This is a genomic window from Streptococcus sp. HN38, from assembly GCF_028335765.1.
GTDB lineage: Bacteria > Bacillota > Bacilli > Lactobacillales > Streptococcaceae > Streptococcus > Streptococcus suis_P.
The window spans coordinates 1,667,317-1,724,987 of the sequence record NZ_CP116604.1 but is presented as its reverse complement, the minus strand read 5'-3'; the positions used below and the strand labels follow the sequence as shown (position 1 = coordinate 1,724,987).

Below are 57,671 nucleotides of genomic sequence, written 5' to 3'. Positions count from 1 at the left end.
TTGCTTGACAATTTGAATTTCGATAATGACCTGGGTGCCGTCGTCTAGCTTGACCAAAATGTCCGTCACCGTGTAGAAACCGCGGGGCGAATGATCATTGGGCAGGCTAATCTGGTGACCGTCCAAGAGTTCAACTTCTGTAACAGCTAGGTTTAAAATGTCTGACACAAAGGCCTTGGTGACTTCCTTGTTTTGAAAAATCTTTTTGGCGACTGTATCCTGTGTTGGTTTTAAGCGACTATGTCTCAATCTACCACATCCTTTTCATTTGATTTCTTAATGGCAGAGTCTGGCAAAACACTTCTCAGAGTTAGTGTCAGCATCTCAGCGCAGTGGTTGATTGGCAGATTTGTTCGTGTATTACACTCCAAATCTGACCTAATCAACTGTGCGGGGGTGGGAAAACGAACTCTTTGTTGACTAGTCGAGTTCTTTCCCACTCCCACTTATTTATTCGAAATCAAATGGAAAAAATTCAACTCTACTGACAGGGGCCAGGTGGGGTAGTGAGCAGTAGTATCCTAATGATATTATAGCAGGCATCCGTCTTTTTTTCAAGAGTGGGAAGAGCAGTTGCTGGCGTGCTTGTTTATTCTTATTCATTTATTCGATTTAATCAATAGAGAAATTAGAAGATGTTTTGTGTTGGAATTTACCATTTTTTGAGTGGAATCGTGATTTTAGAAGTTAAAAATGAGAGGCTCAATTAAGCTAATTTTTAGTTACTTTAGTTATAGTATAGTTATTCAGTATATCTTTTGAATTTTTAGGCTTGCTTCTGCGATAGATGTATACTGTTTTCCTTATTTCTTTATAGGAAGTAAGTCGTTATTCTGCTTGAAATAGACATTAGCATATTTGGTGGGAATTAATATTTTTTAGAAGAAATTCAAGAGGTGTTTTGGCTATAATATTTTTGTAATTGTGTATAAAAACAAGAAAACAAAAAGTTGTTCTTATTGATATAGCTTTTTACTTATGGTAAAATAATAATTGATTTTTATTTCATCCATATATATATATATATATATATATGCACGTGTGAAGAAAAAAGAATATTTCTAGGGAGTTTTCATGAACAAAAAACGATTTAATAAGCATTTTGATGAAATTGGACGTAGAAGTAGGGTCAAAATGCATAAATCGGGTAAGAACTGGGTCCGGACGGTCTTGTCCCAAATCAGTCTTTTACGCGTGATTAGAGGGAAGGGGCAGGCCAAGGTTACTTTGCCGATTATTGAAACAAATGAGGAATTGAGAGGTTCGCGTCTGGCTTACTTACAGGCCTTGTTAGCCTCGGGGGCGGTCATATCTGGGACGACCCTTGCGCCGAATACTTTTGCAGAAGAGCAAGTCGCTGTAGTGGAGCAACAGGTTGATAGCAAGGCAGACACCCTTGTTGATAAAGATATAGTGGTTGTTGAAAGCGTTTTAACAGAAGTGGTTTCGGAAGAAAGTGTTACATCAACTACAGGTTCTGCCACGGCTAGTGAATCGGGAATAGGGAGTGCCAGCACCTCGGGTTCTGTTAGTGCCAGCCAGTCTGCTTCAGTAAGTCTATCTAGCTCAGAGAGTGCTAGTTTGTCTGCTTCTGTTTCTGTATCAACCTCTGCGAGTACCTCCGCTTCGACATCAGCTTCAGAATCTGCTTCAACCAGCGTTTCTATGTCAACTTCTGGCAGCCTAGTAGAGGGAAAGTCAAGTTCGACAGGAGTAGTAGGTTCAGAAAATAGTAGTGAACCATCAGGAAGTAAGGCGACTGAGTCCAGTCTGGTCTCTGTTGAGAATCAGGGCGGACTTTCTCACGTGTCTTCAACTGATTTGCTTGCTCCAACAGGTGCTTTAGCGCAGCCCAATAGTACTATCCTTACTATGGCTACGGCAAGTTCGGAAGTTGCAACAGGGTTATTAGCTACTAGTTTGAACAGCAGTTCGTCTAGCCAGTCTGAGACAGCCGGTCAATCCAATAGTTTGGATTACACAAACTTGGACAATGCCTTGGCGAGTTTGAATGAAGCCCTGTCCTTACCAGAGATAGATGCTTCAACGACAACTACAACTCGTTACCAACGTTACCAAACAGCTTTGCAAAATGCGCAGTCTGCTTTAACTGAGGCAACGGCACTACGAGCTTCCACATCAGCCAGCCAAGAGGAAGTGGACGCAATGAGCCAAAAGGCAGGTCAGGCAGCTATCTCCTTGACCGGGCGTATCAATCAAATCCAAGCAGCTTCCGGTATGTTGCGTGTTGCCGAAGGAACGAGCACGCGAGCAACTGATACGACGCGACCAGTGGTTACTCATCCAAGCGTAGTTTACTTCTTCTACGGTGAAACGACGACGGTGGATCTTGTCCTTGCAACAGTGACAGAGGCATCTGATCCAAGTACTTGGCAAAGATGGGGGGTATCTCGTGCAGACGATACAGGAAATAACGATAACAGCAATAACCTCAATAATGAGCTAGTAGATGCTAATGGTAATGCAGTTAGTCTTAAAGTTCGTCAAAAAGCAGGTACAACCAACCAGTGGGAAATCTACATGCCTGCTGGCTCAATGATTAAACCAAACCTGTTTAATGGAAATAAACTGCAAGCTAATAAAAATGATTTTCTCACTCGCTGGCCATTTGTTGTGGACGGTGCTTGGAATCGTAACTCAGGGCTTAATGCTGATCCAGGTATCAAGCTAACTGCCGTTGCTGTGCCAAGTGACTATGTCAATAAAGCGACAGGTGTCCTAGCGACAACTTCAGAGATTGAAAATGTTGCTAAAAGGTGGGTCGATGAACAAAATCCTTGGGGTGGTGTGGCGACAACCTTGCGTTATCAAGTACAAGGTACACCGCCTGCTGCAAATGTGACGACAGCTGTCCCTGTGTTGGTAACGACTGGGGAAGGCATCAGTACAACAGCAACCGTACTAATCAACTACCCACCAACCATTGAATCGGTGACAGATTACACTGTCTTTGCTGGTACGGCCATTGCAACAACAGATGGCAGCAATAGCATCCGACCAGTAGTGGCGACTGAGAGGGATGCTGTTAATGGGGTTAATAACACAATTGAACAACAGGCCAAAACCATTACAAATGCGAGACTTAGTGGTGATGCAGGACTTTCAGTAAACCCAACGACTGGTGCCCTAAGCGGGACAATCTCGCAAGCAAGTGGTACTGGTTACTTTACTCGAACTATGACCTTTACCGATGGTCTCAATAACAGTTCAACATCTGGCAATTTCAGACTTTACATTATTGATACGGCGGCCTCTACCCTCTCTCGCGCTCATAAGAATAAACCATCCAATCAGGAGGTTATGGATGCGGTAACTGTAAATAAGGGAGATAGCACGACAACTGTGACAAAGAGTGTCATCTCTATCCCAGATTCGACTGGTGTTGCGGAGACCTTATATGCTGTTGTACGAGTAACGACAGCTCAGGGTGTTTATAAAGACGTTCGGGTTCCGATTAACTACAGCGCTAACCAAGCTCCTACAGTGACATCAAGCGCACAAGTTGCAGATAAAAGTCAGTCAACCTATGACTTAGCAACAGGAGTTGTCGTTTTGGATGCCGAAGATGGATCATCACAAGACCGCTTAACCACTTCACCAAAGGTAACCAAGTATGAAGTTCTAGATGATACTGGTAGTGTCGTTCAGACAGTCACGGATATGACAGCTACTAGCATTAATACTTCTACGCTAACACTTGGCAAAACCTACACTGTTCGCGTAACTGGTGCAGATAATGATGGCGCAACTACCACAGGAACTTATACACTGAGAGTTGCCGATACTGGACCTACAACGACTGTTGTTAACAATATGGCTGTTTTCAAGAACACTCCGATTGCATTGACAAATGGGGGAACAAGCATTACACCAGTGACCGCAACAGATCCAAATGGTATTTCAGGTGCTCGTTTGTATATCACCAGATCGAACGGTACGAAAGGTGACCAAGATACAACATCAGGCTTTACAATTGATCAGACAACAGGAGCCTTCTCTGGCACAACAGGAGCAAGTTATCAGGGAAATCCAGGCGTCTATAGTCGGAGCATGGAGTTTACGGATGGTCTGGGAAATGTTTCTGGTCTCACGGATTTTAAACTCTATGTTTATGATGTTACAGCTGGTAGTCTAGAACAAAATTACAAAACAACGCCAACTGCTAACCAAGTTCTTAATCAGGTTACGATTCAAGGGACTTCTAGCGAAAGTATAGGTGTTCGAAAAGAGATTATAGGCTCTATTCCTACGACAAATGGTTCGGCAACCGTACGTGTTACCACAGATCAAGGTGTTTATAAGGACGTTCAGGTTCCAATTACCTACCGAGCTAACCAAGCTCCTACGATTACAGCAGCTAATCGAACGGTAGACAAGGGTGCAGTTGCAACATATGACCTAAGAACAGGAGTAACTGTACGTGATGTTGAGGATGAAGCAAACAACCTTACTCCATCAGTTACAAAAATCGTCCTAAAAGATGCGACAAATACGGTCATAAGTACTATTACAAACACAAGTCAGATGACGATAAATACCAGTACGCTTGACCCAACTAAAACTTACACTGTAGAAGTGACAGGTAGTGATGCGGAAGGCTTGACGGCAACGACTAGCTATACACTAAGTGTTACCGATAGTGCCCCGACCAGAACTGGCATTAGCAATATGGCCATCTTTAAGGGTACAAGTATTCAGACAGAGGATAGGACAAATGCAGTTTATCCCGTTACTGCAACAGATGCGAATGGTTTTTCAAGTGTTCGTCTCTACAGAACGCAAGCGGATGGAACGAGTCGTTTAGAAGAAACGGATTCAGGTTTTATAATCAACCAGTCAACCGGGGCATTTTCAGGAACTGCAAGTTCGACCTTTAACAGGGTTGGTGTGTATTCAAGAAGTTTGATGTTTACGGATTCTTTTGGAAATGCAACACAGCTTCAGAACTTCAAACTCTGGGTGATGGATGCAACGGCTAACACGTCCTTGTTAAACCGTCTTTATAAAAATTACCCGTCTGAACAAGATGTGCTAAATGCCGTTACGGTATCAACGGGTGGAAGCACTATCGGCTACACGAAGACGTTGACAACGGCTATCCCAAAAACAGATGGGACTGCAACGGTTCGTGTCACGACAGACCAAGGGGTCTATAAGGATATCCCAGTCCGAATCACCTACCAAAGCAACCAAAGACCGTCTGTTACGACTGTTAACCAGACGTTGGACAAGGCAGATAAGGCAGCTACCATTGACTTGACAAGGGATGTTGAGGTCATCGACCCAGAAGATGGTTCGTCAAATGCAGGCAAGGCAAACTCGCCATTTATCAGTCAGATTGAAATTACCGATTCAGAAGGCAATCTTCTCTCTACGCTGACGGATAAGGCGGGCATGCAGAACTTTAGCACGGCCAATCTAAATGTGGGCGAGACATACCGCGTAAGAGTAACAGGTAGTGATATCGAAGGGCTAACAAATACCCACGAATACGTTCTGAACGTTGTGGATACGACCCCAACCGTCACTGTTAACTCCGGGTATGAAAACGGTACAGGTGCGGTTTATTATGTGTTTAACAATACCGAGTTAAACAAAGCCCTTGAACCAGTAACGGTTCGTGATGACAAAGGGGTTACCTCTATTACAGTGGATGCAAGTGGCAATGGTAGTACGCATATCCCGCCAACAGGCTTGACCTTTGACATTACTTCAGGAGCTACTGAAAGCACGGTTCGAGTCACAGGGAAACACAATGCTGGAACAGCAAATGGCGCAGGGTTTGTTACACGTGAACTTCATGCCTATGATGCAGACGGACACGTTTCAGAAGCCGTCACACCATTTACACTTCAAATCTTAAATGTATCCGATGTGACCAAAGCAGTTCTTGAGAAACCTTCAGCAACAGAGATTGAAAACTGGGTAAAAGCTACAGCTGTCGGCAGTAGCAGTACAGTTTTGCAGGATGCTGGACTGACCTATGCTGTTGTGGGAACGATTCCAGACACCTCTGGTACTGTCAACGTCAAGGTAACGACTAAACAAGGGATTGAAAAAACAGTTACTGTAACCCTGAATTACCTGACGACTTCTGTTGGTGCCATCACAGTTGATTCAGTAACACCAATTACCGAACAGATGGTGAAAGACCAAGTCACGGTAAGTAACGGAACCGCTACAACAGCAGTTGCCAAAGATGCGCAAGGCAATCCAATCTTAACGGTGACAAGCACGGATCCGACGACCAACACAAAGCGCGGAACGATTCGCGTGACGGTAACAACTACCGATGGATTTAGCAAAGACGTCGAGGTTCCAGTTACTGTAACAAATACGGCACCGACGATTGCAACGCAAGATGCTACGATTACGCGACAACCATCTGGAACATCAACAAGAATTGACTTGAAAGATTACATCACCATTACGGACTCAGAAGATGATAAGAGTGCAACGGATACTTACACAACGGCTATCCAAGTCGTGATTACAAATCCTGCTACAGGATATTCACAGACGATTAAGGCGAAAAATGGTGATTCTTTACCTGTTGATTTGACAAATCTCCCAGCGGGAACTTATACTGTTTCAGTCACAGCTACCGATTCGACTGGAGCGGTAAAAACAGCCACCAGCTCTATCACATTGCAGGAAAATACAGCACCGAATGTAACCGTTTCTGATCAGACTATTGACCGTGGTGGAAAAACAACGATTGACATCTCTACTGGTGTTACAGTTACAGATACAGAAGATGACAGAGATCCAAATGACAGTCTTACAACCACTGTTACTTATACGGTAAAAGATTCAAAAGGTAGTATTGTTTATCAAGGAAGCCAGCCGAATGTCCCAGTAGAGACATTAGTAGCAGGAATCTATACGGTAACTGTAGCAGCGACAGATGCCCACGGTGCTAAGACTGAGAAAACATATACCTTAAAGGTTACTGACAGGAATTCTGAGTCTGCCTCAGTATCAGCCAGCGAGTCAGCCAGCACCTCAGCGTCAACTAGCGCAAGCACGTCAGCGTCAACCAGCGCGAGCACGTCAGCTTCAACGTCAGCAAGCACAAGTGCCTCAACCAGCGCGAGCACGTCAGCGTCAACCAGCGCAAGTACATCCGCATCGACTAGCGCAAGTACAAGTGCCTCAACCAGCGCAAGTACTTCAGCATCGACGTCTGCAAGCACCAGTGCATCAACAAGTGCAAGCACCAGTGCCTCAACGAGTGCAAGTACGTCCGCGTCAACCAGCGCAAGTACAAGTGCTTCAACGTCTGCAAGCACGTCCGCGTCAATGAGTGCAAGTACGTCCGCGTCAACGAGTGCAAGTACGTCAGCCTCAACCAGCGCGAGCACGTCAGCATCGACTAGCGCAAGTACGTCCGCGTCAACGTCTGCAAGCACGTCAGCTTCAACAAGTGCAAGCACTTCCGCATCAACGAGCGCAAGTACGTCTGCTTCAACGTCTGCAAGCACGTCAGCGTCAACCAGCGCAAGTACTTCAGCCTCGACAAGTGCAAGCACAAGTGCCTCAACGTCAGCAAGTACCTCCGCATCAACGAGTGCAAGTACTTCAGCCTCGACAAGTGCAAGCACGTCTGCCTCAACGAGTGCAAGTACTTCCGCATCGACTAGCGCAAGTACATCCGCGTCAACCAGCGCAAGTACAAGTGCTTCAACAAGTGCAAGCACGTCTGCCTCAACGAGCGCAAGTACTTCAGCCTCAACAAGTGCAAGCACTTCCGCATCGACAAGTGCAAGCACGTCAGCATCAACCAGCGCAAGTACGTCCGCATCGACGTCTGCAAGCACGTCAGCTTCAACGAGTGCAAGTACAAGTGCCTCAACCAGCGCGAGCACGTCAGCTTCAACCAGCGCAAGTACGTCTGCTTCAACGTCGGCAAGCACGTCAGCATCAACCAGCGCAAGTACATCCGCGTCAACCAGCGCAAGTACAAGTACCTCAACCAGCGCAAGTACTTCCGCATCAACGAGCGCAAGTACTTCAGCCTCGACAAGTGCAAGCACAAGTGCCTCAACGTCAGCAAGTACCTCAGCATCAACGAGTGCAAGTACTTCAGCCTCGACAAGTGCAAGCACGTCAGCTTCAACAAGTGCAAGTACTTCCGCATCGACTAGCGCAAGTACCTCCGCATCGACGTCTGCAAGCACTTCCGCATCAACAAGTGCAAGTACGTCCGCATCGACTAGCGCAAGTACAAGTGCTTCAACGTCAGCAAGTACGTCAGCATCAACCAGCGCGAGCACGTCCGCGTCAACAAGTGCAAGTACATCCGCGTCAACCAGTGCAAGCACTTCCGCATCGACGTCTGCAAGCACCAGTGCATCAACAAGTGCAAGTACGTCTGCGTCAACGAGCGCAAGTACTTCAGCTTCAACAAGTGCCAGCACGTCTGCATCAACAAGTGCAAGTACATCCGCATCAACGAGCGCAAGTACGTCTGCATCAACAAGTGCCAGCACGTCAGCTTCAACCAGCGCAAGTACAAGTGCTTCAACCAGCGCAAGTACGTCCGCATCGACGTCAGCCAGCACGTCTGCATCAACAAGTGCAAGTACATCCGCATCAACCAGCGCAAGTACGTCTGCATCAACATCGGCAAGCACGTCTGCATCAACAAGTGCAAGCACGTCTGCTTCAACCAGCGCAAGTACAAGTGCTTCAACCAGCGCAAGTACGTCCGCATCGACAAGTGCAAGCACATCCGCATCAACGTCAGCCAGCACGTCCGCATCAACGAGCGCAAGTACGTCTGCATCAACAAGTGCCAGCACGTCAGCTTCAACCAGCGCAAGTACGTCCGCATCGACGTCAGCCAGCACGTCTGCATCAACAAGTGCAAGTACATCCGCGTCAACGAGCGCAAGTACGTCTGCATCAACAAGTGCCAGCACGTCTGCGTCAACCAGCGCAAGTACGTCCGCGTCAACGAGCGCAAGTACATCAGCTTCAACAAGTGCAAGCACGTCCGCATCGACCAGCGCAAGCACGTCCGCTTCAACCAGCGCGAGCACGTCTGCATCAACAAGTGCAAGTACATCCGCATCAACCAGTGCAAGTACGTCTGCATCAACCAGTGCAAGTACGTCTGCATCAACATCGGCAAGCACGTCTGCAAGCACGTCAGCATCAACAAGTGCAAGTACATCCGCATCAACCAGTGCAAGTACTTCCGCATCGACTAGCGCAAGCACATCCGCATCAACGTCCGCATCGACAAGTGCAAGCACATCAGCTTCAACGTCAGCCAGCACGTCAGCTTCAACCAGCGCAAGTACGTCTGCGTCAACCAGCGCAAGTACAAGTGCTTCAACGTCGGCAAGCACGTCTGCGTCAACCAGCGCAAGTACAAGTGCGTCGACCAGCGCGAGCACGTCTGCATCAACGTCGGCAAGTACGTCCGCATCGACTAGCGCCAGCACGTCTGCCTCAACGTCAGCCAGCACGTCCGCATCGACTAGCGCAAGTACGTCCGCGTCAACGAGCGCAAGTACATCAGCTTCAACCAGTGCAAGTACTTCCGCATCGACGTCTGCAAGCACCAGTGCATCAACAAGTGCAAGCACTTCCGCATCAACGAGCGCAAGTACATCAGCTTCAACCAGTGCAAGTACTTCCGCATCGACTAGCGCAAGTACGTCCGCTTCAACAAGTGCAAGTACTTCCGCATCGACTAGTGCAAGTACTTCCGCATCGACTAGCGCAAGTACGTCCGCGTCAACGAGCGCAAGTACATCAGCTTCAACAAGTGCAAGCACGTCCGCTTCAACAAGTGCAAGCACTTCCGCATCAACGAGCGCAAGTACATCAGCTTCAACCAGTGCAAGTACGTCCGCGTCGACGTCAGCAAGTACGTCTGCGTCAACGAGCGCAAGTACTTCGGCTTCAACGTCGGCAAGTACCAGTGCTTCAACATCAGCAAGCACCTCTGCATCAACTAGCGCAAGTACCTCAGCATCGACGTCAGCCAGCACGTCAGCTTCAACTAGCGCAAGCACCAGTGCCTCAACAAGTGCAAGTACCTCAGCTTCAACGTCGGCAAGTACGTCAGCATCGACGTCAGCAAGTACGTCCGCCTCAACAAGTGCAAGCACGTCTGCGTCAACCAGCGCAAGCACGTCTGCGTCAACCAGCGCAAGTACGTCCGCATCGACTAGCGCAAGCACGTCTGCGTCAACCAGCGCAAGTACTTCGGCTTCAACGAGCGCAAGTACGTCCGCCTCAACGTCGGCAAGTACATCCGCCTCAACAAGTGCAAGTACGTCTGCGTCAACAAGCGCAAGTACATCCGCTTCAACGAGCGCAAGTACGTCCGCATCAACCAGCGCAAGTACTTCAGCTTCAACAAGTGCAAGTACAAGTGCATCAACCAGCGCAAGTACAAGTGCGTCGACCAGCGCGAGCACGTCTGCGTCAACGAGCGCAAGTACAAGTGCTTCAACCAGCGCAAGTACCTCTGCGTCAACCAGTGCGTCTACTTCAGCAAGTACCTCAGCATCAACGAGCGCAAGTACGTCCGCCTCAACGAGTGCAAGTACTTCAGCCTCGACAAGCGCAAGCACATCTGCCTCAACGTCAGCAAGTACCTCAGCATCAACGAGCGCAAGTACGTCCGCCTCAACGAGTGCAAGTACGTCCGCGTCAACGTCGGCAAGCACCTCAGCTTCAACAAGTGCAAGCACCAGTGCCTCAACGTCAGCAAGTACCTCAGCATCAACGAGTGCAAGTACTTCAGCCTCGACAAGTGCAAGCACGTCAGCATCGACTAGCGCAAGTACCTCAGCTTCAACGTCCGCATCGACTAGCGCAAGCACAAGTGCATCAACGTCAGCCAGCACGTCAGCATCGACGTCAGCTTCAACAAGTGCAAGCACGTCTGCCTCAACGAGCGCAAGTACGTCCGCATCGACTAGCGCAAGCACGTCAGCTTCAACAAGTGCAAGTACGTCCGCATCGACTAGCGCAAGTACATCAGCTTCAACCAGTGCAAGTACGTCCGCATCGACGTCTGCAAGCACCAGTGCATCAACAAGTGCAAGCACATCCGCATCAACGAGCGCAAGTACCTCAGCTTCAACAAGTGCAAGTACTTCCGCATCGACTAGCGCAAGTACTTCCGCGTCAACGAGCGCAAGTACGTCCGCATCGACGTCAGCCAGCACGTCCGCATCGACGTCTGCAAGCACGTCTGCATCAACAAGTGCAAGTACATCCGCTTCAACCAGCGCAAGTACGTCTGCATCAACATCGGCAAGTACAAGTGCCTCAACGAGCGCAAGTACTTCCGCCTCGACAAGTGCCAGCACGTCTGCCTCAACGAGCGCAAGTACTTCAGCTTCAACAAGTGCAAGCACGTCCGCCTCAACAAGTGCAAGTACATCCGCTTCAACAAGTGCAAGCACTTCCGCATCAACGAGCGCAAGTACTTCAGCTTCAACAAGTGCAAGTACTTCAGCCTCGACAAGTGCAAGCACCAGTGCCTCAACGTCAGCAAGTACCTCAGCATCAACGAGTGCAAGTGCTTCAGCCTCAACGAGCGCAAGTACGTCCGCATCGACGTCTGCAAGCACGTCAGCTTCAACCAGCGCAAGTACATCCGCGTCCACTAGCGCGAGCACGTCAGCGTCAACAAGTGCAAGTACATCCGCATCGACTAGCGCAAGTACAAGTGCCTCAACCAGCGCAAGTACATCCGCATCGACTAGCGCAAGTACATCCGCGTCAACCAGCGCAAGTACAAGTGCTTCAACAAGTGCAAGCACTTCCGCATCAACGAGTGCAAGTACGTCCGCCTCAACAAGTGCAAGCACGTCCGCATCGACAAGTGCAAGCACAAGTGCCTCAACGAGCGCAAGTACTTCCGCTTCAACGTCGGCAAGCACAAGTGCTTCAACGAGTGCAAGTACTTCTGCCTCAACCAGCGCAAGTACAAGTGCTTCAACGTCAGCAAGTACGTCTGCCTCAACCAGCGCGAGCACGTCAGCATCAACCAGCGCAAGTACAAGTGCTTCAACGTCAGCAAGTACGTCCGCGTCCACGTCTGCAAGCACGTCAGCCTCGACGTCTGCAAGCACGTCAGCATCAACGAGTGCAAGTACATCCGCATCGACTAGCGCAAGTACAAGTGCCTCAACCAGCGCAAGTACATCCGCATCGACTAGCGCAAGTACAAGTGCCTCAACCAGCGCAAGTACAAGTGCTTCAACAAGTGCAAGCACGTCCGCCTCAACGAGTGCAAGTACGTCCGCGTCAACGAGTGCAAGTACTTCCGCATCGACTAGCGCAAGCACAAGTGCATCAACGTCAGCCAGCACGTCAGCATCGACAAGCGCAAGCACAAGTGCTTCAACGTCGGCAAGTACCTCCGCTTCAACGAGTGCAAGTACGTCTGTCTCGACAAGTGCAAGTACAAGTGCTTCAACCAGCGCCAGCACGTCTGCCTCGACAAGTGCAAGTACAAGTGCATCAACGTCAGCAAGTACTTCAGCATCAACCAGCGCAAGTACGTCTGCTTCAACAAGTGCAAGTACGTCTGCATCAACAAGTGCAAGCACGTCTGCTTCAACGTCAGCCAGCATGTCCGCCTCAACGTCAGCAAGTACGTCCGCCTCGACAAGTGCAAGTACCTCCGCATCAACGTCAGCCAGCACGTCCGCTTCAACATCGGCAAGTACAAGTGCCTCAACTAGCGCAAGTACAAGTGCTTCAACGTCAGCAAGTACGTCCGCCTCGACTAGTGCAAGTACGTCCGCTTCAACATCGGCAAGTACAAGTGCCTCAACCAGCGCAAGTACGTCCGCCTCGACAAGTGCAAGCACGTCTGCCTCAACGTCGGCAAGTACGTCCGCCTCAACGAGTGCAAGCACGTCTGCATCGACAAGCGCAAGTACCTCCGCTTCAACATCGGCAAGTACAAGTGCTTCAACTAGCGCAAGTACGTCTGCATCGACAAGTGCCAGCACGTCCGCATCAACGTCAGCCAGCATGTCCGCTTCAACCAGCGCAAGTACAAGTGCTTCAACCAGCGCAAGTACGTCTGCCTCGACAAGTGCAAGTACCTCCGCATCAACGTCGGCAAGTACGTCTGCCTCGACAAGTGCAAGCACGTCCGCTTCAACCAGCGCCAGCACGTCTGCATCGACAAGTGCGTCAGAGATTTGGATTGTATCAAATGCTGGTGGTACTTCCATGGAATTACCAAAAATTGATATTCAATCGGTATCTGAATCCATAAGTACCTCTCAATCGTTGTCAGCAAGCATAAGTGTCTCAACTAGCGCAAGTACATCGGCGTCCACATCAGCAAGTATGTCTGCGATGACTTCTGAAGTTGCAAAACCAGTGAATCGGAAGGCAACTAAGCTACCTAATACAGGTGAGACCCAGTCCTCAGTATCAGGATTGTTGAGTGCCACAATGTTAGGAGGAGCCTTTGCACTTATGGCTAAACGTCGTCGTAAGGAGCGAGAAGATGATGATATTTCATAATGGTATTCAGTTTGTAGATAGAACTGAGAGAGTTAACAGAATTCTGTATTGCAGTAGAAAAGCGAACTCTTCGTTAAACTAATTGGGACGTATCAAAAATAGCTCTATAATTCGCTAGTGGTTTCAACCATTGACGACATTATAGAGCTTTTTTGGGTAGAAGGATTGGCTATCTATATTTTTGGTGAATAGCAGGTGTCATGGTTCGGCTAATTTATGGTACAATATTGCTATGATTATTCTAAGTGGAAACAAGATTGAACGCTCATTTGCGGGCGAAGTTTTATTTAACAATATCAACATTCAAGTGGACGAGCGGGATCGGATTGCTCTTGTCGGAAAAAATGGGGCTGGCAAGTCAACTCTTCTTAAAATCCTTGTCGGAGAAGAAGCAGCAACTAGTGGTGAAATTTCTACCAAACGGGATCTATCGCTTTCTTATCTGGCGCAGGACAGTCGATTCCAGTCGGAAAATACCATTTACGATGAGATGCTCCATGTCTTTGACGACCTGCGGATGACGGAGAAACGCCTGCGGTCTATGGAAGAACAAATGGGCAGTCTTTCTGGTAATGAACTCGACCAGCTCATGAAGACCTATGATAGTCTGTCGGAAGAATTTCGTCTGGCAGGTGGTTTTAGCTATGAGGCAGACATCCGTGCTATTTTGAATGGTTTCAAGTTTGACCAGACCATGTGGGACATGAAAATCTCTGCGCTCTCTGGGGGGCAGAATACTCGACTTGCTCTGGCAAAAATGCTGCTTGAAAGCCCAGAACTCTTGGTGTTGGACGAACCTACCAACCACCTGGATATTGACACGATTGCTTGGCTGGAAAACTACCTAGTGCATTACAAGGGAGCCTTGATTATCGTCAGTCACGACCGCTATTTCTTGGACAAGGTAGCGACACTGACACTGGACTTGACCAAGCATTCCTTGGATCGCTATGTGGGCAATTATTCTCAGTTTGTCGAGCTCAAAGAGCAGAAGTTGCAAACGGAATTGCAAAATTATGAGAAGCAACAGAAGGAAATTGCCAAGTTAGAAGACTTTGTTCAGAAAAATATTGTCCGTGCTTCGACCACCAAGCGTGCTCAGGCTAGACGCAAGCAGTTGGAAAAGATGGAGCGACTGGACAAGCCAACAACTGGTCAGAAGTCTGCCAACATGACTTTCCAGTCGGACAAGACTTCTGGCAATATCGTCTTGACAGTGGAAAATGCTGCGGTGGGCTACGATGGAAACATTCTTTCCCAGCCTATTTCTATTGACCAACGCAAGCTGGATACCATTGCCATTGTCGGTCCGAATGGAATCGGAAAAACAACCCTGCTCAAATCCATCATCGGAGCTCTGCCATTTATCAAAGGGGAAGCCAAGCTAGGTGCCAATGTGGAAGTAGGCTACTACGACCAGACCCAGTCGGCCCTGACGCCTTCCAACACCGTCTTGGAGGAGCTCTGGTCAGCCTTTCCGACCACACCTGAAGTGGAAATCCGCAACCGTCTTGGAGCCTTCCTCTTCTCAGGAGATGATGTCAAAAAGTCCGTTTCCATGCTATCTGGTGGGGAAAAGGCCCGCCTGCTCCTTGCCAAGCTCTCCATGGAAAATAACAACTTCCTCATCCTCGACGAGCCGACCAACCATCTGGACATCGACAGCAAGGAGGTTCTGGAAAATGCCCTTATCGACTTTGACGGCACCCTGCTCTTTGTCAGCCACGACCGCTATTTCATCAACCGCGTCGCCACCAAGGTCCTCGAAATCTCGGAAACTGGCTCCACGCTCTACTTGGGCGACTATGACTATTATTTGGAGAAAAAGGCAGAGCAGCAAGCAGAAGCCCAGCCTGACCAGCTAGAAAGTACTAGCCAATCAGCCGGAGCTATGGACTACCAAGCACAAAAGGAAAACCAAAAAGAGCAACGCAAACTAGCCCGCCGCATCGAGCAAATCGAGGCAGAAATCGATAGCATCGAAAACCGCTTAAGCGAGCTCAACCAAGCCATGCTAGAAACCAACGACATCGGTCAGCTAACCGATTACCAGAAAGAAATCGATCAATTGACTGCCCAACAAGAAAACCTCATGGAAGAATGGGAGGAATTATCTGAGCAGATGGGCTAGGTTGACAGCAAGTTGACAAGAGGCTCAAACCCTTGATAGAACAGGCTTGCAAGTCAGTCTTGCGGAGTTAGCAAGACCACCTTTCGCTAAAAAAGTCCAGAGCAAGCCAGTCTTTCTTGGCAAACATCGACCGACAGGCTAAGATGAGTTTAGGACCTGCCAGACAGGTTCCTGAAAGGAGAAGAAATGAACTTTGGACAACAAATCAAAGACTTACGAAAAAAGAAAGGTTTGACCCAAGAGCAGTTTGCCCTCAGACTCAATGTGACCAGGCAGGCTGTTTCCAACTGGGAAAATGACAAAAACCTGCCCGACTTGGAGCTCTTGATTCTCATGTCCTCTGTCTTTTCGATCTCCTTAGATCACCTTATCTTAGGAGGAACTGACATGAACAACATGACAGAAAAACTTGTAAAAGACGGTCGTGAAGGCCGCCGCACCCAGATGCACCTGACCATTACCATTATCGGGAGCTTTCTCATGCTACTCGGCTTCGTCTGCTTTATCATCAAGGCAAACTCAGTCGAGTATATCGATGCCAAGGGCATTCTGCATGAAAATTTTTACCTCATTCCAGTCGGCTACTTGCTGGTCTTTACAGGAGCCATTGCCACGCTCCTATCAGGACTAGCCCTGCACCGCTTTAGAAAAGAATACAAATAAGATGACCAAACACCCACGTTTCCTAAATAGCGACCAATTTTTTGCCTGTCCCCATTGTGGGCAGGCCCTTGGTCTTGACCTCAACAGCCTCCGCTGTCCCAACCGCCACACCTTCGACATCGCCAAGCAGGGCTACGTCAATCTGGCACCCCAGGTCAAGCAGTCCGCCAACTACCACAAGTCTAGCTTTGAAAACCGCCAGGCCTTTTTAGAGGCGGGCTATTACGATCATCTCTACGAGGCTTTGGAGGGGAAAATAGCAGAGCTGGGATTGCGGTCTGTCTTGGACATCGGCTGTGGAGAGGGCTTTTATTCCCGCAAATTAGCCGAGAAAATGGACTTGGACATTCTTGCTTTTGATATTTCCAAGGATTCTATCCTTCTAGCAGCCAAATCTGACAGGACCAAGTCGGTCAAATGGTTTGTCGGTGACTTGACCAAGTTGCCTATTCAAGATAAGACGATTGACGGTATCTTGGACATCTTTTCCCCAGCCAATTATCAGGAGTTTGCCAGAGTGTTAAAAACTGGTGGGGCAATTCTAAAATTAGTCCCAGGCCCCAATCACCTCAAGGAGCTCCGCCATTTAGCCAAAGACCAACTTCGCAAGGAATCCTATGATAACCAGGATATTGTGGACCATTTCAGGTCTTACCTGGGGCAGGTGGAGCAAGTGCTGGTCAGCCGGACTCTGCCGATTACAGCCGCCCATGCTCAAGTCTTGGCAGACATGACGCCCCTCTTTTTCCAAGTGGACCAGTCCAAGCTGGACTTGAGCCAGTTGACGGAGATTACGGTTGAGGCAGTGCTTTTGGTAGGAACTATATAAAAAATGAAACCGCCTCTGGATATCAGAAGCGGTTTTGCTTTATTTCTCAAATTCTGCCTTGCTTTTTACATCGCCGTATTCTTCAGCGACTTCTTTGCTGAGGATGTCAGCGTAGCTAGCAAGTTGGATGTCTTGTCCGTATTTTTTACGGAGGGAAGTTATGACCAAGCGGTAGGCTAGGTTGGCATTGCGGGACAGGATTGGTCCGTGGAAGTAGCTGCCGAAGGTATTTTTATAGTGCATGCCTTCGCCACCGTCTTTCTTATTGTTGCCATTGCCGTAAACGACCTTGCCTAGCGGTTTTTGGTTGTCAGCTAGGAAGGTGCGACCTTGGTGATTTTCGAAACCGTAGTAGGTTTCGTTGAACTCCTCATTGTGAATTTTGATGTCGCCGATATAGCGGTTATTGGTCTGGTTGAGGGTGTAATGGCCCATGATTCCTAGACCGTCAATCTTGCGGCCACCAGCTTCGATGTAATATTGCCCGAGCAATTGGAAGCCACCGCAGATAGCCAGCATGACACCATCGTTTTCGATAAAGTCTGCTAGGCTGTCTTTTTTAGTTGGTAAATCCTTGGCTAAAATAGACTGCTCATAGTCCTGACCACCACCGAAAAAGGCGATGTCGTAGAAATTTTTGTCAAATTCATCTGTCAGCGAAACGATGTCCACCTGAACACGAGCCCCCAGCTTTTCAGCCACATACTTGAGCATGAGGATATTGCCGTTGTCCCCGTAGGTGTTCATCAAATCACCGTAGAGGTGGGCGATGTGGAGATCGTAAGTGTAGTCTTTTTCAGGACTTTTTAATGACGTATAGACCATTATTTCATCTCCTTTCCAACGGCTTGGCGTTGAGCCAGCAGGTCGCGGAATTCGAGCATAGCTGTATAAGTAGCTAAAATATAAGCATGTTGGCTACTCGATTGCTCAATCAAGGCCATGATGTCTTCCAGTTTCGGCGTTTCAGTAATCTGGTTCTCAGGATAGCCAGTCACACGGAGGCGACGGGCGATTTCAGATGAACGAACACCGCCTGCAAAGACTTGTGGAATGTCCATTTGAGTGATTTGTTCAAAGTCAGCGTCCCAAATCCAGCTGGTATCAATTCCGTCAGCGTAGTTGGCATTGAGAAGAACAGATAGGCTAAAATCGTATGGAGCCAGTTTCATCATTTCAATGGCCTGGGTTGCACCGACAGGGTTTTTAATCAAGACCAAGGTACAATCCTTATCACCGAGTTTAAAGGTTTCTTGGCGACCAAAGACTGCCTTGGATTTGTCAAATCCTGCCTTGATTTTTTCAGGAGATACACCGAAAAATTCTGCTACGCTGACAGCTGCTAGGGCATTGTAGATATTGTAAAGCCCACCGATGTTGATTTTGTAGTCCTGTCCGTCAATAGCAAAAGTAGAAGAGGTATTGGTGATGTCTTTTAGTTCGGTCAACTTGTAGTCCAGTTCAGGTCGGCTAAAGCCACAGTTGTTACAGATGTAGCTACCCAAGTTAGCGTAGGTATTGAGCTTGTACTGGATAATCTGGTGGCAATGAGGACAGAGAACGCCTTCGGTATTGTAATGGGCCAGACGTGGCTCATGCTCTTCCGTCGCAAAACCGTAGTATTTTATTGGATTGACGACTTTCGTTGAGTTGAAAAGCGGACTATCTCCATTGGCCAAAATAGTTGCCTGCGGAGCTTTTGCAGCCCCGTCCAAAATCATCTGGTAGGTGGTATAAATCTCACCGTAGCGATCCATCTGGTCACGGAAGATATTGGTGAAGACGATCAAGCTAGGCTTGATAAAGTCGGTCACACGGGCAAGACTTGCTTCGTCGATTTCCAAGACAGCTATTTTTTTACCATTCTTATTTTTCTTAGCTGACAAAAAAGTGGCTGTAATCCCTGTAATCATATTGGCACCGCTGGTGTTGGTCGTAATTTCTCCGAAGGCTTCCTGGAGAATTCCAACTGTTAATGCGGTTGTCAACGTCTTGCCATTTGTTCCGGTAATGACGACAACTTCATAATCCTTAGCCAAACTATCCAAAATATGTTTATCGAATTTGAGGGCAATTTTCCCAGGCAGAGTAGTACCACGTCCTAGTTTTTTCAAAATGAACTGGGAGCTTTTTCCTGCTAGAATACCCAAAGCTGTATTTATTTTCATGGGACTATTTTATCATAAAGGTCACTGATTTTCTAGAATGGAGTGTGTTGGAACGTGATATATTCCTGCAGTAAATCTGTACTATTTTTAACAGGAAGGTCACTATTTTCTAAAGAAAAGGGGAAAATATGGTATAATGGGTACATTACTATGTATGAGTTAGAAAGTATGAGAATGATATGTTAAACCTAAACCAGTTACTGGATACAGGGTATTGGTCGAGTTTGATAGCCAGTCCTTGGACCGCACTGTTGCACCTAATTGATATTAGTATAGTTGTTTATTTGATTTATAATTTTAGTAAGTCTATTGCAGGTACTAAAATTATGACATTGATTCGAGGGGTTTTTCTCTTCATTATTTTCCAGATTATAGCGAGTTTATTCGGTCTGCAGACTATTGCTTGGTTGATCAATCAGGTTATCACCTATGGAGTGATTGCTGCAGTTGTGATTTTTGCTCCGGAATTACGGGCCATGCTTGAGAGGTTAGGGAGGACAACTCAGATTTTTGGGACAAATACAGTGAGTGCAGAAGAAAAGTTAATTGTTGCTTTTCTCAAATCGGTTGCTTATATGTCTCCGCGTAAAATTGGTGCACTTGTGGCAGTAGAACAAGCCCAAACATTGCAAGAATATAGAGCAACGGGGATTCCACTCAATGCGGATATATCGCAGGAATTGTTAATAAATATTTTCATCCCGAATACACCGCTACATGATGGGGCTGTAATTGTCAAGGAAGACAAGGTAGCTGTTGCTTGTGCTTATTTGCCCCTGTCAGAGAGCGCAGGAATTTCAAAGGAATTTGGAACACGACATCGTGCAGCCATTGGCTTATCGGAGGTATCTGATGCGTTTGTATTTATTGTTTCTGAAGAAACTGGCAGTATCTCTATTGCACGAAACGGGATATTTAAACATGATTTGACTTTGGATGAGTTTGAAGCAGAGTTGCGAGCGACTTTTATTTCTGAAAATGTAGAGAAGAAGTCCATCTGGAAGCGATTAGGAGGTGGCAAACATGAACGATAAGTTTAAAGCTGTAGGTCACTTAGCCTTATCTATTTTTCTAGCATTGTTGCTCTTTTTCTATGCAACAACCACCAACTATAAAAATTCAGAAACAGCTGCACAGAACACGGAGTCAGAAACCTATGTTCACACACTGAGCAATGTACCGATTGAGATTGAATATGATACAAACAAGTATTTTATTTCCGGATTTTCTTCGACGGTAGCAGTTGAATTAAGGGGCTCTAATCGTGTTCTCCTACAGAGAGAATCCGATGAGTCAACTCGGACGTTTCAAGTGACTGCGGATTTGAGAGAGTTGAGTGATGGGACACAGACTGTCAAGCTACAATTGACCAATTTGCCAGCAGGAGTGAGTGCCACACTAGCACCTGATGCGATTACCGTTAAGATTGGTAAAAAAGTTAGCAAGGCATTCCCGGTAGCTGGTAGAGTCTATAGTAATCAATTGGCAGAGGGTTACAGTCTGTCTAAGGTTTCAGTCAACGTAGATACCGTTAAAGTGACAACGGATGAAGAAACAATGGCTAAGATTGATCAGGTCGAAGCTGTTGCGATGGATGTGAGCAATCTGTCTGAGAATTATAGTGGTACAGCTAAATTACAGGCTGTAGATAGCGACGGCAATGTCTTGCCAGTTGTACTGTCTCAGACGGAAGCAAATATGCAAATTATACTTACAAAAACAAAATAAGAGGTTATGCAATGGGTAAATATTTTGGGACAGATGGTGTCCGTGGAGAAGCAAACGTAGAATTAACGCCAGAATTAGCATTCAAATTGGGTCGTTTTGGTGGTTATGTCCTTAGCCAGCATGAGACGGATGTTCCTCGTGTCTTTGTGGCGCGTGACACACGTATCTCAGGTCAAATGTTAGAGGCTGCCTTGATTGCAGGACTTCTATCAGTAGGGATTCATGTGTATAAATTGGGAGTTTTGGCGACACCGGGTGTTGCCCACCTAGTCAAAACTGAAAAAGCAAGTGCAGGTGTCATGATTTCTGCAAGTCATAACCCAGCGCAAGATAACGGTATCAAATTCTTTGCTGGTGATGGTTTCAAATTGGATGATGCATTGGAAGCAGAGATTGAAGCTCTCTTGGATGCTGAAGAAGATACACTTCCTCGCCCATCTGCTAAAGGTCTAGGAGATGTGGTCGATTATCCAGAAGGTCTGCGTAAATACGAATCCTTCCTTGTTTCAACAGGTATTCAGCTAGAAGGTATGAAAGTTGCCTTGGATACTGCCAATGGCGCTGCCTCAACCTCTGCTCGTCAAATTTTTGCGGATTTAGGTGCTGATTTGACCGTTATGGCTGAACATCCAGACGGTTTGAATATCAATGAGGGTGTTGGTTCAACTCATCCTGAAAAATTGCAAGAACTGGTCAAGGAAACAGGTAGTCAAATTGGACTTGCCTTTGATGGTGACAGTGACCGCTTGATTGCCGTCGATGAAAATGGTGATTTGGTAGATGGCGACCGCATCATGTATATCGTCGGCAAGTACTTAGCAGACAAGGGGTTACTTGCTAAAAATACCATTGTGACCACAGTTATGTCCAACCTTGGTTTCCATAAGGCTTTGGATCGTGAAGGTATTGAAAAAGCAGTGACCGCAGTTGGTGACCGTTATGTGGTGGAGGAAATGCGTAAAGGTGGCTACAATATTGGTGGTGAGCAGTCAGGACATGTGATTCTGATGGATTATAACACCACAGGCGACGGCCAGTTGACTGCTGTGCAATTGACCAAAATCATGAAAGAAACTGGTAAGAAGTTGTCAGAATTGGCAGCAGAAGTGACCATTTACCCACAAAAATTGGTCAATATCCGTGTGGAAAACAGCATGAAGGACAAGGCTATGGAAGTGCCTGCTATTGCCGCTATCATTGAAAAAATGGAAGCAGAAATGGCTGGCAATGGTCGTATCTTGGTTCGCCCAAGTGGTACCGAGCCCCTCTTGCGTGTCATGGCAGAAGCGCCAACGGATGCTGAAGTCGATTACTATGTCGATACCATCGCAGATGTGGTACGTGCGGAAATTGGTTTGGATTAAGAAAAAGACAGAGACTGGAAGGATTTCCAGCCTCTTTTGTGAGGAAATTATGAGTATTTTAGAAGTAAAAAATTTAAGTCATGGGTTTGGTGACCGCGCGATTTTTGAGAATGTCTCCTTCCGTCTTTTAAAAGGGGAGCATATTGGTCTTGTCGGTGCCAATGGAGAAGGGAAATCGACCTTCATGTCTATCGTGACAGGTCAATTGCAGCCAGATGAAGGTAAGGTTGAATGGTCACGTTATGTAACGGCAGGTTATTTGGACCAGCATGCTAAACTAGAAAAGGGTCAATCAGTCCGTGATGTCTTGCGGACAGCATTCGATGAACTCTTCAAGACAGAAGCTCGTATCAATGACATTTACATGTCTATGGCAGAAGAGGGTGCCGATATGGATGCCCTCATGGAAGAGGTTGGTGAGCTGCAAGACCGTCTGGAAAGCCGTGATTTCTATACGCTTGATGCCAAGATTGACGAAGTAGCGCGTGCGCTTGGTGTCATGGACTATGGCATGGACAAGGATGTTACGGAGTTATCAGGGGGACAACGGACTAAAGTTCTTTTGGCAAAATTGCTCTTGGAAAAGCCTGACATCTTGCTTCTGGATGAGCCGACCAACTACTTGGATGCTGAACACATCGACTGGCTCAAACGCTACTTGCAGAACTATGAAAATGCCTTTGTCTTGATTTCGCACGACATTCCTTTCTTGAATGATGTGATTAATATTGTCTACCATGTGGAAAATCAACTCTTGACCCGTTACACAGGTGATTATTATCAATTCCAAGAAGTCCATGCCATGAAGCGGGCTCAGTTGGAGGCAGCTTATGAGCGCCAGCAGAAGGAAATCGCAGACTTGCAGGACTTCGTTAACCGTAACAAGGCCCGTGTTGCGACTCGAAACATGGCCATGTCTCGTCAGAAGAAATTGGACAAGATGGAGATTATTGAGCTTCAAGCAGAGAAACCAAAGCCATCATTTGATTTCAAAATGGCTCGGACACCAAGTCGTTTTATCTTCCAAACGACTGATTTGGAAATTGGTTATGACCGTGTCTTGACACGTAAACCGCTCAATCTGACCTTTGAACGCAACCAGAAGATTGCCATTGTCGGTGCCAACGGTATCGGTAAATCTACTCTTCTTAAAAGTTTGCTGGGGATTATTCCACCGCTGGGCGGTTCTGTGGAGCGCGGGGAGTATTTGGAACTAGGCTATTTTGAGCAAGAAGTAGCTGGTGGCAATCGTCAGACCCCGCTGGAAGCCGTTTGGGATGCCTTTCCAGCCCTTAACCAGGCAGAAGTGCGGGCTGCCTTGGCTCGTTGTGGTCTGACTTCCAAGCATATCGAAAGCCAAATCCAAGTCCTTTCAGGTGGTGAGCAGGCCAAAGTTCGTTTCTGTTTGCTTATGAACCGTGAAAACAATGTCTTAGTTCTGGACGAGCCGACCAACCACTTGGATGTGGATGCCAAGGATGAACTCAAACGTGCCCTTCAAGCTTATAAGGGCTCAATTCTCATGGTCTGCCACGAGCCTGATTTCTATGAAGGCTGGGTGGACGATGTATGGGATTTTAATGAATTGACTTAAGAAACATGCTGCCGAAAGGTGGCTTTTTCTGCACTCGTTTCCTAAGTATTGTCTGAAAATTATAATGTTTCTAAATAAGCTTGACAAGTACTTCAAAAGGAGTATAATTAGAATTGTTCTAAAGAAAGTTTGGAATGATTATAATTTAGAGGTAAACAATTATGACAACAAAAGACTACGGAAAAGCTCCATTTGTAACCAATATTGAAACAGCAACGCTCGAAAATACTAACTACCGCACGGCCCTTTGGACTGGAGAACTCTTGCAAGTTACCCTCATGTCTATCCCGGTCGGTGGCGACATCGGTGCAGAGGTCCACAATGAAAACGATCAGTTCCTCCGCATTGAGCAAGGCCACGGCCGTGTTATCATGGGCGAATCAGCTGACAAGATTACGCTTGATACGGAAGTTGGACCAGAAGACGCCATTTTGATTCCAAACGGTGTCTACCACAATGTCATCAACATCGGCCAAGAAGACCTAAAAATCTACTCTATTTATGGACCAGCCCACCACGCTCATGGGACAGTTCATGAAACCCAAGCCATTGCTATCGCTGCTGAAGAAGCAGAAGAGCACGGTCATTAAGATGAACATTTTTCAACTTCAATCTGTCGGCTTATCAGATAATGATAAGTCGATTTTAACGGACATTAGTTTTACCGTTGCAGAAGGCGAGCGACTAACCCTGGTTGGACCTTCGGGCAGTGGCAAAAGCTCTATCTTAAAACTCTTGGCAGGATTGACATCCGCGACCAGTGGGACAATTTTCTTTCAGGGGCGGGACATAGCAGAGCTGGATATGCCGACTTACAGGAGAGAAGTTTCCTATTGTTTTCAACAGCCAGTTCTCTTTGGCCAGACCGTCCAAGACAATCTCCAGTTTCCCTATGCCATTCGCCAGCTGGCATTTGACCAGACCAAAGCCCTCAAGGCTCTGGAGTCTGTCCATCTAGCTCCAGAATTTTTAAGCAAGAAAATCACAGAACTATCAGGCGGAGAAAAGCAGCGAGTTGCCCTCATCCGTAATCTACTCTTCGAGCCAAATGTATTACTCCTGGACGAAATCTCTGCAGGCTTGGACGCTGAAACCAAGGCCATTGTCAACAAGCTCTTGGTAGACTACCAAGCTGCTGGAAATACCCTGATTGAAGTCACTCATGACCAGTCAGAGATTGATGCAGCCCAAAAGATTCTGAGAATAGAAGGAGGTCGGGTCCAAGTATGAACGTTTCAGTAGATAATCTATCTCTAGCCCTTGTATTCGGGCTGGTTCTGGTTGCTATGGGCATCAGTCAAAAGGAAAAACTGGGCTTGACCAAGGATATTTTCATGGCCGTTGTCAGAACTGTCCTTCAGCTGATTTTTGTCGGCTACATTCTCAAGTTTATCTTCCAAGCCTCCAATGTCTTTCTCAGTTTGGCAATGGTTTTGATTATTCTTTACAATGCCAGTGTCCAAGCCAACAAACGCAATCCCAATAGTAAGAAATCCCTGCTTCATCCCTTTCTAGCCCTGCTTGCTTCGACTGGTCTGACTCTGACAATCCTGATTTTATCAGGGGCAATTCAGCTTATTCCTTCGCAAGTCATTCCCATTTCGGGGATGTTGGCAAGTAATGCCATGACGGCCATCGGCCTGTCCTATCGGGCTATGTACAAGTCTTTCACAGATAACCGCCAACAAGTTTTGGAAAAACTAAGTCTGGGAGCAACTGTTAAATTAGCTTCACAGGATATCTTACGAGAGGCTATCAAAACAGGTATGCAACCCACCATTGATTCAGCCAAGACAGTCGGTCTAGTCAGCCTACCTGGAATGATGTCTGGTCTGATTTTTGCAGGAGTAGATCCGGTCCATGCCATTCGCTATCAGATTATGGTCATGTTCATGTTGCTGTCTGCGACCAGTCTGGCTTCAGTAATCGCATCCTACGCAGCCTACCAGACCTATTTTACAGACAGGGCCCAGTTGGAGTTTGAATAAGAATACCTTTTTAACTACATGTGGAGTGACCACATGTAGTTTTTATATCTTAGAACGGTATTCACAAGTGAAGTGCTTTAATATATGAAATAGTTTTTTGAGGGAATAATGACTGTATGTTGAAAAAACTCTTAGCCCATACTCATTTTTTATTCTATTGACCAAGCTTCGTTTTTCTGCTAATATGGAAAAATGTTTGTTTGGAGGTAATTGTTTGAAAAATATAATTTCTATCTGGAAAAAGATGAGTTTAATACGGAAAATCAGTATTGGGGTCGTATTAGGATTAGTCTTGGGATTGAGTGTTCCTCAGTTCACGATGATTTCTCTCTTGGGAAGTCTCTTTGTTGGCGCTTTAAAAGCCATTGCACCACTGTTGGTGTTGACACTAGTTGCCCACGCTCTTTCCCAGGCACCAGAAGGTCAGAAAAATAATATTCGGACTATTCTCTTCCTATACTTAATTGGTACTTTTGCGGCAGCCTTCATTGCTGTAGGAGCAAGCTATTTATTCCCTATTAAACTAGTTCTTTCTACTACAACGACTACGGACATTACCCCTCCACAAGGTATTGCTGAAGTATTCCAAGATTTGTTATTGAAAATAGTCGACAATCCGATCAATGCTCTTGCAACAGCTAATTATATTGGTGTTTTGACATGGGCGGCAGTGTTTGGCTTGGCCTTTCGGAACGCTAGTCAACACACCAAGGATTTATTGCAATCAACAGCAGAAGTGACTTCTAAAGTCGTCAGTTGGATTATTGGACTAGCACCTTTCGGTATCTTAGGATTAGTTTTTGATACAATTGCAAATAATGGATTGGCAGCTCTTAAGAATTACGGAGCTCTATTACTAGTATTAGTTGGTTGCATGGCTTTTGTCGCTCTGGTGGTCAATCCATTGATTGCCTTTCTTGTTATGAAGAAAAATCCTTACCCGCTGGTATTTGAATGTCTTCGAGTTAGCGGTGTAACTGCCTTTTTCACAAGAAGTTCAGCAGCTAATATTCCTGTCAATATGCAGCTCTGCAAACGTTTAGGAGTGGATCCAGATACATACTCAGTATCCATTCCGCTCGGTGCCACAATTAATATGGCTGGCGCAGCTATTACAATTAATATTTTAACTATGGCTGCGGTACATACACTTGGTATCACAGTTGATTTCAGTTCGGCCCTTCTTTTATCTGTTGTCGCATCTCTCTCAGCTGCAGGTGCATCAGGTGTAGCGGGAGGCTCGCTTCTCCTCATTCCAGTAGCATGTAGCCTATTTGGTATTCCAAATGAAATCGCCATGCAGGTTGTTGGAGTAGGATTTGTAGTCGGAGTGATTCAAGATTCTTGTGAAACAGCCCTCAATTCATCGACCGATGTCTTGTTTACAGTTGTAGCAGAACGCTCTGCCTGGAAAAAATAGAAAGAAGTTGGGTGACCAACTTTTTTTCTTCGCTTTACTTCTGAAATCTCTTTCATTTTGTGATAAAATAGACTTACTTTGATATAGTCTTTTGGTTTACTTTTAGAACTAGGCAACGAGCCGCAGGCATAACTGGAGTTAGGCAAGGTGAGTTAACGAAGTAATAAAAGATAAACCAAATGACGATACTGAAAAGGAGAACATATGACAGTAGATTTTAGAGCAGAGTTTGACAAACGCAAAGATGAGTTTCTAGCGGATCTCTTTGACCTCCTCCGCATCAATTCTGAGCGTGACGACAGCCAGGCAGATGCCCAGCATCCATTTGGACCTGGTCCAGTACGTGCCTTGGACAAGTTTCTAGAAATCGCTCAGCGTGACGGCTATCCGACTAAAAATGTCGATAACTACGCAGGTCACTTTGAATTTGGCGAGGGCGACGAAGTCCTCGGTATCTTTGGTCACTTGGACGTGGTGCCAGCAGGAAGCGGTTGGAACACTGACCCATACGATCCGCAAATCATTGACGGCAAGCTCTTTGCCCGCGGATCTTCTGATGACAAGGGACCAACCATGGCTTGTTACTACGGCTTGAAAATCATCAAGGAATTGGGCCTTCCGACTTCTAAAAAAGTCCGCTTCATCGTCGGTACCGACGAAGAGTCAGGCTGGGCGGACATGGATTACTATTTCGAGCATGTCGGGCTTCCCCTGCCAGATTTCGGATTCTCTCCAGATGCTGAGTTCCCGATTATCAACGGCGAAAAGGGCAATATCACAGCTTACTTGCATTTTGCGGGGGAAAATAGCGGAGCTGCTAAACTGCATTCCTTCACAGGCGGTTTGCGTGAGAACATGGTGCCTGAGTCTGCGACAGCTATTATTTCTGGAGACCTTGCAGATCTGGACCGCAAGTTGGCAGATTTCACAGCAGCCTATGACCTAAAAGCTGACGCGGAAACCCTTGAAAACGGACTGGTACAAGTGACCGTCATCGGAAAATCAGCCCACGGTTCAACCCCAGAAGAAGGTGTCAACGGAGCAACCTATTTGGCAAAATTCCTCAGCCAATTCGCCTTTGACGGAGCAGCCAAAACTTATCTTGACTTGGCAGGACAAGTCCTTCTGGAAGACCACGATGCCCAAAAACTCGGCGTAGCTATCTACGACGAGCAAATGGGAGCTCTTTCTATGAACGCTGGTGTCTTTAAGTTTGATGAAACCTCATCTGATAACACCATTGCCCTCAACTTCCGTTATCCAAAAAATACCAACCCTGAAACCATCAAGGCTGGTTTGGAAAAACTGGGCGTGGAAGCTGTTAGCCTGTCTGAGCATGGCCATACCCCACATTACTGCCCAATCGATGACCCAATGGTCGCAACCCTCTTGTCTGTTTACGAAAAACACACAGGCTTGAAAGGCCACGAACAAGTGATCGGTGGCGGAACATTTGGACGCTTGCTCAAACGTGGCGTTGCCTACGGATCCATGTTCCCAGGAGATGTCAACACCATGCACCAAGCCAACGAATTTATCGAAGTTGAGCAACTCTACCGCGCCGCTGCCATTTACGCAGAAGCTATCTATGAACTCATTAAGTAATACATGAGAGGCTGGGCAAAAAGCCTAGCACCACTTTTCAGAGTTCGTGTCAACATCTCAGCGCAGTGGTTGATTGGCAGATTTGTTCGTGTTTTACACTTCAAATCTGACCATTACGACTGTTGCGAACAAAGTTCGCTTCATCTCCAACCTCAAACTGTCTCCCAGACAGTTTGAGCTGTGCGGGGGTGGGAGTGAAACAGTCTGGGAATAGACTGTTTCAGCTCAACAACTAGAAATAAAGACTTGTTGACGAACTCTTTTTTTACTAGTCGAGTTCTTTCCCACTCCCTTTTTAGGAGGAAATATGGAACTGAAAGAACTTTGTTTTTCAGACATGGGAATGGTTAAAGAATTATTTTTATCTGTTTTCAGCCAAGAACCTTGGAATGATGATTGGTCAGATGGGGAGCAATTAGATTGCTACATAGGCGATTTACTGGGACACCCAAGAGCACTCTGTTTTGGCTTGTTTGACCAGGAAAAATTGATAGGGCTGTCACTTGGTTACATTCGCTATTGGTATGAGGGGACCGAATACCGAATTGAAGAGTTCTGCATTTCCCGTGATTACCAAGGACGAGGAATTGGTAAGGACTTTCTAAAAAGAATTGAGGAGCAGCTGGTCGAGAGAAAGATTGTGCATATTCTCCTGCAAACCGAACGCAACCTTCCAGCCTATTTTTTCTACCAAAAATATGGTTTCCGAACCTTAGAAGAAGATGTGACCATGGTCAAGAAAGTAGGACATCGTGGAACTTGCTGATATTCGTCAAGCCATCATTGAGGATGTTGCTAACCGAGACTTTACGAACAAGGGAATAGACCCCCTTTTCCAAGCCCCTTCGACCGCAAAAATTCTCATTATTGGACAGGCGCCTGGCTTGAAAACCCAGGAAAAAGGGCGTTTATTTGACGACGCCAGTGGTGACAACCTTCGTAAATGGTTGGGCGTGGATCGTCAGACATTTTATGAATCGGGTCATTTTGCTATTCTTCCTATGGATTTCTATTATCCAGGAAAAGGGAAGTCTGGGGATTTGCCGCCTCGCAAGGATTTCGCTCCCAAATGGCACCCGCTTATTCTGGACCAACTGCCAGAGCTTGAACTGACCATATTGGTAGGCAATTATGCTCAAGAATATTATTTGGAAAAATCCCAAAGGAACCTGACGGAGAGAGTGAAACATGCAGATGATTACCTTCCCACCTATTTTCCGTTGCCTCATCCCTCCCCAAGGAATAATATCTGGCAGGCAAAGAATCCCTGGTTTCAAGCTGAAATTATCCCTCAATTACAAAATATACTTATGCAAATACTTGAAAAACAAGGTAAAAATGATACAATAATATAAAGATGTTGTTTCTACCTTCAGAGGAGGTGCCGTATGAAAAAGTATCTGTTCTATTTATTAGGTTTCTTGCTTTTATTGTTCAGTCTAGGTCTGCCTAGCCTGGCACAAGCTGAGGGAATTCCAGACCGTCCTATTGCTACGACGGTGGTTGATGAAACCAATCTTCTTTCCAGTGAAACCATCGCCAGCATTGACCAGCTCAATCAGACTTGGGCAGCTAGCGAGCAACAACTGCAGGTTGGGGTCTATGTGACTGAAAGTCTTTCAAGGGATATTGAAAGTCTGGCAAACGAAACCTTTCGTGCATGGCAGGTTGGCTTTGCTGGGACAGACAATGGTATCCTCTTGGTGATTGCCATAGACGACAGGGAGTTTCGGATAGAGACCTCCGACAATGCTGCCACGGTGTTGACAGATGTGGAAGCCAAGGACATTCTAGATAATGCTAGAGAATTTTTCCGTCAGGAAGACTATAATGGCGGAGTGACCTACATTGTCCAATCCATCGGAGATCGCTTCTACGGGACTAGTCTGGGTCAGGAACAACTGGCAGCCATGGAAGAAAGGACCAGTGCGGAAAGTGATAGTTTTGTATTGTTTTTAATTCTAATACTAATCTTCATAATTTTTGGAATTATTGATAAGGCTAGCCGTGGTCGAGGCGGTGGTCCAGGTAATCTGCTTTGGATGTTGGTAGATGACCACCATCATTACCACAACAATCATTCTTCCCATTCTTCATCATCTTCATCATCCTATGGTGGAGGTGGTTGGTCTGGCGGCGGTGGTGGCGGTGGCGGAGCCTCATCTGGTTGGTAAGAAAGGAAAATGTTTATGAAAAAGAAATGGTTAGCCATACTAATCCCAGTTTTCGCTCTGCTATTTTTAGGAATGGGCGCAGTTGGGCAATACAATGGCTTAGTTGACAGTTATGCTGAGGTTGAAAATGCGCAAGCCAATGTAGACACACAGTTGCAACGTCGCTATGACTTAATACCCAATGTAGTCGCAGCTGTCAAAGGCGCCATGGAGCATGAGGAAGAGATTTTCACAGCCATTGCGGATGCACGTGCGAAAATCGGTTCCAGCCAAGTAGGGACCAGTGACTACAATCAAGCCCAAAGCCAGCTGGATTCGGCTGTGTCTCGCTTGCTGATGGTGACGGAAAATTATCCGCAATTAACAGCCAACCAACAGGTATCTGACCTCATTACCGAGCTAGAGGGGACTGAAAATCGGATTTTAGTTGCCCGCAAGGATTATAATGCGGTAGCAACTGCCTATAATAAAAAAATCAAACGGTTCCCGACGTCCATCTACGCCAACCTATTTGGCTATGAAAAAGTCGACCTGTTCCAAGCTAGTACTGATGCGGCGACAACCGCGCCAAGTGTGGATTTACAAGATGAAGAATAAAGAACTCGGCTCCCTGAGCCGAGTTCTTTATTTTATGGATTGATCCAAACACCAGAAACGTAGTCTTCTGACAGAGTGGTTTGGTTGATAATGTTTTTAGCCTCCATATCATAGATAAGGAGTTGATTTGCCAAAATAATCAGTAAGCGCTTGTCATCAATTTGACGGATATGGTCGATGTAGTGGGGACGGGGATTTAAGTCCTTCAAAGTATGGTAGGATTGCTCGCCAGTTTGGGTATTGTAAATAGTAAAGGAAAGCGGGCTAAACATGCCATTTTGATGCTCGATGAGAAGAAGGTTTTTGTCTTTGAGAGCATGGAGGGTGCTTGGTGAAGGGTGCTCTAAAACTACGGACGAAAATGTTTTTGTTTTTGTGTCAAAGGTCAGGAGTTCATTAGGAACTTGCCCATCTTCGTATTCTGGAGCTCTCTTGCCAAAAATAGTGAGATAGATGGTTCCATTGACCAACAGTCCATCGCCTGTTGCAATGCTATTGTCGTACTTGAATATTTCTTGTTTCGAAAAATCTTTCTTATCAAATACAATCAAGACATTTTCTTCTGTCCCGTCTTGGTTCAATTCTCTAACCACCCCTGTCAAATATACAGAAGTATCATCCACATAGACTGGGGCATGTAGGATGAAGTCATCATTGAGGACAAGCGTTTGAATGGCTTCAAATTGCTTATCGAATTGCACCAAGTGGTGATAGGCTCCTGCTGTATAGAAAGATTGCCCATCTGTGCCACTGATCGAGGTACTATGTTTGCTAGGCTTACGCAAAACAGTCCCATCCTGAAAGTCAATGGAAATGAGATTATCATGGATAAATTTCTGATGGTCATTGCCAAAGACCAGATAGCGATCTTCGAGGATGTAATTTTTACCTGAGCCAAAATAGCCTTGAGAATTCATCTTTTGGGTATGAAGTAGTTCTGGCTCTTGACCATTTAGCTGAAAGGCTTCGACCTTACCGGGATAAACCAAGTAGAAATCAGCATTCTCAGTTAAGCTTATTTTGTTGTGCTGGTAGGCGTAGAGTTTCCAGCCGATAAAGGGAAAAACAAGACAGGATAGAAGTGCAATACAGATGATGATTTTTTTCATGGAAAGACCTCCTCTCTATAGTTTAGTATATCCTAAATGGTAAAGATAATCAAATATTTTTGTGTTAATATAATAAAAATCATGCAAGATTTCTTACATGACTTTTGATTTTATTTTCCAAGACAGAATTGGCTAAAGAGTTGGGTAATGAGTTCATCTGGAGCAGCGTCACCTGTGATTTCTCCCAAAATTTGCCAACAGCGGGTCAGGTCAACCTGTAACAAGTCAACAGGCATGCCCATTTCAAGACCGTCATTGACAGCTTGCAGGCTTTGGACGGCTTGCTCAATGAGGGAAATGTGGCGAGAATTGGAGAGGTAGGTGGCATCTTGCTCTACCAGACCAGCATTTTCAAAGAAGAGCTGGTTGATTTTTTCTTCGATTTGGTCGATGTTTTGGTTTTTCAAGACAGAAATGCGAATGACATCCTCAGGCAGCTGGTCTGCTTCAATCTTCTCTTCCAGGTCGGTCTTGTTGAGTAGGACGATACGGTTGGCCATATCGGAAATGGCTAGGAGGTTACGGTCTTGCTCGGTCAGAGGCTCAGATGCGTTGAGGACTAGTAGGATGAGGTCGGCCTCCTCAAGGGCTTTTTTAGACCGCTCCACACCGATTTTTTCAACGATGTCGTCTGTTTCACGGATACCTGCTGTATCAATCAGCTTGAGGGGGACGCCTTTGATGTTGACGTATTCTTCGATAACGTCGCGTGTTGTTCCAGCGATGTCTGTAACGATGGCTTTTTCCTCGCGGAGAAGATTATTGAGTAGGCTGGATTTTCCCACATTGGGACGACCGATAATGGCAGTTGAGATGCCTTCTCGCAGGATTTTTCCACGGCGGGCGGTACGGAGGAGATTTTCCAACAGGGCTTGGAACTGGAGGGTTTTCTCACGGACCAGCTCTGTCGTCGCCTCCTCGATGTCGTCGTACTCGGGGTAGTCGATGTTGACCTCGACCTGTGCCAGCGTGTTGAGAATCTCCTGGCGCGTGTCGTTGATGAGCTGGGAGAGGGAGCCGTCAAGCTGGCGGACGGCATTGTGCATGGCCTTGTCAGTCTTGGCACGGATGACATCCATGACGGCCTCGGCCTGGGTCAAATCCACACGGCCGTTGAGAAAGGCCCGCTTGGTAAATTCGCCCGGCTCAGCCATTCGAGCACCCTGGCGAATCAGGAGTTGGAGGATTTCGTTGGTAACGGCAATCCCCCCGTGGGTGTTAATCTCAATGACATCTTCGCGCGTGAAGGTTTTTGGAGAACGCATGGCTCCAATCATGACTTCGTCCAGCACTTGCCCTGTCGCAGGGTCAATAATGTGGCCGTAGTTGAGGCTGTGGCTGGGTACAGTCGCCAAGTCCTTGCCCTTGAAAACCTTGCTGGCAATGGCAAAAGCGTCCGTCCCAGACAGGCGGACAATCCCGATAGCGCCCTCACCGAGAGGAGTTGAAATGGCTGTTATTGTATCGAATTCTTTGGTGATCATAATAATGTGCTTTCTAACTAGAATCTGTATTTACAAGTAAAGTGCTTTTAGAAAAGAGATAGTTTGTCGCTAATCAAGGCAGTTTTTTGGGGGATGGGCTCAAGCCCAGCCCCACTTCTCAGGGTTCGTGTCAACATCTCAGCGCAGTGGACTGTTAAAGGTGTGTACAACAAATCTCCGCAGTTCGTGTTTCATATTCCAAATCTGACATCTACGAGTGTTGCGAACTTTGTTCGCTATATCTCCAACCTCCAAAGGTTCCCCAAACCTTTGGAGCTATGCGGGGGTGGGAGTAAAATAGTCCGATGGAGTGAAACAGTTTGGGGAACTGTTTCAGCTGGTCACCTTAAAACTAGAAAGTGACCATAGAGGCCGAAGCTACTGTATTGGAAGTGAGTGGAACTCTTTTGGTGACCAATTGAGTTCTTTCTCACTCCAAAAAAACTAACGATGAATAGCTGATAAACTAGCCTTAGATGGAAGTGCTGAACTGTGAATACAGGTTTAAATCTTACTTATAAGTTTAACATGGAATGATAAAAAAAGCACAGATGAGGGATGAGGAGTGCAGAAATGTATTGAGAGGGCAATAAATATAGTAATTAATTTGAGAAGATAATTTGATGGAAATACAAAAAGTGTTGCTATTAATTTAGGTTAACTATGTTATAATAGAAACATAAAAATTTAAGAAAACCGAAGGGTATCAAATTTCTGAACGAGATGGGGCGAGAACACTGGTTGATGATGACCGCTATCGTATTGACGGATTGCCGTTCTTTAATGAGGCGGTAAGCAAGGATGAGGTTAGGGAAGAGTTACGTAAATTGTAATGTAGGAGAATATTATGGTAAAAAGGATTGATAATCTTGACCAGATAAAACATGATATTGACTCCTTTTTCCCAAGTCTTATGATTGAAAAATAATTTCAGCATTAGTCACTATGCACATATTGTAGTCTTTGCTGTCTGAAGTTTGAGTTGTTATTTTGAACTGCTGTCTTAGCTGTGGTATAATTGTTTCATGAATGACTTCAAAGGAGATAAAGATGACAAATCTTAAAGAGCAGGTTGGGATTAAGGCGGCGGAATTTGTGACGGACGGGATGATTGTTGGGCTGGGAACTGGTTCGACGGCATACTATTTCGTGCAGGAGATTGGCCGCCGGGTTGCAGAAGAAGGGCTACAGATCACAGGCGTAACGACCTCTCATGCTACGGCAGAACATGCTGCGTCCCTTGGGATTCCACTAAAAAATATCGACGAAGTCGAATATGTGGACTTAACGGTGGATGGAGCAGATGAGGTGGATGGGGACTTTAATGGGATTAAAGGCGGTGGTGCAGCGCTTCTCATGGAGAAAGTGGTAGCAGTCAATAGTAAGGACTGCATCTGGATTGTCGATGAGTCTAAGGTGGTAGATACCCTAGGTGCCTTCAAGTTGCCGGTGGAAGTCGTGCAGTACGGAGCGGAAAATCTTTATCGATTCTTTGAGAAAAAAGGGTATCGTCCAAGTTTTCGTATGCGTAATGGAGAAAAACATATCACGGATATGCAGAACTTTATCATTGACCTTGATTTGCGCAGAATAGAAGATACATATGCATTGGCGGAAGAATTGGATCGGACCGTCGGTGTTGTAGAACACGGTCTCTTTATTGGATTGATTTCCAAGGTAATTGTCGGTACACCAGAAGGACCGAACCTCATCGAAAAGAAATAAATTGAAAACGCTTCTCATTTTGGTACAATGAGAGGCTTTTTTATGGTATAATGAAAACACGAACGTTTAGACTCTTCAAAAATCTATCCCCTTACCTCGTAGCAGTCAGACGATAGGTACTGAAAAAGCGATAGCTGAACAGCAGGCAGTGAAGCGAGTAACAGTATCTAGTTTTGATAGTTAGGAAGTTTGATGCCGAGAGCTTTGACTGTATAAGTATTGCCCCCATTAAAATGTTTAGATGTGGTAACGATAATTTCCAGTCTAGCAACTTGGTTGGATGTTGATTTTGGTTGAATCTAACTATTCAAATAAAGGAGACAATTATGCCTAAATTTAAACGTGTTCACTTGGTAGTTATGGACTCTGTCGGAATCGGCGCAGCACCAGACTCAGATAAATTTTTCAATGCGGGTGTAGCAGATACAGAATCTGACACACTCGGCCACATTTCTGAAAAAGCTGGGCTTGCAGTGCCAAATATGGCAAAAATTGGTCTTGGAAATATCCCTCGAGATACAGCGCTTGCGACAGTTCCTGCTGAAAGTCATCCAACTGGCTACGTGACCAAGCTGGAAGAAGTGTCGCTCGGAAAAGACACCATGACAGGCCACTGGGAAATCATGGGCCTCAATATTACTGAGCCATTTGATACATTCTGGGATGGTTTCCCTGAAGAGATTTTGACAAAAATCGAAGAATTCTCAGGTCGTAAAATCATCCGCGAAGCAAACAAGCCGTATTCAGGTACAGCTGTCATTGATGACTTTGGCCCTCGCCAAATGGAAACTGGGGAGTTAATCGTCTATACCTCCGCAGACCCTGTGCTTCAGATTGCAGCCCACGAAGATATTATTCCACTTGATGAGTTGTATCGTATCTGTGAATACGCTCGTTCCATTACCCTTGAACGCCCAGCTCTTCTTGGTCGGATTATTGCCCGTCCTTACGTTGGTGAGCCAGGCAATTTCTCACGAACTGCCAACCGTCACGACTATGCAGTATCACCGTTTGAAGCAACAGTACTCAACAAACTGGCAGATGCGGGTGTACCAACCTACTCAGTTGGTAAAATCAGTGATATTTTCAATGGTTCAGGTATTACAAATGATATGGGTCACACCAAGTCCAACATGCACGGTGTCGATGTGTTGATTGATACTCTGAAGTTATCAGACTTCGAAGAAGGTTTCTCCTTCACAAACTTAGTTGACTTTGATGCTGTGTATGGTCACCGTCGCAATATCGAAGGCTACCGTGATTGCTTGCAGGAATTCGATGCCCGTATCCCAGAGATTATTGACAATATGCGTGAAGATGACCTGCTCTTGATTACTGCAGACCACGGCAATGATCCATCCTATGCTGGAACAGATCACACACGCGAATATGTGCCACTCTTAGCATATAGCAAGGCTTTCAAAGGTAGCGGTGTCTTGCCAGTAGGCCATTTTGCGGACATTTCAGCAACCGTTGCGGAAAACTTCGGAGTGGACACAGCAATGATTGGCGAAAGCTTCTTGGAGAAACTAATTTAATGGAGAAGCTAACGGTCTATATCAATCCCGACTGTAGTAAGTGTAAGAAATTACAAGTCTTATTACCTAGTCAAAACTTAGATATCAAGTGGGTCAATTATTTAGAAAATCCTTTGACAGAGGCAGAATTGACAGCTCTTTTGAAAAAAATGGGCAGTCAACCTTCAGCAGTTACTCGATTGAAGGAAGAAGAACGACTAGCCTTGTCAGAAGAAGAAATCTTTGAGCGTTTAGTTAAAGAGCCTGCTCTTCTCAACCGTCCCATTATCGAGCGAGAGCAGACAGCCTTTCTCTGTCGTCCACTTGAAATCATTAAAGAAAAAATGCCAGAATATGACTGGTCGGATTATTTATAAAAGGAGAAAATATGAGTTTACTTGCAAAAATCAATGAAACAAAAACGTTCTTAGAAGAAAAAGGTCTGGTAAAACCTGAATTCGGTTTGATTTTGGGTTCTGGCTTGGGTGAATTGGCCCAAGAAGTTGAAAATGCCATTGTCATCGACTATGCAGATATTCCAAACTGGGGCAAGTCAACAGTTGTAGGTCATGCTGGTAAGTTGGTGTACGGTGATTTGGCAGGACGTAAGGTCTTGGCTCTTCAAGGTCGATTCCACTTCTACGAAGGAAATCCGATGGAAGTTGTGACTTTCCCAGTCCGTGTCATGAAAGCTCTTGGTTGTGAAGGCGTGATTGTTACTAATGCCGCAGGTGGTATCGGTTACGGTCCAGGTACTCTCATGGCCATTACAGACCACATCAACATGACTGGCCAAAATCCATTGATTGGCGAAAACTTGGAAGAATTTGGTCCACGTTTCCCAGATATGTCAAATGCCTATACAAAAGAATACCGTGAAAAAGCCCATGCCATTGCGGAAAAATTGGGTATCAAGTTGGACGATGGTGTCTATCTCGGTGTGACAGGCCCTACCTATGAAACACCTGCTGAAATCTTGGCCTTCAAGACTATGGGTGCCCACGCAGTCGGTATGTCAACAGTACCAGAAGTTATCGTGGCAGCTCACTCAGGTATGAAAGTTTTGGGTATCTCTGCTATCACAAACTTTGCGGCTGGTTTCCAATCTGAACTCAATCACGAAGAAGTTGTAGAAGTAACCGAGCAAATCAAGGGCAACTTCAAGGGCTTGGTGAAAGCTATCTTGGCTGAGTTATAAGCATTCGAAAATAGAACAAAGAGGTACATTACATGTCTATCCATATTTCCGCAAAACCAGGCGAAATCGCTGATAAGATTTTGCTTCCTGGTGATCCGCTTCGTGCTAAATTTATCGCTGAAAACTTCCTTGAAAATGCAGTTTGCTTCAACGAAGTTCGCAATATGTTCGGCTACACAGGTACCTACAAGGGTCATCGTGTCTCTGTCATGGGAACAGGTATGGGAATGCCTTCTATCTCTATCTACGCCCACGAGCTTATCAATGACTATGGCGTGAAAAAGCTAATCCGTGTAGGAACTGCCGGTTCGCTCAACAAGGATGTCCATGTTCGTGAATTGGTTTTGGCGCAAGCAGCCGCAACTAATTCTCGTATGATCAATATTGACTGGCCAGAGTACGATTTGCCACAAATCGCTGATTTTGGTCTTTTAGATAAGGCTTATCATATCGCCAAAGAACTCAACATGACAACGCATGTTGGCAATGTTTTATCATCAGATAGTTTCTATTCTCCAAAATTGTTTAGTCGCAACTTAGAATTAGGTCAACTAGGTGTCAAGGCAGTCGAAATGGAAGCAGCAGCCCTCTACTACTTGGGTGCTAAATTCGGCGTAGAAACGCTTGCCATTATGACTATTTCTGATAGTTTGGTCAATCCAGAAGAAGATACCACAGCAGAAGAGCGTCAAAACACCTTCACAGATATGATGAAAGTTGGTTTGGAAACTCTGATTGCAGAATAAAAAAATAGGCAAACTATTTATGCAATTTTGTATAATAGCTTGTCTTTTTTTTATAAATAGGGTATAATTAAGAAAACGGTTACAAATAAAGAGTGAAATCTTTCTGAATGATTACATTAATATACAGGAGAAACCTTATGATAAATTTACAAAATTTTGTTCAATCTATGTATGCTAAACGTATTGAGGATTGTACAGACCAAGAACTCTATTACGCCTTACTTGCTTTTACAAAACAGCAGAGTGAAGCTAAGTATACAAATGACCAAAAGAAAAAGGTCTACTATATTTCAGCAGAGTTCTTGATTGGTAAGCTCTTGTCCAACAACCTGATTAACTTAGGTGTCTATGACGAGGTGAAGAGCCAGTTAGCTGCTGCAGGTAAGGATTTGATTGCTATTGAAGACATGGAGCTTGAACCGTCTCTTGGTAATGGAGGTTTGGGGCGCTTGGCTGCCTGCTTCCTTGATTCAATTGCTAGTCTAGGTCTTAACGGTGATGGGGTCGGCTTGAATTATCACTTTGGTCTTTTCCGCCAGTTGTTTGAATATCATCAGCAGTCAGCAGTGCCAAACGAGTGGATTACGCCACGTTCATGGTTAACAGAGTCACCGATTTCTTACCAAGTGCCATTTGCTAACTTTACCTTGACATCTAAGTTGTATGACATCGATGTACCTGGTTATAAAATGGAACGGAAGAACCGCTTGCGTTTGTTTGACCTTGGTTCAGTTGATGATAATATCATCTACGATGGTATCGAGTTTGACAAAGAAGACATTTTCCGTAACTTAACCCTCTTCCTTTATCCAGATGATTCGACCGATGAAGGTAAAGTTCTGCGTATCTTCCAGCAGTATTTTATGGTGTCTAACGCTGCGCAACTATTGATTGACGAAGCAGTTGCTAAGGGGTCAAACTTACATGACCTGCCTGATTATGCTGTTGTTCAAATCAACGATACTCACCCATCACTTGTTATTCCAGAATTGATTCGTCTTTTGGAACTTCGTGGCATTTCATTTGATGAGGCAGTTGAAATTGTTAAGAAAATGACTGCTTATACCAACCATACCATCTTGTCAGAGGCGCTGGAAAAATGGCCGCTTGACTTCTTGAATCGTGTAGTACCTCACTTGGTGCCATTTATTGAAGAGCTGGATCGTCGTGCCAAAGAAGTGAAGGATGATCCTGCTGTCAATATCATCGATGAACATGGCCGTGTTCACATGGCCCACATGGATATTCATTATGGTTATTCTATAAATGGGGTGGCGGCACTTCATACAGAGATCTTGAAAACTTCAGAGTTGAAAGCCTTCTATGAGCTATATCCTGAAAAATTCAATAATAAGACAAATGGGATTACCTTCCGTCGCTGGCTCATGCATGCCAACCCAAGTTTGGCAAGTTACCTAGATGGCCTACTTGGACATGGCTATCATCACGATGCTAGCGAGTTGGAAAAACTTTTAGAATACAAGAATGATAAGGAACTGAAATCTTGGTTGGATAAAAACAAGCAACACAACAAGCGTAAATTACAACGTCATATTGCTAAAACTCAAGGTGTTGAAGTTAATCCAGAGTCCATCTTTGACGTGCAAATCAAGCGAATGCACGAGTACAAGCGTCAACAGATGAATGTCCTCTATGTTATCCATAAGTATTTGGATATCAAGGCAGGTAATATCCCGACTCGTCCATTGACTGTCTTCTTTGGTGGAAAAGCGGCACCAGCTTACACTACAGCACAAGACATCATTCATCTGATTTTGGTCTTGTCACAGGTTATCAAAAATGACCCAGAAGTGGCACCACATTTGCAGTTAGTTATGATTGAAAACTACAACGTAACGGAAGCCAGCTTCATCATTCCAGCGGCAGACATTTCTGAGCAAATTTCTCTTGCATCTAAAGAAGCTTCTGGTACTGGTAACATGAAATTCATGCTCAACGGCGCCTTGACTATTGGTACAGATGACGGTGCCAACGTGGAAATTCATGAATTGGTCGGCGATGAAAATATCTACATCTTCGGTCAAGATAGCCAGACTGTTATCGACCACTATGCAAATGGAACTTACCATCCATATGCCTTCTACGAACGTGAAGCCATCCGTCCATTGATTGATTTCATCACTTCTGACACCATTCGTCATGCTGGTGGTATCGATGAACGTCTATGGCGCTTACAGGATAACCTCAAGCACAATGACCACTTCATGACCTTGCTGGACTTGGAAGACTACATTGCAACCAAGGAAAGAATGTTGGCAGACTACGAAGACCGCGACAGCTGGTTGGATAAGGTTATCGTCAACATTGCCAAAGCAGGATTCTTCTCATCAGACCGTACTATCCAGCAGTACAACGAAGACATCTGGCATTTGGAAGCGAAATAGAAACTAAAAATGACCTTGCGGGGTCATTTTTTGTGTTCTGACTTTGAAAGTATGAGTTGTTGTGGAATTGAAATTTGACTAACGTTTGAGAGTGTTATAACTCCCAAACTTGTGATTTTACTGGTTTTTTAAAAAATCGTATCTCTTTATATTTCCTTATGTTCCCCCTCAGGGTGAACAAAAAGGTGAACAAATTTTACAATGAAAAAAAGGTTATCAAAGGGCGATAACCTCAAAAATTTTATGAGTTTAGCAGGCAAGTAACTAGCGTATCGAATTGATGCGCTTTTTTTGATCGCTGGTAAGTGTATTATATCATGTTTACACTTGTAATCGTGTTTCTAAAGCCGTTGTTAAAATTTCCGAATAGTTCAAACCCTCACGGTCTGCCAATTTTGTTAACCATTCAGGCACTGTCACATTCTTTCTAATTGCTTTATTATTCTTAATATACGGTGTTGGATCAGCTTGTATCATTGAAACAAAGCCATCAGGAGCGCTTAACTCCTTTATATCGCTTACTTTTGGTAACTCCATCCCCTCATCAATATAAAGGGCAATAGAGCTTTCTAAAAAATCACGGGCATTGTACATAGCTTCCTCAAGGTTATCCCCTTGAGTACCACCACTAAACTCTGGGAACTCCACCCAATAACCTTGTTCATCTTTATGAAAAATAGCTGGGTAAGATTTTAACATGTTTCTACCTCCAAAAGCGAAAAAGGAGGGGCATTTCAAAGTAGCCCCAAATCTCTCAGGATTTTCTTTTCTAGCCCTTTGCCCAAGTCCTTGTTTCCATGAACTGGGATTGTGACTATTTTTGAAAATCCTTCTTTTTTGAAATGGTGGTGACTTCCATTAACTCGGATTTCTTTCCACCCGTTAGCCTCTGCAAGTTTTGCCATTTCTTTTCCAGTAAGTGGCATAGCGCTCTACCTCCTTACATTATTTATTATATACACATTATGCGCATTTGTCAAATTCTTTTATCTTAAAAACTTCAAAAAGGGAAAATTGTGCACGGAAAGGGCCGGCGTTGTGGAATCACGAACAAACCCACCCCCGATTAAAAAATTGGGGGTATTTTGCGAATATTAGCCCTGTCCGTCTTTATACTGCAATAGTTCCCCATTCTTAAATATACAAGCAAAGTCTAACAAAGCTGTTTGTAATGCTTCGTAAAACATAGACTTTCCCATGTAAAAACTTTCATAGAGTACCAAACCTGTTTTCTGACGCTTGATATACTTCTCTGTAAGTATGTCACTGTGTAACTTATCCAAGTTTGAGATAGCTCGCTCTATTTCATCCACTTCCTGACTTACTGCGATAGCATTCAGTAATCTATCTTCTTGCGTGCTTCGGGTCGTCAGGCGGTCAGGTTTATCGAACCTGAACACTTAAAACAGTTTCTCGATTATGCTGAACAATTAGCAAGTAGGAACTTTACCAAGTATTACCAATATGTTATTTTTAAGTTATTACTTGCCACTGGTTGTCGTATTGGTGAATTGTCTGCCCTTGAATTGTCTGATATTGACCTAGAAGCTGGTACAATATCAATCAGTAAAACCTATAGCATGGAACTACACATTATCGGGACAACAAAGACAAAGGCGGGTACCCGTATTATCAGCATAGACAAAAAAACAGTTCTCTTGCTGAAACAATATCAAAATCGTCAACGCTTGATGTTTCTTGAGGTTGGCGCGTGTGCTCCTGGTGTTGTCTTTGCGACAACTTTAAGGGAATACCTCCCACGGGTTTCACTACAAGAAGTTATAAATTGTCGGTGTAAGGCTTTGGGTATTCCTCGTTTTACTTGTCACGCATTCCGCCATACCCACGCTAGTTTACTGTTGAACGCTGGTATCACTTATAAGGAATTACAATATAGGATCGGTCATTCCAATATCGCTATGACTTTAGATACATATGGTCACCTATCCAAAGACAAGGAAAAAGAAGCGGTTTTATATTACGAAAAAGCCATGAATAGTCTTTAGGGTGAACAAAAAGGTGAACAAATTACAAAATCAACTAAATACAAGGTGCTAGAAACTGCATGAAATCAACGTTTGAAAGGATAAAAGAAAAAATATTATGAAAATCCGTGGATTGGATAGTCGAGTGAATTAAAAACAGGACATATCTAATACTCAATAAAAATCAAAAATAGAATACTAAGGTCAATTTCTATGTGTAAAATTTCAATATCTAAGCTCAGATTGGAAATCATAGATTTTGACTAGCCATTCTCTTTTCGACAACTTCAAAATTGAAATTCTCTATATACAATTTGATTAGTAGATAGCTAATTTTGATTTTAAATGAGTATTAAAATTACTAATCTCTAAAGTGAGTTGCAATTAATTTGTGAATGATAATCGGAACAATTCCTTGAGTTTTGGCATTTTTTGGTAGGTATCATCAGTATAGTGTCTGTTTACATAGCGATGTTTAAAAAGCAGATAAAGGAGTTCATGAAATTTTTCTTTTATCGTGATGTCGAAATAGATACTTTCTTCTTGAATTCTGGAACTCTAGTCATCAATGAACTTGTTGCACTTGACTTTACAACGTGCGGTACAAAGAATGTACTAAAATACTTGAAAATCGGGGGGGGGGGTGAGGTATAATTAACTCAGAGTCTTGGTGACTTGAAACTAGGGAAAACTGATTTTTTGAACGCTTCTTTTTTCTCTGGTAATATTTATTCAAAAGGAGTGACGATATGAATCGTTCGAAAAAGAAATCATTTGATTGGTATGGAATGCGTCAGCGTTTCTCTATCCGTAAATATCATATTGGTGCTGCAAGTGTTCTGTTAGGTACGACCTTGGTTCTTGGTACAGGAACGATTGTAGGCGCTGAAACAGGAGTCAATGGGGATGGAGCTTCAAACGGGCAAATTGTACCTGGAAATGGTACTGGAACATCCGATGGCACAACTTCAACAACGCAACAGCAATCGGATAATCAAGGGAACAATAGCTCAGGAGTTCAGACTGGTAATACAACAAACTCAACTGCGAATGTCCTGCCTGCAGATGATACAGGTTCAGCAAGTAGCCAACCAGTAGGAACCTCACGTTCAGCAAATACTGGAACACAAGGAGATGGTACGACTAACCCAACTGTAGATGAACCGATTATCAAATTTCCGACTCAAGCTAACCAAACAAAACCTGCTGGTTACCAGAGCGTAGAGTTTTACCCTTCACCTAGATTATCGGATTTGGTTTTTTATGGAAATCCTGGTGAAATTACAAACGGAGCCTCTAAAAAAGTTGTTTTTTGGGTTAAGACTGGAACTACATGGGGAGAATTAAAGGATAGAATTCCTGAATATAAAGTAGTGAACAGTGGCGATTTTATTTTAGGTTATGGTAGAAGTGTTGCCGAAAAAGTACATTACATTGATTTCAATACTCTCGATAACACTGCTATTGTAGACACATGGAAGATCATTGCCATTGTGGATTACATTGTTGGTGATGTTTCAGACGGAAAAACATTTGAAGAATACATGAATTCGGGGTATGCTCCATTCCATATTCCTCAATTCCACGGAATTACATTGAATGCTAATGGTGGCACAATTGACGGCAAAGCGAAAAAAGCTTTTTATGTGGCTCATGAGCATGTACAATGGGGTGATCCGCTAGTAACTTCAAAAATTGATGCTGCATCCAATAAAGCATCCAGAGATGGTTATACTTTTGTTCGTTGGCAAACAGCTACAGGAGAAGGAATACCTACTTCGGGACAAATTGAAACAACTGAATTTTCTGCGGTATGGTTAAAACATCCAGAAGAAAAGGTAGCTGTATTTGATCGTACAAATTTAACAACTTCCGAGAAAGAACAGGTCAAGCAAAAGATATATGATGCAAACCCTGATTTAAGTACAGGGGTTCCGCAAGTCATCAAAGCGATTGAGATATCCGATACAGGTGAAGCTACTGTAACATTTGATGATAAAGTAGTTACCGTTCCATCCACAACTCTCACCAACGAAGACAAGGCTACTGCTAGAAGCAATGCCAAAGCAGAAATTGAAAAAGAGGCAACGGAAAAGAGTGATGCCATCAATGACTCAGCTCTTACTAATGAGGAGAAAGCAGCTAAGTTAGCGGACGTTCAAGATGCAAAAGATCGAGCTGATATTGCAATTGATAAAGCTACTACTACTGAAGACTTAACTAAGGCTATTTCGGATGGGACAGCAGCGATTGAAGCAGTTAGCACAACTAGTACTATAAAAACAAAAGCTAAGGAAGCTCTTGAAGAAGCCTACAATGCTGAGAAAGCAGAAATTGAAAATTCTGTACTTACAGCTGACGAAAAAGCTATTAAACAAGCTGATTTGAGTAGAGCTAAGGAAAATGCTATAAAAGCAGTTGATGATGCAACAACAGATTCGGCTGTTGAAGGGGCTCTTAAAAATGGTAAAGCGACTATTGAGTCTACATACACAGCAGTTATTAAATTTCCAAGTTCTACAAGCGAAACTGCTCCGGAAGGGTATGTAACTGTGACATTTAATAAGTCACCGTGGGATAAGGGCTTAACATTAGGAAATCAAAGTGGTAATTCGGTAAGAATTTTTGTCAAAAATGATGTAACATGGGCAACACTTCTAAGTGACCCTGCTTGGCAATGGCCTACTGTCAATACAAATTCAGGTGACATAGTTGTTGGTTGGGGTTCTCATACCAACTATAGCGCAAGTGTTGCGTTTGTATATGACAAAATGAAGGACCAAGTTGTTAGAAATACACAATTGTGGCCAAATGTAGTCTATGAAGTTGAAGATGTTCATAGTACCATTGATGCTTATTTAAAACAATACGGTGCAGATGAGCAGGATAAATGGTTGTTTGTTACCTTTGATGCTGGTCAGGGGGCTACACTAAAAGGGACAACTAATCAATCAAAATCTGTGGCAGTATACTATCAGAATATTGGTTATGATAATAGCTTGTTCACGAAAAAGGTTGTAAACGGTGTATTGGCAAATCACACCTTTGTTCGTTGGCAAACAGCAGATGGTAAAGTTTTACCAACATCAGGTACTATTACATCAACTGAAGTTTACAATGCACTCTACCTTGCACATCCAACAGATAAGACCACTGTCTTTGATGCCAATAAACTAACAGAAACTGAAAAGGATAGTTTAAAACAAGCGATTTCCAATGCAAATCCAACAAGCGCTAACCTCATTCAAAGCATTACCGTATCTGATACAGGTGAAGCAAAAGTAACCTATAATGACGGTACTGTCGTAACAGTTCCAGCATCAGACCTCATCAATGAAGATAAAGAGCCTGCAAGAAATCTTGCGAAAGCGGAAATTGATAAAGCATCAAAAGAGAAGGTTGCTGAAATCAATGCTTCTGCCCTTACTGATGAGGAGAAAACAGCCAAACTGACGGAAGTTCAAGAAGCAAAAGACCGAGCTAATAATGCAATTGATAATGCTACTACTACTGAAGACTTAACTAAGGCTCTTGAGGATGGCAAATCAGAGATTGACGCAATCAATACAACTACAAGTCCTAAGAAAGCAGTTGCTAAGCAAACTCTTGAAGATGCCTACAATGCTAAGAAAGATGCGATTACCAATTCAGGTTTGACAGCTGAAGAAAAAGACGCAAAACAAGCAGAATTGAATAAAGCCAAAGAGGATGCAGATAAAGCAATTGATGCAGCGACAGATAATGCAGGTGTAGATACAGCACTTGAAGCTGGCAAAACAGCCATTGCTGGAATCGACACAAGCACAAGTCCTAAGAAAGCAGCCGCTAAGGAAGAACTTAAAGCGGCAGCAGAAGATGCTAAGAAAGCTATCGATGCAAACGACAACTTGACAGACGCTGAGAAACAAGCAGCTAAAGATGCCGTAGATGCAGAAGTAGCGAAAGCAGAAAAAGCCATCGACGCAGCAACCAAAGCTGATGAAGTAGATGCAGCAACTCTTGCAGGTGAGAAAGCAGTCGCAGAAGATGTTCTTGACGCAGCTAAACAAGATGCGAAGAACAAGATTGCCAAAGATGTAGAAGCAGCTAATGCAGCTATCGAATCAAATCCAAACTTGTCAGAAAAAGAAATTGCAGACGCTAAGGCAGAAGTAGCTAAAGCAGCAGAAGACGCTAACAAAGCAATCGATGTAGCAACAACTCCAGAAGCCGCTCAAACAGCTGAAGAAGCTGGTACGGCAGCTATCGCAGAAGATGTTCTTGACGCAGCTAAACTAGACGCTAAGAACAAGATTGCCAAAGACTTGGCAACTGTAGAAGCAGCAATCGATGCTAACTCAAACTTGTCACAAGACGAAAAAGATGCAGCGAAACTTGCAGCTCAGGCTAAGGAAGCGGAAGCAGTAGCAAACATCGAAAAAGCAACGACTCCAGAAGCAGCTCAAACCTTAGAAGATGCAGCTGTAAAAGACCTTGCAAACATCGAGATTAAAGCAGCTTACGACGACGCAGTGAAAGCGATTGAAGCAGCAGACAACTTGTCAACAGCAGCTAAAACAAAAGCCCTTGACGACTTGAAGAAAGCTCGCCAAGCAGCAGAAGATGCTATTAAGACAGCATCAACGGCTGATGAAGTTGCCAAAGGTGCACTTGATGGTTTGAAATCCCTTGCTAAAGTTGAAGCAACAGCAGCAGCTGACGATGCAAAAGCAGCTATTGAACAAAATGCAAACCTGACAGATGCTGAGAAGAAAGTCTACACAGATGCAATCGATGAAGCGTTGAAAGATACAGAAACTAAGATTGACGCTGCAACGGATGCAGATACTGTTGACGCTGAAACAGTTCTTGCTCAAAAAGACATCGCTAAGCAAGAAGTAGCCGCAGCTACAGCTGATGCTGTGAAAGGTATTGAAGCAAATACCAACTTGACAGATGCTGAAAAAGATGAATACAAAGCAACTGTTACCAAAGCAGCTGAAACAGCTGAAAAAGCTATTGCAGATGCAACAACAGCAGCTGACATTCAAAGCAAGACCTTCGATGCTACTCAAGATGTTGCTAAAGAAGAAGTAAAAGCTGACGCAGCTGATGCAATCGCGGGTATCAAGGCCAACGACAACTTGTCAGATACTGCCAAAGAAGAAGCAATTGCAGCCATTGAGGAAGCAAGAGATACCACTCTTGAAAACATCGAAAACGCGAAAACAGCAGCAGATGTTGACACAGCGACACTTGACGCTGAAAAAGCAAATGCTAAAGCAGAAATCAAGGCAGCAGCCGATGACGCTAAGAAAGCCATCGACGAAAACGCAAACTTGCCTGCATCTGATAAGAACGCTCTTAAATTAGCGATTGATGCAGAAGTTGCAGCAACAAACCTTGAGATTGACAATGCTAAGACAGCAGAAGAAATCGACGCAGCAACTCTTGCAACAGAAAAATCAATTGCTAAGGCAGAAGTCAAAGCCGCTGCAGAAGATGCATTGCAAGCTATCGATGAAAATGCTAACTTGACAGACGATGAGAAAGCAAAAGCGAAAGCAGATGTCTACGTTGAATTGAGCAAGGCTGAAAAAGCAATCGATAAAGCAACCACAGCAGATGCTATCGACAACGCAACGCTTGTAGGTGAAAAAGCATTCGCTACTGCAGAACTTGAAGCAGCAGCCGACGATGCTAAGAAAGCCATCGATGCCAACACTCACTTGACAGACGACCAGAAGCAAGCTGCTAAGGATGCAGTCGATGCTGAATTGGCAAAAGCTAAGGAAGCCGTTGTAGCAGCGAAAACAGCTGATGAAGTTGATGCAGCAACTCTTGTAGGTGAGAAAGCAGTCGCTAAAGAAGAAATCAAGGCAGCCGCAGAAGATGCTAAGAAAGCTATCGATGCTAACAGCAACTTGACAGACGACGAGAAAGCAGCCGCTAAGGCAGCTGTAGATACTGAAGTAGCGAAAGCTAACGAAGCTATCGACAAGGCAGCAACCGCGGATGCAGTAGACGCAGCTACACTCGTAGGTGAAAAAGCAGTCGCTAAAGAAGAAGTCAAGGCAGCAGCAGAAGATGCTAAGAAAGCTATCGACGAAAACGCAAACTTGACACCAGAAGAAAAAGCAGCAGCTAAGAAAGCCGTAGATGATGAAGTTGCTAAGGCAGAAAAAGCCATCGACGCAGCAACCAAAGCTGACGAAGTAGATGCCGCAACTCTTGTAGGTGAAAAAGCAGTCGCTAAAGAAGAAGTCAAAGCGGCAGCAGAAGATGCTAAGAAAGCCATCGACGCAAACGCAAACTTGCCTGAGTCTGAGAAGACTGCTCTTAAATTAGCGATTGATGCAGAAGTTGCAGCAACAAACCTTGAGATTGACAATGCTAAGACAGCAGAAGAAATCGACGCAGCAACTCTTGTAGGTGAAAAAGCAGTCGCTAAAGAAGAAGTCAAAGCTGCAGCCGACGATGCTAAGAAAGCCATCGACGAAAATGCAAACTTGACAGACGACGAGAAAGCAGCCGCTAAGAAAGCTGTAGATAATGAAGTAGCAAAAGCTAACGAAGCCATCGACGCAGCAACCAAAGCCGATGCAGTCGATGCAGCCACTCTTGTAGGTGAGAAAGCAGTCGCTAAAGAAGAGCTTAAAGCGGCAGCGGATGATGCTAAGAAAGCCATCGACGAAAATGCAAACTTGCCTGAGTCTGAGAAGACTGCTCTTAAATTAGCGATTGATGCAGAAGTTGCAGCGACAAACCTTGAGATTGACAATGCTAAGACAGCAGAAGCCATCGACGCAGCAACTCTTGTAGGTGAAAAAGCAGTCGCTAAAGAAGAAGTCAAAGCCGCTGCAGAAGATGCATTGCGAGCTATCGATGAAAATGCAAACTTGACAGACGCTGAGAAAGCAGCAGCGAAAGCAGATGTTTACGTTGAATTGAGCAAGGCTGAAAAAGCAATCGATAAAGCAACTACAGCAGATGCTATCGACAATGCAACGCTTGTAGGTGAAAAAGCATTCGCTAAGGAAGAACTTGAAGCCGCAGCTGACGATGCGAAAGCAGCTATTGATGCAAACGACAACTTGACACCAGAAGAGAAAGCAGCCGCTAAGGCAGCAGTAGATACTGAAGTAGCGAAAGCTAACGAAGCTATCGATGCAGCAACTAAAGCAGACGAAGTTGATACAGCAACTCTTGCAGGTGAGAAAGCAGTCGCTAAGGAAGAACTTAAAGCTGCAGCCGACGATGCTAAGAAAGCTATCGACGCCAACGACAACTTGACACCAGAAGAGAAAGCAGCCGCTAAGGCAGCAGTAGATACTGAAGTAGCGAAAGCTAACGAAGCTATCGATGCAGCAACTAAAGCAGACGAAGTTGATACAGCAACTCTTGCAGGTGAGAAAGCAGTCGCTAAGGAAGAACTTAAAGCGGCAGCTGACGATGCGAAAGCAGCGATCGACGCTAACGACAACTTGACACCAGACGAGAAAGCAGCCGCTAAGAAAGCTGTAGATGATGAAGTAGCGAAAGCTAACGACGCCATCGATGCAGCAACCAAGGCAGATGCAGTTGATGCAGCTACTCTTGTAGGTGAAAAAGCAGTCGCTAAGGAAGAACTTAAAGCGGCAGCTGACGATGCTAAGAAAGCTATCGACGCTAACGACAACTTGACACCAGACGAGAAAGCAGCAGCTAAAGATGCCGTAGATGCAGAAGTTGCTAAGGCAGAAAAAGCCATCGACGCAGCAACTAAAGCAGACGAAGTAGATGCAGCAACTCTTGCAGGTGAGAAAGCAGTCGCTAAGGAAGAACTCAAAGCAGCAGCAGAAGATGCTAAGAAAGCTATCGATGCCAACGACAACTTGACAGATGCTGAGAAACAAGCGGCTAAAGATGCCGTAGATGCAGAAGTAGCGAAAGCTAACGACGCCATCGACGCAGCAACCAAGGCTGACGAAGTTGAGACAGCAACTCTTGCAGGTGAGAAAGCAGTCGCTAAAGAAGAACTTAAAGCGGCAGCAGAAGATGCTAAGAAAGCTAACGACGCCAACGACAACTTGACACCAGAAGAGAAAGCAGCAGCTACGAAAGCCGTAGATGCAGAAGTAGCGAAAGCTAACGAAGCAATTGATGCAGCAACTAAAGCAGACGAAGTTGAGACAGCAACTCTTGTAGGTGAGAAAGCAGTCGCTAAAGAAGAACTTAAAGCGGCAGCAGTAGATGCGAAAGCAGCTATCGATGCTAACGACAACTTGACACCAGAAGAGAAAGCAGCCGCTAAGGCAGCAGTAGATGCAGAAGTAGCGAAAGCTAATGACGCAATCGACGCAGCAACTAAAGCAGACGAAGTTGAGACAGCAACTCTTGCAGGTGAGAAAGCAGTCGCTAAAGAAGAACTTAAGGCAGCAGCAGACGATGCGAAAGCAGCCATCGATGCCAACGACAACTTGACAGACGCTGAGAAACAAGCCGCTAAAGATGCTGTAGATGCAGAAGTAGCGAAAGCTAACGACGCAATCGATGCAGCAACTAAAGCAGACGAAGTAAATGCCGCAACTCTTGCAGGTGAGAAAGCAGTCGCTAAAGAAGAACTTAAGGCAGCAGCCGACGATGCTAAGAAAGCAATCGACGCAAACGACAACTTGACAGATGCTGAGAAAGCAGCCGCTAAAGATGCAGTAGATGCAGAAGTAGCGAAAGCTAACGAAGCAATCGATGCAGCAACATCAGCTGACGAAGTTGACGCAGCAACTCTTGCAGGTGAGAAAGCAGTCGCTAAAGAAGAACTTAAGGCAGCAGCAGACGATGCTAAGAAAGCTATCGATGCCAACGACAACTTGACACCAGACGAGAAAGCAGTAGCTAAAGAAGCAGTAGATGCAGAAGTAGCTAAGGCTAACGACGCAATTGATGCAGCAACTAAAGCAGACGAAGTTGAGACAGCAACTCTTGTAGGTGAGAAAGCAGTCGCTAAAGAAGAAGTCAAAGCCGCAGCCGACGATGCTAAGAAAGCCATCGACGCAAACGACAACTTGACAGACGCTGAGAAACAAGCAGCTAAAGATGCAGTAGATGCAGAAGTAGCGAAAGCTAACGACGCCATCGACGCAGCAACCAAAGCTGATGAAGTTGGCGCAGCAACTCTTGCAGGTGAGAAAGCAGTCGCTAAAGAAGAACTTAAAGCGGCAGCAGAAGATGCGAAAGCAGCTATCGATGCTAACGACAACTTGACACCAGAAGAGAAAGCAGCCGCTAAGGCAGCAGTAGATGCAGAAGTAGCGAAAGCTAATGACGCAATCGACGCAGCAACTAAAGCAGACGAAGTTGAGACAGCAACTCTTGCAGGTGAGAAAGCAGTTGCTAAGGAAGAAGTCAAAGCCGCAGCAGAAGATGCTAAGAAAGCCATCGACGCCAACGACAGCTTGACAGACGCTGAGAAACAAGCAGCTAAAGATGCCGTAGATGCAGAAGTAGCTAAGGCAGAAGAAGCCATCGATGCAGCAACATCAGCAGAAGAAGTTGAAACAGCAACTCTTGCAGGTGAGAAAGCAGTCGCTAAAGAAGAACTTAAAGCGGCAGTAGGAGATGCTAAGAAAGCTATCGATGCAAATCCAAACTTGTCAGATGCAGAGAAACAAGCAGCTAAAGATGCAGTAGATGCATCAGCAGCAGCGGCAAATAAAGCAATTGACGGTTCAACATCTTCAGTTGAAGTTCAAGCTGCTAAAGATAAGGGCAACGCTGCTATTGCAGAAAATGTTCTTGATGCAGCTAAGCAAGGTGCTAAGAACAAGCTTATGGAAGAAGCAGATAAAGCGAAAGCAGCCATCGATGCAAATCCAAACTTGACACCAGAAGAGAAAGCAGCAGCTAAGGCTGAAATCGATAAAGCTGTTGAAGAAGCAATTATTTCAATCAATGGTGCTGGAACTCATCATGCATTGGGTGAAATCAAACTTCCACTTTCAGCTCTTATCAAACCAGTTGTAACAGTAACACCAGTACTTGATCCAAACAACTTGACTGAAGAAGAAATTGCTCGCATCAAGGCTCTCCTTGAAGAGAACAATACATTCCCAGAAGGAACTGAAATCATCGTTTCTAAAGATGCTTCTGTGTCAATCAAGTACCCAGATGGTTCTATTGACTTGATATTGCCAGCAGAGATTGTGAAACAGGCAGATACAACTGCTCCTGCGATTACAGACGATGCTAAAGGTAATATTGTAGTTGCTCCAACTAAAGAGGCTGTTGAATTTGTTGTTACCTACGTAGATAACAATGGTAAGGCACAACTTGTTGTTGTTACTAAGGGTGCAGATGGTAAATGGACAACAACTGCTAAAGCTGTGATTGTAGATCCTGTTACTGGTCAAGTTATCATTCCAGGTTCTGCTATCAAGCCAGGAACAGTTGTGACAGCTTACTCTAAAGATATGGCTGGAAATGTTTCAGACTTGAATTCGGCAGAAGTTGAAGCAGTAGATGCAAATAATCCTGCAGCAGGAGTGAAAGTGAAATCAGTTACTTCTACTTCAAATGCCAACAAGTCAACTAAGAAAGCTAAGCAATTGCCAAATACAGGTGAAAAAGCAACTTCAGCAACTTCACTTGGATTAGCAGTTCTTGGAATGGGATTAGCACTTTTCGCAGCAAAGAGAAAAAAAGACGAAGAAGAAGCTTAAAATAAGTCATTCATCGAAATCTTTTTGATAAGAAACTAGCTTTTCTCGAAAAGTTGAGCACAGATGGATATCTCTTGGTAAGTCATCCATCTGTACAGTTCAAAATAAAAAGGATCTAAGGTCATTAGACTTTAGGTCCTTTTGTTGTTTTGCTAAAAACATAAAAAGTCTAATAGTGTGCTATAATAGTTGGTATGAAAAAACGACCGACATCTGCCTATATCCATATTCCATTTTGTACCCAGATTTGTTACTACTGTGATTTTTCCAAGGTCTTTATCAAGAACCAGCCTGTTGACGAGTATTTGGCTGCCCTCATGGAAGAGGTCAAGTTTTACGACCTGCCAGCCCTCCGCACACTCTATATCGGAGGTGGAACACCGTCGGCTCTCTCGGCAGACCAGCTAGATTATCTCCTGACCAATCTGGAGGACTTGCTGGACTTGTCACAGGTGGAAGAATTCACTATTGAGGCCAATCCAGGTGACTTGACGGCGGATAAGATTGCGGTTCTAAAAAAATCCAAGTGCAATCGGGTGTCGCTGGGTGTTCAAACCTTTGATGACCGTATGTTGAAAAAAATCGGTCGCAGCCACAATCAGGCCCAGATTTATGAAACTATTACTACCCTAAAGGAAGCGGGCTTCCACAACATTTCTATTGACTTGATTTATGCCCTTCCTGGTCAGACCATGGAGCAGGTGGTCGATAATGTCGCAAAGGCCTTGGAGCTGGATATTCCCCACATGAGCCTCTATAGCTTGATTTTGGAGAACCACACGGTCTTCATGAACCGCCAACGCCGTGGCAACCTCCACCTGCCCAACGAAGATGTAGAGTCCGATATGTTCGACTACATTCTTCAGGAGTTGGAGAAAAACGGCTTCGAACACTACGAAATCTCTAACTTCACCAAACCTGGTTTTGAAAGTCGCCACAATCTCATGTACTGGGACAACTCCGAGTATTACGGCTTGGGAGCTGGAGCATCTGGCTACATCGACGGCATGCGCTACCGCAACCGCGGCCCCATCCAGCACTACCTCAAGTCCATCCGCGAAAATGGCCATTCTCGCTTACACGAAGAATTCCTCAGCCAGACTGAGCAGATGGAAGAAGAGATGTTTTTAGGGCTACGGAAAAAAACTGGCGTGTCTATTGAGCGATTCGAGGAAAAGTTTGGCATTTCCTTTGAAGACCGCTACGGTCAGGTGGTCAGAGACTTGAAAAATGAAGGTCTTTTACAAGAAGAAGACCGTTGGCTTCGGATGACCAAAAAAGGATTGTTTCTTGGCGATACAGTTGCCGAGCGTTTCATTATAGAAGATTAGAAAGAGGACACAATGGGACTAAGCTACCAAGAAGAATTCACCATTCCCTTTGATATGGTGGATGTTAAACAAGAAATCAAACTGCCTGACTTTATTTCCTATTGTTTGGGGCTATCAGGTCGGCAGTCGGAAGAACTAGGTCGCAGTGACCTCTATGTTTTTCAGGAATTTGGCTTGATTTGGGTCGTGACAGATTATGAACTGACCATTCAAGGCCTACCCAAGTATAATGAAACCATCACGATAAAAACAGAAGCAGTTGCCTACAACAAGTTTTTCTGTCATCGGATGTTTTATATCTACGATGAAGTAGGTAATCTCTTGCTGGATATTCTCTGTTATTTTGTCTTGATTGATTTTGAAACCCGCAAGGTGGCACCTGTGCCAGAGACCTTGATTGCTCCCTATCAATCTGAGCAGGTCAAGAAATTGCCTCGGGCTCCCAAGTATCAGCTCTTGGAAAATCCATCTGTCCAAGAATTTCCTGTTCGCTATTTTGACTTGGATATGAATGGGCATGTCAATAATGGCAAGTACCTGGAATGGATGTATGAAGCACTGGGCTATGATTTTCTGCTCTACCATGTCCCTAAAAAAATCCAACTCAAGTATCTCAAGGAAGTAGAGGCGACTAGCTTGGTGAGTTCACGCATGGTGGCAGAAGCTGGTGTCAGCCAGCATGAGATTGTGGTAGATGGGCATATCCATGCGCAAGCTGTCATAGAATGGAGGGAAAGTCATGTCGCAGGATAAGTGGTTGGAATGGGCCGTGCGTTTACAAGCCTTGGCTCAGACAGGCTTGGCCTATGGAAAAGATATTTATGACATGGAGCGTTTCGAAGAAATCAGACAGATTGCGGCGGAAATGTTGGTAGAGCCATCTGGACAGCCCTTGGAAGTGGTGACAGACTTGTTTTGCAATGAAACAGGCTATCAGACACCCAAGCTAGATACCCGCGCAGCTATTTTCCAAGAGGATAAAATCCTACTTGTCCAGGAAAACGATGGGCTCTGGTCCTTGCCAGGTGGTTGGTGCGATGTGGACCAGTCCGTCAAGGAAAATGTTGTCAAGGAAGTAATGGAAGAAGCGGGGCTAGATGTGGAGGCTCTGCGAGTCGTTGCGATTTTGGACAAGCACAAGAACAATCCTGCCAAGTCAGCCCACCGCGTGACCAAGGTCTTCATTCTATGTCGTCTCCTTGGTGGGGAGTTTCAGCCCAATTCGGAAACTCTTGCCAGTGGCTTTTTCAGTCTAGATGACTTACCACCGCTCTCACTTGCGAAAAATACAGCTGAGCAGTTAGCACTTTGCTTGGAAGCTAGTCGGTCGGAGCATTGGGAAACACGATTTGATTAAGGAGGAAAAATGACATATACAGGTTATTTGATTGATTTGGATGGTACCATTTATGAAGGGAAAAAGCGGATTCCTGCTGGTGAGCGGTTTATTCATCGCTTGCAAGAACGTCAGGTTCCCTATTTATTCGTGACCAACAACACCACCCGCCGTCCTGAGATGGTGCAGGCTATGTTGGCTGAAAACTTTAACATTGAGACACCGCTTGAAACAATCTATACAGCCAGTCTGGCGACGGTAGATTATATGAATGATTTGGGCAAGGAAAAGACAGTCTATGTCATTGGAGAAGACGGGCTCAAGTCTGCCATTTTTGAGGCAGGTTATGTGGAAGACAC

At 44.9% G+C, this 57,671-nt stretch carries 38 protein-coding genes and 3 pseudogenes (2 of these 41 only partly in view); 30 read left to right on the top strand and 11 right to left on the bottom strand.

All coding sequences use genetic code 11. The annotated features are described in order from the left end of the window. A protein-coding gene (locus PHA78_RS08250) for an Rpn family recombination-promoting nuclease/putative transposase (protein WP_272157964.1) crosses the window boundary here: on the bottom strand, positions 1–249 show its beginning. It extends 654 nt beyond the left edge of the window; 249 of the gene's 903 nt are visible here — the first part of the coding sequence; the start codon lies at positions 247–249; the stop codon falls past the left edge of the window. An 825-nt stretch (positions 250–1,074) separates the two neighbouring features. Here PHA78_RS08250 and PHA78_RS12605 point away from each other — a divergent pair. Continuing rightward, positions 1,075–1,266, top strand: a pseudogene (locus PHA78_RS12605) (KxYKxGKxW signal peptide domain-containing protein); the annotation flags it as partial. A gap of 5,636 nt (positions 1,267–6,902) precedes the next feature. On the opposite strand, the gene PHA78_RS12600 reads toward PHA78_RS12605, so the two are convergent. Next, positions 6,903–13,241, bottom strand: coding sequence for a hypothetical protein (locus PHA78_RS12600; RefSeq protein WP_443033273.1), 6,339 nt, complete (start codon positions 13,239–13,241; stop codon positions 6,903–6,905). Positions 13,242–13,292: 51 nt separating this feature from the next. Further along, positions 13,293–13,466: a hypothetical protein gene (locus tag PHA78_RS12595; RefSeq protein ID WP_153962734.1), complete on the bottom strand. Its 174-nt coding sequence runs from the start codon at positions 13,464–13,466 to the stop codon at positions 13,293–13,295. On the opposite strand from PHA78_RS12595, the gene PHA78_RS12590 reads away from it, so the two are divergent. From PHA78_RS12590 to PHA78_RS08230, 4 genes are all read left to right on the top strand, one after another. Continuing rightward, complete coding sequence (locus PHA78_RS12590; protein ID WP_431523059.1) at positions 13,453–13,539, top strand: hypothetical protein; 87 nt, start codon at positions 13,453–13,455, stop codon at positions 13,537–13,539. The genes PHA78_RS12595 and PHA78_RS12590 overlap by 14 nt on opposite strands. 232 nt (positions 13,540–13,771) lie before the next feature. Continuing rightward, on the top strand, positions 13,772–15,670 hold the full coding sequence (locus PHA78_RS08240; RefSeq protein WP_272157963.1) for an ABC-F family ATP-binding cassette domain-containing protein: 1,899 nt from the start codon (positions 13,772–13,774) through the stop codon (positions 15,668–15,670). A 186-nt stretch (positions 15,671–15,856) separates the two neighbouring features. Beyond that, entirely contained in the window at positions 15,857–16,333 is a 477-nt protein-coding gene (locus PHA78_RS08235) for a DUF3955 domain-containing protein (protein ID WP_272157962.1), read from the top strand. A gap of 1 nt (position 16,334) precedes the next feature. Further along, a complete protein-coding gene (locus PHA78_RS08230; RefSeq protein ID WP_272157961.1) occupies positions 16,335–17,162 on the top strand; it encodes a putative RNA methyltransferase in 828 nt (275 codons plus the stop codon). Positions 17,163–17,201: 39 nt separating this feature from the next. On the opposite strand, the gene gatD is transcribed toward PHA78_RS08230, so the two are convergent. Next, positions 17,202–17,987: a lipid II isoglutaminyl synthase subunit GatD gene (gene gatD, locus PHA78_RS08225; protein ID WP_029175728.1), complete on the bottom strand. Its 786-nt coding sequence runs from the start codon at positions 17,985–17,987 to the stop codon at positions 17,202–17,204. Then, positions 17,987–19,330, bottom strand: coding sequence for a lipid II isoglutaminyl synthase subunit MurT (gene murT / locus PHA78_RS08220; protein ID WP_099780137.1), 1,344 nt, complete (start codon positions 19,328–19,330; stop codon positions 17,987–17,989). The genes gatD and murT overlap by 1 nt, the downstream gene beginning before the upstream one ends. Positions 19,331–19,509: 179 nt before the next feature. Between murT and cdaA the strand changes: the two genes are divergently transcribed. The 13 genes from cdaA (at position 19,510) to PHA78_RS08155 (ending at position 31,800) form a co-directional block, all read left to right on the top strand. Next, entirely contained in the window at positions 19,510–20,364 is an 855-nt protein-coding gene (gene cdaA / locus PHA78_RS08215) for a diadenylate cyclase CdaA (protein ID WP_024419028.1), read from the top strand. Beyond that, on the top strand, positions 20,354–21,058 hold the full coding sequence (locus tag PHA78_RS08210) for a CdaR family protein (protein ID WP_002940535.1): 705 nt from the start codon (positions 20,354–20,356) through the stop codon (positions 21,056–21,058). The genes cdaA and PHA78_RS08210 overlap by 11 nt, the downstream gene beginning before the upstream one ends. A gap of 11 nt (positions 21,059–21,069) precedes the next feature. Further along, on the top strand, positions 21,070–22,422 hold the full coding sequence (gene glmM / locus PHA78_RS08205; RefSeq protein ID WP_272157959.1) for a phosphoglucosamine mutase: 1,353 nt from the start codon (positions 21,070–21,072) through the stop codon (positions 22,420–22,422). Between the two features lie 49 nt (positions 22,423–22,471). Beyond that, positions 22,472–24,016, top strand: coding sequence for an ABC-F family ATP-binding cassette domain-containing protein (locus PHA78_RS08200; RefSeq protein ID WP_009910410.1), 1,545 nt, complete (start codon positions 22,472–22,474; stop codon positions 24,014–24,016). 161 nt (positions 24,017–24,177) lie between these two features. Then, entirely contained in the window at positions 24,178–24,606 is a 429-nt protein-coding gene (locus PHA78_RS08195) for a cupin domain-containing protein (RefSeq protein ID WP_024378775.1), read from the top strand. A gap of 1 nt (position 24,607) precedes the next feature. Next, positions 24,608–25,246: an ABC transporter ATP-binding protein gene (locus PHA78_RS08190; protein ID WP_024378776.1), complete on the top strand. Its 639-nt coding sequence runs from the start codon at positions 24,608–24,610 to the stop codon at positions 25,244–25,246. Further along, positions 25,243–26,004 (top strand): ABC transporter permease, encoded by a 762-nt coding sequence (locus PHA78_RS08185; protein WP_024378777.1) that lies wholly within the window; start codon positions 25,243–25,245, stop codon positions 26,002–26,004. The genes PHA78_RS08190 and PHA78_RS08185 overlap by 4 nt, the downstream gene beginning before the upstream one ends. A gap of 214 nt (positions 26,005–26,218) precedes the next feature. Next, positions 26,219–27,424, top strand: coding sequence for a serine/threonine transporter SstT (sstT, locus tag PHA78_RS08180; protein WP_024378778.1), 1,206 nt, complete (start codon positions 26,219–26,221; stop codon positions 27,422–27,424). Positions 27,425–27,628: 204 nt separating this feature from the next. Continuing rightward, on the top strand, positions 27,629–29,029 hold the full coding sequence (gene pepV / locus PHA78_RS08175) for a dipeptidase PepV (RefSeq protein WP_024378779.1): 1,401 nt from the start codon (positions 27,629–27,631) through the stop codon (positions 29,027–29,029). A 307-nt stretch (positions 29,030–29,336) separates the two neighbouring features. After that, positions 29,337–29,795, top strand: a complete 459-nt coding sequence (locus PHA78_RS08170) for a GNAT family N-acetyltransferase (protein WP_099780141.1) — start codon at positions 29,337–29,339, stop codon at positions 29,793–29,795. Then, positions 29,782–30,384, top strand: coding sequence for a uracil-DNA glycosylase family protein (locus PHA78_RS08165; RefSeq protein WP_099780142.1), 603 nt, complete (start codon positions 29,782–29,784; stop codon positions 30,382–30,384). Before PHA78_RS08170 ends, PHA78_RS08165 begins: the two co-directional genes overlap by 14 nt. 33 nt (positions 30,385–30,417) lie before the next feature. After that, positions 30,418–31,203, top strand: coding sequence for a TPM domain-containing protein (locus tag PHA78_RS08160; protein ID WP_099780143.1), 786 nt, complete (start codon positions 30,418–30,420; stop codon positions 31,201–31,203). Between the two features lie 15 nt (positions 31,204–31,218). After that, positions 31,219–31,800 carry a LemA family protein gene (locus tag PHA78_RS08155; protein WP_099780144.1) on the top strand — a complete coding sequence of 194 codons (582 nt, stop codon included), beginning with the start codon at positions 31,219–31,221 and terminating at the stop codon, positions 31,798–31,800. A gap of 32 nt (positions 31,801–31,832) precedes the next feature. Here the strand turns inward: PHA78_RS08155 and PHA78_RS08150 are convergent, their stop codons facing one another. Together PHA78_RS08150 and mnmE are read right to left on the bottom strand one after the other, a co-directional pair. Continuing rightward, positions 31,833–32,909 carry a hypothetical protein gene (locus PHA78_RS08150; protein ID WP_099780145.1) on the bottom strand — a complete coding sequence of 359 codons (1,077 nt, stop codon included), beginning with the start codon at positions 32,907–32,909 and terminating at the stop codon, positions 31,833–31,835. Between the two features lie 110 nt (positions 32,910–33,019). Next, a complete protein-coding gene (mnmE, locus tag PHA78_RS08145) occupies positions 33,020–34,393 on the bottom strand; it encodes a tRNA uridine-5-carboxymethylaminomethyl(34) synthesis GTPase MnmE (RefSeq protein WP_272157957.1) in 1,374 nt (457 codons plus the stop codon). Between the two features lie 1,050 nt (positions 34,394–35,443). Here mnmE and rpiA point away from each other — a divergent pair. The 6 genes from rpiA to glgP all read left to right on the top strand — a co-directional run bounded on the left by rpiA (position 35,444) and on the right by glgP (position 41,984). After that, the gene (rpiA, locus tag PHA78_RS08140; RefSeq protein WP_029185448.1) at positions 35,444–36,118 is read left to right on the top strand and encodes a ribose-5-phosphate isomerase RpiA; all 675 of its coding nucleotides are present in this window, start codon (positions 35,444–35,446) and stop codon (positions 36,116–36,118) included. 326 nt (positions 36,119–36,444) lie between these two features. Further along, complete coding sequence (locus tag PHA78_RS08135) at positions 36,445–37,656, top strand: phosphopentomutase (RefSeq protein ID WP_249548169.1); 1,212 nt, start codon at positions 36,445–36,447, stop codon at positions 37,654–37,656. After that, entirely contained in the window at positions 37,656–38,012 is a 357-nt protein-coding gene (locus PHA78_RS08130) for an ArsC/Spx/MgsR family protein (RefSeq protein ID WP_104930708.1), read from the top strand. The genes PHA78_RS08135 and PHA78_RS08130 overlap by 1 nt, the downstream gene beginning before the upstream one ends. 11 nt (positions 38,013–38,023) lie before the next feature. Further along, positions 38,024–38,833, top strand: a complete 810-nt coding sequence (locus PHA78_RS08125) for a purine-nucleoside phosphorylase (protein ID WP_014638303.1) — start codon at positions 38,024–38,026, stop codon at positions 38,831–38,833. 32 nt (positions 38,834–38,865) lie between these two features. Continuing rightward, the gene (gene deoD, locus PHA78_RS08120; RefSeq protein WP_104930709.1) at positions 38,866–39,579 is read left to right on the top strand and encodes a purine-nucleoside phosphorylase; all 714 of its coding nucleotides are present in this window, start codon (positions 38,866–38,868) and stop codon (positions 39,577–39,579) included. 137 nt (positions 39,580–39,716) lie between these two features. Beyond that, the gene (glgP, locus tag PHA78_RS08115) at positions 39,717–41,984 is read left to right on the top strand and encodes a glycogen/starch/alpha-glucan family phosphorylase (protein WP_272157956.1); all 2,268 of its coding nucleotides are present in this window, start codon (positions 39,717–39,719) and stop codon (positions 41,982–41,984) included. A gap of 321 nt (positions 41,985–42,305) precedes the next feature. Here glgP and PHA78_RS08110 read toward each other — a convergent pair whose 3' ends face one another. From PHA78_RS08110 to PHA78_RS08100, 3 genes are all read right to left on the bottom strand, one after another. Beyond that, positions 42,306–42,683, bottom strand: a complete 378-nt coding sequence (locus PHA78_RS08110; protein ID WP_024375896.1) for a type II toxin-antitoxin system HicB family antitoxin — start codon at positions 42,681–42,683, stop codon at positions 42,306–42,308. A 35-nt stretch (positions 42,684–42,718) separates the two neighbouring features. Beyond that, positions 42,719–42,910: a type II toxin-antitoxin system HicA family toxin gene (locus tag PHA78_RS08105; protein ID WP_024375895.1), complete on the bottom strand. Its 192-nt coding sequence runs from the start codon at positions 42,908–42,910 to the stop codon at positions 42,719–42,721. Between the two features lie 168 nt (positions 42,911–43,078). Beyond that, positions 43,079–43,267: a hypothetical protein gene (locus PHA78_RS08100; RefSeq protein ID WP_238595224.1), complete on the bottom strand. Its 189-nt coding sequence runs from the start codon at positions 43,265–43,267 to the stop codon at positions 43,079–43,081. 87 nt (positions 43,268–43,354) lie between these two features. Here PHA78_RS08100 and PHA78_RS08095 point away from each other — a divergent pair. After that, positions 43,355–43,990, top strand: a pseudogene (locus tag PHA78_RS08095) (site-specific integrase); the annotation flags it as partial. Between the two features lie 387 nt (positions 43,991–44,377). On the opposite strand, the pseudogene PHA78_RS08090 reads toward PHA78_RS08095, so the two are convergent. Next, a pseudogene (locus PHA78_RS08090) lies at positions 44,378–44,518 on the bottom strand (AraC family transcriptional regulator); the annotation flags it as partial. A gap of 200 nt (positions 44,519–44,718) precedes the next feature. Here PHA78_RS08090 and PHA78_RS08085 point away from each other — a divergent pair. From PHA78_RS08085 to PHA78_RS08065, 5 genes are all read left to right on the top strand, one after another. Beyond that, a complete protein-coding gene (locus PHA78_RS08085) occupies positions 44,719–54,645 on the top strand; it encodes a DUF1542 domain-containing protein (protein ID WP_272157954.1) in 9,927 nt (3,308 codons plus the stop codon). A gap of 194 nt (positions 54,646–54,839) precedes the next feature. Next, positions 54,840–55,976: a radical SAM family heme chaperone HemW gene (hemW, locus tag PHA78_RS08080; protein ID WP_272157953.1), complete on the top strand. Its 1,137-nt coding sequence runs from the start codon at positions 54,840–54,842 to the stop codon at positions 55,974–55,976. Positions 55,977–55,988: 12 nt separating this feature from the next. Further along, on the top strand, positions 55,989–56,729 hold the full coding sequence (locus PHA78_RS08075) for an acyl-ACP thioesterase domain-containing protein (protein ID WP_272157952.1): 741 nt from the start codon (positions 55,989–55,991) through the stop codon (positions 56,727–56,729). After that, positions 56,716–57,333 carry an NUDIX hydrolase N-terminal domain-containing protein gene (locus PHA78_RS08070; protein WP_272157951.1) on the top strand — a complete coding sequence of 206 codons (618 nt, stop codon included), beginning with the start codon at positions 56,716–56,718 and terminating at the stop codon, positions 57,331–57,333. The genes PHA78_RS08075 and PHA78_RS08070 overlap by 14 nt, the downstream gene beginning before the upstream one ends. Positions 57,334–57,342: 9 nt before the next feature. Continuing rightward, a protein-coding gene (locus tag PHA78_RS08065; RefSeq protein ID WP_104929690.1) for a TIGR01457 family HAD-type hydrolase crosses the window boundary here: on the top strand, positions 57,343–57,671 show its 5' portion. 445 nt of this gene lie beyond the right edge of the window; only the first 329 of its 774 coding nucleotides appear in the window; it begins with the start codon at positions 57,343–57,345; its stop codon lies off the right edge, out of view.

What these genes read in the sequence shown, in the direction of transcription:
- PHA78_RS12600 (WP_443033273.1), bottom strand. Translation starts at nt 13,241, where the DNA reads ATGGAAGTACCACCAGCATTTGATACAATCCAAATCTCTGACGCACTT.
- PHA78_RS08240 (WP_272157963.1), top strand. Translation starts at nt 13,772, where the DNA reads ATGATTATTCTAAGTGGAAACAAGATTGAACGCTCATTTGCGGGCGAA.
- PHA78_RS08235 (WP_272157962.1), top strand. Translation starts at nt 15,857, where the DNA reads ATGAACTTTGGACAACAAATCAAAGACTTACGAAAAAAGAAAGGTTTG.
- PHA78_RS08230 (WP_272157961.1), top strand. Translation starts at nt 16,335, where the DNA reads ATGACCAAACACCCACGTTTCCTAAATAGCGACCAATTTTTTGCCTGT.
- gatD (WP_029175728.1), bottom strand. Translation starts at nt 17,987, where the DNA reads ATGGTCTATACGTCATTAAAAAGTCCTGAAAAAGACTACACTTACGAT.
- murT (WP_099780137.1), bottom strand. Translation starts at nt 19,330, where the DNA reads ATGAAAATAAATACAGCTTTGGGTATTCTAGCAGGAAAAAGCTCCCAG.
- cdaA (WP_024419028.1), top strand. Translation starts at nt 19,510, where the DNA reads ATGTTAAACCTAAACCAGTTACTGGATACAGGGTATTGGTCGAGTTTG.
- PHA78_RS08210 (WP_002940535.1), top strand. Translation starts at nt 20,354, where the DNA reads ATGAACGATAAGTTTAAAGCTGTAGGTCACTTAGCCTTATCTATTTTT.
- glmM (WP_272157959.1), top strand. Translation starts at nt 21,070, where the DNA reads ATGGGTAAATATTTTGGGACAGATGGTGTCCGTGGAGAAGCAAACGTA.
- PHA78_RS08200 (WP_009910410.1), top strand. Translation starts at nt 22,472, where the DNA reads ATGAGTATTTTAGAAGTAAAAAATTTAAGTCATGGGTTTGGTGACCGC.
- PHA78_RS08195 (WP_024378775.1), top strand. Translation starts at nt 24,178, where the DNA reads ATGACAACAAAAGACTACGGAAAAGCTCCATTTGTAACCAATATTGAA.
- PHA78_RS08190 (WP_024378776.1), top strand. Translation starts at nt 24,608, where the DNA reads ATGAACATTTTTCAACTTCAATCTGTCGGCTTATCAGATAATGATAAG.
- PHA78_RS08185 (WP_024378777.1), top strand. Translation starts at nt 25,243, where the DNA reads ATGAACGTTTCAGTAGATAATCTATCTCTAGCCCTTGTATTCGGGCTG.
- pepV (WP_024378779.1), top strand. Translation starts at nt 27,629, where the DNA reads ATGACAGTAGATTTTAGAGCAGAGTTTGACAAACGCAAAGATGAGTTT.
- PHA78_RS08170 (WP_099780141.1), top strand. Translation starts at nt 29,337, where the DNA reads ATGGAACTGAAAGAACTTTGTTTTTCAGACATGGGAATGGTTAAAGAA.
- PHA78_RS08160 (WP_099780143.1), top strand. Translation starts at nt 30,418, where the DNA reads ATGAAAAAGTATCTGTTCTATTTATTAGGTTTCTTGCTTTTATTGTTC.
- PHA78_RS08155 (WP_099780144.1), top strand. Translation starts at nt 31,219, where the DNA reads ATGAAAAAGAAATGGTTAGCCATACTAATCCCAGTTTTCGCTCTGCTA.
- PHA78_RS08150 (WP_099780145.1), bottom strand. Translation starts at nt 32,909, where the DNA reads ATGAAAAAAATCATCATCTGTATTGCACTTCTATCCTGTCTTGTTTTT.
- mnmE (WP_272157957.1), bottom strand. Translation starts at nt 34,393, where the DNA reads ATGATCACCAAAGAATTCGATACAATAACAGCCATTTCAACTCCTCTC.
- rpiA (WP_029185448.1), top strand. Translation starts at nt 35,444, where the DNA reads ATGACAAATCTTAAAGAGCAGGTTGGGATTAAGGCGGCGGAATTTGTG.
- PHA78_RS08135 (WP_249548169.1), top strand. Translation starts at nt 36,445, where the DNA reads ATGCCTAAATTTAAACGTGTTCACTTGGTAGTTATGGACTCTGTCGGA.
- PHA78_RS08130 (WP_104930708.1), top strand. Translation starts at nt 37,656, where the DNA reads ATGGAGAAGCTAACGGTCTATATCAATCCCGACTGTAGTAAGTGTAAG.
- PHA78_RS08125 (WP_014638303.1), top strand. Translation starts at nt 38,024, where the DNA reads ATGAGTTTACTTGCAAAAATCAATGAAACAAAAACGTTCTTAGAAGAA.
- deoD (WP_104930709.1), top strand. Translation starts at nt 38,866, where the DNA reads ATGTCTATCCATATTTCCGCAAAACCAGGCGAAATCGCTGATAAGATT.
- glgP (WP_272157956.1), top strand. Translation starts at nt 39,717, where the DNA reads ATGATAAATTTACAAAATTTTGTTCAATCTATGTATGCTAAACGTATT.
- PHA78_RS08110 (WP_024375896.1), bottom strand. Translation starts at nt 42,683, where the DNA reads ATGTTAAAATCTTACCCAGCTATTTTTCATAAAGATGAACAAGGTTAT.
- PHA78_RS08105 (WP_024375895.1), bottom strand. Translation starts at nt 42,910, where the DNA reads ATGCCACTTACTGGAAAAGAAATGGCAAAACTTGCAGAGGCTAACGGG.
- PHA78_RS08085 (WP_272157954.1), top strand. Translation starts at nt 44,719, where the DNA reads ATGAATCGTTCGAAAAAGAAATCATTTGATTGGTATGGAATGCGTCAG.
- hemW (WP_272157953.1), top strand. Translation starts at nt 54,840, where the DNA reads ATGAAAAAACGACCGACATCTGCCTATATCCATATTCCATTTTGTACC.
- PHA78_RS08075 (WP_272157952.1), top strand. Translation starts at nt 55,989, where the DNA reads ATGGGACTAAGCTACCAAGAAGAATTCACCATTCCCTTTGATATGGTG.
- PHA78_RS08070 (WP_272157951.1), top strand. Translation starts at nt 56,716, where the DNA reads ATGTCGCAGGATAAGTGGTTGGAATGGGCCGTGCGTTTACAAGCCTTG.